This window comes from Burkholderia aenigmatica (assembly GCF_902499175.1).
In the GTDB taxonomy this organism is placed as follows: domain Bacteria; phylum Pseudomonadota; class Gammaproteobacteria; order Burkholderiales; family Burkholderiaceae; genus Burkholderia; species Burkholderia aenigmatica.
This window is the reverse complement of the sequence record NZ_CABVQC010000028.1, coordinates 1-52,123: the sequence shown is the minus strand read 5'-3', so window position 1 is coordinate 52,123 and position 52,123 is coordinate 1. Positions and strand designations below refer to the sequence as shown.

Genomic DNA, 52,123 nt, shown 5'->3' with positions numbered 1-52,123 from the left:
GGGAAAATCATACTCAAAAACGCGTCGGCCCGCCTTCGCCGGACGCGATGCGGTGCAGCAACGCCGCACCCGCCAGTATCGCGTCAGCGCACCGCGGTAGCCGCTCCTTGCTTGGGGCCGAGCGCGCGCAGCGTTTCCTTGATCGTCGACACGCGGATCGCGAGATCCGGCGAGCGCGTCTCGATGCGCAGCTTGTCCTGGCCCGCGAGCTTGATGTGCCGGTGCTTCTGCACCATCTCGATGATCCGCATCGGATCGATCGGCGGATTCGGCTCGAACTGCAGCCCGATCGCGACCTCGCTCGCATCTATCTTCACGATGCCGAGCGGCTTCGCGGCGATTCGCAACCGGTGCGTCTCGACGAGCGCGTGCGCCTGCGGCGGCAGCTTGCCGAAGCGGTCGATCAGCTCTTCCTGGATACCGTCGATCGCGTCGCCGTGCTCGCAGTTCGCGAGCCGCTTGTACAGCGACAGCCGCTCCTGCACGTCCGCGCAGTAGTCGGCCGGAAGGATCGCCGGTGCATGCAGGTTGATTTCCGTCGTCGCGGCGAGCGGGGCGGTGAGGTCGGGTTCCTTGCCGTTCTTCAGCGCCTTCACCGCGTCGTTCAGCATGTCCGTATAGAGCTGGAAGCCGATCTCGTGGATCTCGCCCGACTGCTTGTCGCCGAGCACTTCGCCGGTGCCGCGGATCTCGAGGTCGTGCATCGCGAGATAGAAGCCCGAACCGAGTTCCTCCATCTGCTGGATCGCTTCGAGCCGGCGCTGGGCCTGCTTGGTCAGCGCCTGCGGATCGTGGACCAGCAGGTACGCATAGGCCTGGTGATGCGAGCGGCCGACGCGGCCGCGCAACTGGTGGAGCTGCGCGAGGCCGAACTTGTCCGAGCGGTGCATGATGATCGTGTTCGCGCTCGGCACGTCGATGCCGGTCTCGATGATGGTCGTGCACAGCAGCACGTTCGCGCGCTGCGCGACGAAATCGCGCATCACGCGTTCGAGTTCGCGTTCGTGCATCTGGCCGTGCGCGATCGCGATGCGTGCTTCGGGCACGAGCGCCTCGAGCATCGTCTTGCGGTTCTCGATCGTCTCGACCTCGTTGTGCAGGAAATACACCTGACCGCCGCGCTTCAGCTCGCGCAGCATCGCCTCGCGGATCACGCTTTCTTCCTCGCGGCGCACGAAGGTCTTGATCGCGAGGCGCTTCTGCGGCGCGGTTGCAATGACCGAGAAATCGCGCAGCCCTTCGAGCGCCATCCCGAGCGTACGCGGGATCGGCGTCGCGGTGAGCGTCAGCACGTCGACTTCCGCGCGCAGCGCCTTCAGCGCTTCCTTCTGGCGCACGCCGAAGCGGTGTTCCTCGTCGATGATCACGAGGCCGAGGCGCTTGAACTGCACGTCCGACGACAGCAGCTTGTGCGTGCCGATCACGATGTCGACGCTGCCTTCGTTGATCTGCGCGATCGCCGCGTTGACTTCCTTCGCGGTCTTGAAGCGCGACAGCTCGACGATCCGCACCGGCCAGTCCGCGAAGCGGTCGGCGAAGGTCTGCGTGTGCTGCTCGGCGAGCAGCGTGGTCGGCGACAGCAGCGCGACCTGCTTGCCGCCCAGCACCGCGATGAACGCGGCGCGCAGCGCGACCTCGGTCTTGCCGAAGCCGACGTCGCCGCACACGAGGCGGTCCATCGGCTTGCCGCTCGTCATGTCGCCGATCACGGCCGCGATGGCGGCTGCCTGGTCGGGTGTTTCCTCGAAGCCGAAGCTTTCGGCGAACTTCACGTAGTCGCGCGGATCGAGCGAGAACGCGTGGCCTTCGCGGGCCGCGCGGCGCGCGTACAGGTTCAGCAGCTCGGCGGCCGTATCGCGGATCTGCTGCGCGGCCTTGCGCTTCGCGCGCTCCCACTGGCCGGAACCGAGCGCGTGCAACGGCGCGCTGTCGGGATCGGCGCCGCTGTAGCGCGAGATCACGTGCAGTTGCGCGACGGGCACGTAGAGCTTGCTGTCGCCCGAGTATTCGAGATGCAGGAATTCCGTCTCGCCTTCGCCGAGGTCCATCGACACGAGGCCCATGTAGCGGCCGATGCCGTGCTGCGCGTGGACGACCGGGTCGCCGACCTTCAGCTCCGACAGGTCGCGCACCATCGCGTCGACGTTGCTCGCCTGCTCCTGCCGGCGGCGGCCCGCGCGGCGGCCGAGCGCGCCGTACAGTTCGGTCTCGGTGACGACCGCATAGCCTTCGCCCGGCACCGCGAAGCCGTTCGCAAGTGGCGCGACGCCGAGCGCGAAGCGTTCGTCGCTTTCGAGCCAGCCCGCGAAGTGGTCGTTCGACGCGGGGCGCAGATGGTGTTCGGCGAGCAGTTGCAGGATCGTCTCGCGGCGGCCGGCCGATTCGACGGTCAGCAGGACGCGCTTGCCCGACGATTCGACGAACGTGCGCAGCGACGCGAGCGGATCGTCGGCATGGCGATCGACGGTGAGCTCGGGTAGCGCCGTCGCCCAGCCGCCGGCCGGCTGCGCGGGCAGCACGACGCGGGCGAACGGCTTCGCGAACGCGAAGAAATCCTCGTCGGACAGGAACAGCCGCTGCGGCTCGAGGATCGGCCGCTCGCGATCGTGCGCGAGGAACGCATGGCGTTGCTTCGTATCGGCCGTGAAGCGGCGGATCGACGCTTCGAGATCGCCGGTGAACACCAGGTGCGCATCCTGCGGCAGGTAGTGGAACAGCGTGGCGGTTTCGTCGAAGAACAGCGGCAGGTAATACTCGATGCCGGCCGACGGCACGCCGTTGCCGATGTCCTTGTAGATCGGCGCGCGGCTCGGGTCGCCTTCGAAGGTCTCGCGCCAGCGGCTGCGGAAGGCCGTGCGCGCGGCTTCGTCGAACGGAAACTCGCGGCCGGGCAGGAGCCGCACGTCGCGCACCGGGTAGAGGCTGCGCTGCGTGTCCGGGTCGAACGCGCGGATCGAGTCGACCTGGTCGTCGAACAGGTCGATCCGGTACGGCAGCGGCGAGCCCATCGGGTACAGGTCGATCAGCGAGCCGCGCACGCAGTATTCGCCGGGCCGCACGACCTGGCTCACGTGCTCGTAGCCGGCCAGCGTGAGCTGCGCCTTCAGCTTCGCTTCGTCGAGCCGCTCGCCCTGTGCGAATGCAAACGTGTACGCGGCCATGAACGACGCGGGCGGCATCCGGTACAGCGCGGTGGTCGCGGGCACGAGCAGGATGTCGCAGCGGCCCTCGCCGAGATCGTGCAGCGTCGCGAGACGCTCGGATACCAGGTCCTGGTGCGGCGAGAAGGTGTCGTACGGCAGCGTTTCCCAGTCCGGCAGCAGGCGCACGCGCGCGTCCGGCGAGAAGTAGCGGATTTCTTGCGAGAGCCGTTGCGCGTCGACCGCGTTCGCACAGATCACCGCGAGGAGCGGCACCTCCTGGCGGTTGTCGGCGAGATAACGGGCGATGGCGAGCGCGTCGGCGGAACCATGCGCGCCGTCGAAGGCGAAACGCTGGCCGGACTTGACGCGGGCAATGGGCGAGGCGGACGGGGTGGAAGCGTTATCTGGCATAGGGACGACAGGGGTGGCGTGCACGGGCGCATCGCGGTGCGCCGGTCGAGACGAAAGACCTATTATAAAATCCGCTTCTCGATTTCATCTTTCCGGCGTTTCCCTTCGTGACTCCCCGACTTTTCGCCCTGATTCCCTGTGCCGGCACGGGCAGCCGTTCCGGTTCGGCCGTGCCGAAGCAATACCGCACGCTGGCCGGCCGCGCGCTGCTGCACTACACGCTCGCCGCGTTCGACGCGTGCAGCGAATTCGCGCAGACGCTCGTCGTCCTGTCGCCCGACGATTCCCATTTCGACGCGCGCCGCTTCGCGGGGCTGCGCTTCGCGGTGCGCCGCTGCGGCGGCGGCTCGCGCCAGGCGTCGGTGCTGAACGGGCTGCTGGAGCTGGCCGAGTTCGGCGCGACCGACCACGACTGGGTGCTGGTGCACGACGCCGCGCGCCCGGGCATCACGCCGGAGCTGATCCGCACGCTGGTCGCGACGCTGAAGGACGATCCGGTCGGCGGCATCGTCGCGCTGCCGGTGGCCGATACGCTCAAGCGCGTGCCGGCCGGCGGCGACGCAATCGCGCGCACCGAGTCGCGCGACGCGTTGTGGCAGGCGCAGACGCCGCAGATGTTCCGCATCGGCATGCTGCGCGAGGCGATCCTGCGCGCGCAGCGGGAAGGGCACGACCTGACCGACGAGGCGAGCGCGATCGAATGGGCAGGCCATACGCCGCGCGTCGTGCAGGGCAGCCTGCGCAATTTCAAGGTCACGTACCCGGAAGATTTCGCGCTCGCGGAGGCGATCCTCGCCGCGCGCCCTGCGAACGCCTCCTGACATTTACCCCCTCTCAATCGGAACACGCATGGATTTCAGAATCGGACAAGGCTACGACGTGCACCAGCTCGTCGAGGGGCGCCCCCTCATCATCGGCGGCGTGACGATTCCTTACGAACGCGGCCTGCTCGGCCACTCGGACGCGGACGTGCTGCTGCACGCGATCACCGACGCGCTGTTCGGCGCGGCGGCGCTCGGCGACATCGGCCGCCATTTCTCCGACACGGACGCGGCCTTCAAGGGCGCCGACAGCCGCGTGCTGCTGCGCGAGTGCGTGGCACGGATCAAGGCGGCCGGCTTCACGATCCAGAACGTCGACAGTACGGTAATCGCCCAGGCGCCGAAGCTGGCACCGCATATCGACGGGATGCGCGCGAACATCGCGGCCGATCTCGGGCTGCCGCTCGATCGCGTGAACGTGAAGGCGAAGACCAACGAGAAGCTCGGCTATCTCGGCCGCGGCGAGGGGATCGAGGCGCAGGCCGCGGCGCTGCTGGTGAAGCAGGGCGGCTGACGCCCGGCTGCGGCGCGCGGTTCGACCGGCGCGCCGCGCCGCGGAAATGAAAATGCCACGCGGATGCGTGGCATTTTCGTTTGGCGCGGCGACCAGGCCGGCGTGGCTGCCGGCCGGGTGGTGCAACCGCTTACTCGCCTTCAGCGGCGATCACTTGCGCGGCGGCGTTGATCACCGACGCGATACGGCCGACGTCGCGCAGCTGCGTGACAGTCATCCCTTGCTCGTTCTTCAGCAGCGCATAGTGCGACTTCACGCAGAAGTGGCACTTGCCGACGATCGACGCGGCGAGCGCGTACATCTCGAACTTGCGCTTGTCGACGCCGCCGTGGGTCGCATACGCACCCATCCGCAGCTCGGCGCGCTGCGTCTTCAGGTCGGCGTCGTCGGCCATCTCGACATACGGATACCAGGTGTTGTTCATCCCCATCAGCGCGGCCGCCGTCAGCACGGCGTTCGTCTCTTCGGGCGACAGCACGCCGGCCTCGCGGATCGTCTTGATGAGCACCGTGCTCTTCGCTGCGATCGCCGCCGCCAGCGCAACGCCGACCGCGTCGGTGCCTTCGAGCGACGAGCGCGAGATCGTGCCGTCGAGGTTCAGGCGAATGTCCTTCGCGTAGTCGGGAATACGTGCCTTAATCGAGTTGATGAATTCCATTGATATCTCCTATGGGTTGGCCGTTAAAAAAGCCCGCAGGCAGTACGTGCGCCGCGGGCTTCGTGCATCGATGCGCTTACAGCGTTGCGCCGCCGACTGCACGGTTGCACGGGCACAGTTCGTCCGTTTGCAGGCCGTCCAGAATCCGCAGGACTTCTTCCGGGCTGCGGCCGACGTTCAGGTTGTTCACCGAAACGTGCTGGATCGTGTTGTCCGGATCGACGATGAACGTTGCACGCAGGGCCACGCCGGCTTCCTTGTCGCGCACGCCGAGCTGGTCGATCAGCTCGCCCTTGACGTCGCCGAACGAGTAGTGGTTCAGCTTGTTCAGGTCCTTGTGCTCACGGCGCCATGCGAGCTTGACGAATTCGTTGTCCGAGCTGCCGCCCAGCAGGATGGCATCGCGCTCTTCGAACTGCTTCGTGAGCTTCGCGAACTCGACGATTTCCGTCGGGCACACGAACGTGAAATCCTTCGGATAGAAGTAGATGATCTTCCACTTGCCCGGGAACGACGCTTCGGTGACGGTCTCGAATGCCGACTGGCCGTTTTCCTCGTGATTGTTGAAGCCCGGCTTCGCGGCTACGACGGTGAAAGCTTCGAGTTTATCGCCCACGGTTTTCATGCGGATACTCCTGTATGAGTTGGGAAGAGGACTGAGTCAAGCTACCTCGGTGCTGCAACGATGATGTGACAGCATGGGCAAAACTATAACACTATTAATTAGTCGCTTCAATAGATTTTGACTAACGACCTTCATAGCTTTTTTCAACCGGATCGATAGTGTGCAGTGCAAGAAGCGTGCGCGAGCGCGTCACGCAGTCGCACGCGCCTTGCCGGCGCCGGGGAATTCGAGCGTGACTTCGAGGCCCGCTTCGGGGTTGCGATTGCGCAGGCGCAGCGCGCCGCGATAGCGGCCCACGAGGCGCAGCACGATCGCCATCCCGAGGCCCGTGCCGTCCGCCTTGGTGCGCGCGGTGTCGACGCGGTAGAACGGCCGCATCACGAGCGGCAGTTGATCCTCGGGGATGCCGGGGCCTTCGTCGCTCACCGACAGCTCGACGCGCGCGTGCGACACGCGCGTCTCGAGCGTGATGCGCGACACGCCGTCCTGCTTGCTTTGGCCATACTTGCGTGCGTTCTCGACGAGGTTGCCGATCACGCGGCGCATGTCGGTCTCGTCGGCTTCGATCACCGCGCTCGGCGCCAGCCGCGTGCGGATCTCGACGCCATCCTCGCCCGACACGCGCGCAGCGACTTCCTGCGCGATCGACGACAGGTCGACGGGCTCCGGTTTGCGTTGCGACGGGCGCGCGTAATCGATGAAGGCCGCGATGATGCGATCCATCTGTTCGATGTCGTCGACCATCGCGTCCTTGGTCGCCTGGTCGGACGGGCTCATCTCGGTTTCGAGCCGCAGCCGCGCGAGCGGCGTGCGCAGGTCGTGCGAGATGCCCGCGAGCATCAGCGCGCGGTCTGCCTCGAGCTGCTCGAGGTCGCGCACCATCTGGTTGAAGCTGCGGTTGGTATCGGCCGCGACGCCCATTCCGCGCTCGGGCAGCAGCTCGGGTGTCTGACCCGAGCCGATCTGCCGCGCGGCGAGCGCAAGCCGCGAGAACGGCCGGTTCACCAGGCTTGTGATGAACGCGGAGCCGAATAGCGACAACGCGAGCGCGAATAGCCCCCAGCCGGCCCACTGCAGGCCGGTGACGTTGTCGAGCTGGTCGCGATCGAGCGCGACCCAGTAATCGTCGTCGTCGATCTTGAAGCTGATCCACACGCCGGGAATGTCGTTGACCGACTGCGCGATCACGGTATCGTCGCCGAGACGGCTGCGGATGTCGTGTTCGATCAGGCGGTTCAGCGACTCGTCGGGCTGCAGCTTGAACTTGTCGGTCTTTTCGCGCGGGTACACGCGCACGCCCTCGTTGCTCTCGAGATCCTGCAGCAGCGCGCGCCGCAGATCGGGATCGGAATAGAGCAGGGCAGTGCGCGTGAGCTTCACGACCGCGACGAGCTGCAGCGCGACGCGCTGCGCACGCGGCTCGCGCTCGATCACGCGAAAGCTCTGGAACCACGCGGCGAGACTGACCGAGATCAGCAGCGCGATCAGCAGGAAGGTGCGCCAGAACAGCCCGCCGAACGCGAGCTGCAGGAGGCGCCGGTCGATACGCATGGGACGGGCCGTGGGCGGGCGAAACCGGAAAGGAAAAGATCAGGCGGCGCCGTCCGGGATGAACACGTAGCCGAGGCCCCAGACGGTCTGGATGAAACGCGGGCTGCCCGGATCCGGTTCGATCAGCTTGCGCAGGCGCGAGATCTGGACGTCGAGGCTGCGGTCGAACACTTCGTATTCACGACCGCGTGCGAGTTCCATCAGCTTCTCGCGCGACAGCGGCTGGCGCGGATGACGCGCGAACACCTTCAGCACCGAGAATTCGCCGGTGGTGAGCGGAATTTCCTGGCCGGATTTCGTCAGCGTGCGCGTCGCGAGGTTCAGCGAGAACTCGCCGAACTCGAACACCTCGGTGGTTTCCGACGGCGCGCCCGGCAGTTCGGCCGGCGCCTGGCGGCGCAGCACCGCATGAATGCGCGCGACGAGTTCGCGCGGGTTGAACGGCTTCGGCAGGTAATCGTCGGCGCCCATCTCGAGGCCGACGATGCGATCCACATCTTCGCCCTTCGCGGTGAGCATGATGATCGGCGTGCGGTCGTTGCTGCCGCGCAGGCGGCGGCAGATCGACAGGCCGTCTTCGCCCGGGAGCATCAGGTCGAGCACGAGCAGGTCGAAACGCTCGCGTACCCAGAGCTTGTTCATTGCGGTCGCGTTTTCCGCGACGTAGACATTGAAACCCTGCTCGCCGAGATAGCGGCGCAGCAGATCGCGCAGGCGCGGGTCGTCGTCGACGACGAGAATCTTGGAGGGGTTTTTCGTTTCCATGATCGGCATCTTATCGCGAATGGGAATTGACGCACGGCCGCGTATTTTCGTGCGTTACAGTCGGTTACAAAATTTACCCGTAGTGTCGCGCGGAGTAAAGGCAGGCTATAGAGATTCCTTTACTCGAAGCCGAAATTCGGTAGATACTCCCCTGCACTCCATCTTTCATCTTTGCACACCCGAATTCCGCAGGGTTTTTCAAGTACCAGAGGTAGCCGGTTGCCGCGTGACGAAGGGAACAAATCGACCAAAGAAGCGAGGACGGTCATGCGATCTGCCCGGATTGCAGTGATGCTGACGATCGCACTTGCCGGTCCGTATGCGTCGAACTTCGCGTATGCGCAGCGCCCCGAGCAGGGCGCATCGTCGCGCAAGCTGCCGCGCGGCAAAGCGCCGCAGTCCGACCGTGCCGCCGAGATGACGGTCCGTTCCGCCGTGCCTCCCGATCTCGAACAGCGCCGCCGCGACGGGCACATGACGCCCGAGGAGCGCCACCTTTTGCGCCAGCACATCGAGGACGCCGTTCGCGAGCTGTACAAGCGCTGACGCGCCGTCTTTCGCGCTGCGCGAAATACCTCGCTCGGAAAAGATTCGTAGCAATTTTTCCGTCAACTTTCGCCTGCCGATTGCCGTTGTACCGGCATCCGCACCGCCGGTGCGTTCCGGGAGTCCATGACGATGAAAGCGAACGCTGCCGCACCGGCGCCGTCGCCAGCTATGCAGTCGCCGCTCGACGCCGACGATGCGTTGTTTTTCCTGAGCCGGACCGGTTTTTCTCCCGCACCCGCCGATGTCGCGCGCATCGTCGGCATGACGCGCGCGCAGGTCGTGGCCGACACGCTCGGCAACGTGCGCCGCGACCCCGTCACGACGTGGCCCGACTGGATCGCCGAGCTGCCGCCGACGCGCGCGCAGCGCCAGGCACTGACCCCCGACATGCGGCGCGACGAGCAGCGCGAGCGCAACGTTCGGTACGATGCGCTGCGCGCGGCGTGGGTCAACGAGATGATCGTCACGCCGTCGCCGTTGACCGAGCGCATGACGCTGTTCTGGCACGGGCACTTCACGTCGGGGCAGGACAAGGTACCTTACCCGCAGACGATGGCCGCGCAGAACGCGCTGTTTCGCCGCGAGGCGCTCGGCAACTTCGGCACGCTGCTGCACGCGGTCGCGAAGGATCCGGCGATGCTGCAGTATCTCGACGGCGCGAGCAATCGCAAGGGGCGCCCGAACGAGAACTTCGCGCGCGAGGTGATGGAGCTGTTCACGCTCGGCGAAGGGCATTACACGCAGTACGACGTGACCGAAGCCGCGCGTGCGATGACGGGCTGGACGGTCGATCCCGATACTTATCGCTTCGAGGTGCGGCCGGATTTGCACGATGCGGGCGACAAGACGATCCTCGGCGAAACGGGGCCGTTCGACGGCGACGGCTTTCTCGACATCCTGCTGAAGCGGCCCGGCACCGCGCGGTTCATCGCCGGCAAGCTGTGGCGCGAGTTCGTGTCGGATACGCCCGACCCGGCGGCGCTCGATGCGGTGGCCGAGCGGTTTCGCACGAGCGGCCACGACATTCGCGCGGCGCTCGCCGCGCTGTGGTCGACCGACGCATTCTGGGATCCACGCAACCGCGGCGTGCTCGTCAAATCGCCGGCGGATTTCGTCGTCGGGTCGGTGCGGCTGTTCGACGTTTCATACGGCGATCCGCAGATGCTTGCGAACACCGTGCGCACGCTCGGGCAGAACCTGTTCTACCCGCCAAACGTGAAGGGCTGGCCGGGCGGCGCGCTGTGGATCAACAGCACCACGCTGCTCGCACGCAAGCAGTTCGTCGAGCAACTGTTCCGCGCGACGGAAACGGCCGGCATGCACCCGCCGGCGCATGCGATGGCGCCGCCGACGAATGCCCGCGCGCACGCAATGCCGGTGGTCGATACGGCGTCCGCCGCGGGTATGCGCGGTGCGCCTGCCAAGCCCGCGCGCGCCGGCCTGCGTTTCGACCTCGAGCGCTGGCTGGCGCAATATCGCGCGCGGCCGCAGGCGATCGCGGGCTTGTCGACCGAGCTTCAGTTGCAGCATGCGGTGCTGCAGCTGTCGCCGGTCGCGGCGATCGACACGGATTCGACCGGCAGCGCATATCTCGAGGCGCTGCTGATGGATCCGGCCTATCAGCTGAAATGATTCGAACGACGATGAAGCGGGGAGCCGGTGCGGCAAAGGTGCCGGGCGGCGAACCAAAGGATGCGCGATGAACCGACGTGATTTTCTGACGCTGACGGGCGCTGCGGCCGCGGCCGGCGTGTCGCTGTGGCAGGCGCCCGCGATGGCCGCGACGGGGCGGCCGCCAGTGGCCGGGTATGCGAACGTGTTGATCCTCGTCGAGCTGAAGGGCGGCAACGACGGCCTCAACACAGTGGTGCCGTACGCGGATCCGCTGTACTACCAGTTCCGGCGCAGCATCGGCATCAAGCGTGAGCAGGTGCTGCAACTCGATGCGCACACGGGGCTGCATCCGTCGCTGGCACCGCTGATGCCGCTGTGGCGCGACGGGCAGGTCGCGGTCGTGCAGGGTGTCGGCTATCCGCAGCCGAACCTGTCGCATTTCCGCTCGATCGAGATCTGGGATACCGCGTCGCGCTCGGATCAATACCTGCACGAAGGCTGGCTCACGCGCACGTTCGCGCAGGCGCCCGTGCCGCCCGGTTTCGCGGCGGACGGCGTCGTGCTCGGCAGCGCCGAGATGGGGCCGCTCTCGAACGGCGCGCGTGCGATCGCGCTCGTCAATCCCGCGCAGTTCATCCGTGCGGCCCGGCTCGCCGAGCCGTCGTCGCTGCGCGAACAGAACCCCGCGCTCGCACACATCATCGACGTCGAGAACGACATCGTGAAGGCGGCCGACCGGCTGCGCCCGCGCGGCGGGATGCGTGAGTTCAGGACGGCCTTTCCGGCTGGCGCGTTCGGCACGTCGGTCAAGACTGCGATGCAGGTGCTGGCCGCGTGCGAAGCGTCCGGGCCTGGCGCGCAGGACGGTGTCGCGGTGCTGCGCCTGACGCTCAACGGCTTCGATACGCACCAGAACCAGCCGGGGCAGCAGGCCGCGCTGCTCAAGCAGTTTGCGGAAGGGATGAGCGCGATGCGCGGTGCGTTGATCGAGCTCGGGCGCTGGAACCAGACGCTCGTGATGACGTATGCGGAATTCGGACGGCGCGTGCGCGAGAACCAGAGCAACGGCACCGATCACGGCACGGCCGCGCCGCATTTCGTGATGGGCGGCCGCGTGGCTGGCGGGCTATACGGTGCGCCACCCGCGCTCGGGCGGCTCGACGGCAACGGCAACCTGCCGGTCGCGGTCGATTTCCGCCAGCTCTACACGACCGTGCTCGGGCCGTGGTGGGGGCTCGACGCGACGCGCGTGCTGCAGCAGCGCTTCAATACGCTGCCGCTGCTGAAGGCGTAGGGAGTCAGGTCAGCGCCGGCGCGCGGCACGCCACGCGATCCACAGCTTGCGGATCGGCGTCAGCGCGATGCGCTGGTGCAGTACCTGGTAGCCGTCGCGCTCGATTTCGTCGAGCAGCGAGCCGGTCAGTGCGATCTGCGCGCGCAGCGTGCGCTGCGCGCGGCGTTCGGATGCGGGGATCGCCGCTTCGGCGGCCGCGAGCGCTTCGCGCGCGCGGGCCGTCTGGAATTGCAGCAATTCGGTGAAGGCCGGGCTGTAGCGGCGGTTCAGCAGATCGGCCGCGGTCACGTTGTAGCGCTGCAGTTCGTCGATCGGCAGGTAGATGCGGCCGTGGCGCGCGTCGTTGCCGAGTTCCTGCACGAATTGCGCGAGCATCAGTGCGCGGCCGGCATCCGCGGCCCACGGTTGCGGGTCGGCCGGGTTCGCAGCGCTGGCGCGCGCGACCAGCGACGCGAAGACGCCGCCGACCTGCGCGATATAGCGCTGCAGGTTCGCGAAATCGAGGTAGCGCGCCTGTTCGAGATCCATCCCGTAACCGTTGACGAGCGTGCGCAATGCGTCGGCCTCGGCGGCGATCGCCGGATGATGCTGCGCGAGCGCTTTCGTGACCGGGTGCGACGGCTGCCCGTCGGCCAGTGCCGCAAGTTCCTTGTGCCACCACGCGAGCTTCGTGTGTCCGATGGTCGGGTCGCTGGTTTCCTTGACGGTTTCCTCGAGTTCGCGGCGCAGCGCGAACAGGGCGGTCAGGCGCGGTTGCGTGGCGAGCGGCGCCTGGCGCAGCGCGTAATAGACGCTGGAGCCCGCGGGGGCGGCCTTTTGCTGACAGTAGTCGTCGAAGTTCACGGGCGGAATCGTGTGGGGGGCGGGTTCGGGGGACGCGCGGCGGCGCGGTGCCGAAACGTCGAGCGCGGCATTCTAGCACCGCTGCACGACGGGTGCCGGCAGGGGCGAGACAATGCCGCGCGGATCGGGTAGAATCTCGCGCTCGCCTGATCGGGCGTGCCGGTTCCAGGCCGGCGCGATGTCCCGGGCGCGTGGAAACGCATCTTGCGTGCCGCGTGATCAGGCGACAGAAATGCGCGTGAGTGGCGAAATTGGTAGACGCACCAGGTTTAGGTCCTGACGCCCGCAAGGGTGTGCCGGTTCGAGTCCGGCCTCACGCACCAACGAACATCTGCACAAGAATGCCCACCATGCAGAAGTATGCATAATCAACGGGTTAGCGGCTCGGCACTGTTCATCTATACAGGCATATCTAGGCCTGTTCTGCCGTAATTTGTACAATGGAGTCCCCATCCTTTCCCCACGGGACTCCCCACGGTGGCCTCTATCACCCCCCACAAAGACGGCTGGCGAGTACAGCTGTCGGTTCTCGGCCAACGCGATTCCAAGGTGTTGCGCACCAAGCGCGAGGCGAATGCCTGGGCCGCGATGCGCGAGCACGAGATGCGCCAGCGCAAGGATCTCGCGCCGGCCGACCTGCACACGCTGCGCGAGATGCTGGTGCGGTACGACACCGAGGTGATCCCTAGCAAGCGTGGCGCGCGCCCGGAATCGCTTCGCCTGCACGCGTTCCTCCGAAACTTCCCCGATCTCGCCGACAGGAAACTGGCGGACGTGAAAACCCCCGACCTTGCGGCATGGCGCGACGCGCGGCTGAAAGGGTTCGTGGGGAGCGATGGGGAGAAGGTGGCAGCCGTATCGACGGCTTCGGTGCAGCGCGATATCAGCTGGCTGCGCAATGCGTTCAGTATCGCGCGCAAGGAATGGCACTGGATGGAGTCGAACCCGTTCGAAGGCTTCCGGCTGCCGGCCGATCCGCCGCCGCGTGATCGCCGCGTGCGGCCACACGAGGTGCGCTTGCTCTGTCGGCAGCTCGGCTATCGGTCAGGCGTCGCGCCGGAATCGAAGAGTCAGGAAGCCGCGCTCGCGTTTCTCGTCGCACTGCGCACGGCGATGCGTGCTGGCGAGATCTTGAGCCTGGGGGAAGCGACGCTCAACCTGCGTCGCCGCGTCGCGACGGTCGACCACAAAACACAGCATCTGACAGGGAAGCCGCGTGAGGTGCCACTCTCTCGGCATGCGATCCGCCTGCTGAAACCTGTTGCCGATCGAGAAAAGTGCTTCACGATCTCGTCAGGTTCGCTCGACACGCTGTTCCGGAAAGCACGCGATCGTTTGGCCGTCGCGTATCCGGAGATCGCCGAACTGCATTTTCACGACTCCCGAGCCGAAGCACTGACGCGGTTGTCGCGGAAGGTCGACGTGATGACGCTGGCGAAAATCAGCGGCCACGCCGACCTGAAGATCCTGCACCGGACGTACTACCGCGAGTCCGCCGAGGACATCGCGGCCCGCCTCTAGGCGCACGCGCGCGCCTCGTCGATCTGCTCGATGGGGATCATGCCGCACCGGTTCAACTTGAGCTGGCCGGCCTTCACCATCTTGCTCACGGTCGCGCGGCTCAGTCCCAGCATCTCGGCGGCCTGCAGCTGTGTGACCTGCGTCGGGCGCGGATGCGTCTCCGCGTACAGCTGGACCGCGCGGCGAGCGACGCTGATCACTTCGTTCGTTTCCATCATCGTGTCCTCGTCATCATGCAGAGTTCGACCCAGCTGCGGATCTCGCGTTCGTAGCCGGTCAGGGTTGAATTCAGGTTCGGCGGCGTCGGCGCCGCAGCGATGCTGGTATCGTGGACGGCCGCCGGCGCTTCCATCTCGGGTAGCTGGCCCGGCCGCCGGAAGCCGAGTGTCTTCGCGAGCGCGTGGCTGTGCTCGATGCGCCCCGACTCGATCAGCGCGTCGAGGTGCGGCCGCACATCCTTCGTCGGCACCTTGAAGCTCGCGGCGATGACGTATGCGGGGTACGTCTTGCCCGGGATCATCCGCGCGAACACGTTGTCGGCATTCAGCACGCGCGGTTCGTACATCCGGCGACGGCCCATGTTCAATCTCTCCTCGATTCGGTGAGCGCGTGCAGCGCGGCGGCCGCGTGCCGCTCCCAGTCCGCGCCGTGCTCGAGCGCGAAGCTGGTCAGCCAGTGGAGCACCGCCGCCTGTTCGGCCGCCGGCGTGCGCTCGATCACATGGCCGGCGGCGCGCAGCGCGTGCGCGATGGGGCCGGTCTCCCAGACCATCATGCCGAGCACGCGGCCAAGGGCCGGCGTCAGGGTGGTGGGGTAGGAGCAGCTCGCCATGGTCAACCTCCAAACGTGTTGATCTCGGCCAAGAAGGCCGCGACAAACTTCTGCTCGTCGCTCGTCCATGCTTCCGGCTTTTTCTCGCCGATCCGGAGAAGGCGATCACGTAACTCGCCGGTTTTGTGCTCAGGGCAGAAATGCACGGTGGCGGGCAGATAGCCGTGAAACCAATCCCAGCCTGTCGCAGCCGGCATCGTCTTCTCGGGGCACCGCTTTCGGCAGACGAGGCATTTTTCTGGGAAGCGCTTCCCACTCGCGCGTGCTTTTCTCACGATGCGTCTCCCGCAACGACGCACGCCGTGCACACGCCGCGGCATTCACCGGTCGCGTCGTGCACGTCGCGCACGTCGCCCGTGCCGTCGCAGTACGAGCAGCGCGGCTTCAGCTCCGGATACAGCTTCTCGCGCAGGTGCTCGGGCAGCCCGGCCGCGCGGATCGCGAACACTTCGACGTCGGTCAGCATGCTTTCGCCTCCGCGCGGTCGATCCGCTCGATCTCGGCGAGGATCAGCGCGCCAGCCTTCACGAGATTGCGGCGCTCAGTCGACGGTTTCCACCAGTCGAGATCCCACGGCCAGAGATCGGGCGCTTCGGCGAGCGGATAATTCTCGTTGTCCGCCACCGCATAGCAGGCTGCGGCGAGCGCGATGCTGCCGTCTGCGTGATGGTCGTCGTGCTCTGGCGTCCAGCCTTCCGCCTCGACTTGCCGGCGGCGCTCGACGAGGACGTCGCGTGCGGCCGCCGTTACCTCGGCACCCAACGGTGCAGCGCCACCACGCAGCACGTAATCCCGGATCACACTCATCGAGTGCGCGTCAGCGGCCGCCGTCGCGCCGCACAGCACCGATTCGTCGAGCGGCGTGCACATGCGGTTGAGTGCGGCGAGAACGCCGGTGGGAATCGACGCATCGACCTCACGCTGCAGCCGGCACGAACCGTCGGTGCGCTGCTCGCACGGGCCCAGGCCGCTGCACTGGCACGGCGCTGTTGCGCCCGCGAGCCGTGCGCGCAACCACGTCGCGACGTCGGCGCCCTGCGGGCAACCGAACTCGCCGCAGATTCCGTGCAGCAGGTCGAGATTCACGCGCACCGCGTTGTACACCCAGCGCGCGACCGGACGGAGGAGGTCGCCATCCTGCTGCGGCTCGATTGTGTCGAGCAGGTCGCGCACGATGTTTGCGCTCGCCGCGGTGTCGCCGGCCAGCTCGTCGATCGTATCGCCGCCGTGCTCGGTGTCGAAGGTGTGCGCGATGAAGCTGCGCAGCTGAGCGACCGTGTATCCGCCATAGGTGTTGGTGGTCATGCTGCGTCTTCCTCACTGAAGAGGCGCGGCTGCACCGCGCCGTTGGCGTACACGACGTCGAGCACGACGTCACCCGTCGGTTCGTCGCCCTCCCATCCTTGGGGCCACGTCTGCGCGGCGATAAGCTCGCGGATCCGGGCCTCCTCCTCGGTGTCGATCAGATCGATCAGTGGGCGACCGGTGGTGCGCGCGATGTCGTTGCACTTGGCCTGAATCGATAGAATCCGGTCGAGCGCCATCAGACGCGCTTCGAAGGTGAGCGGGCCGAGGCGCTGCGGGTTCTTCGCGACGGCGCCGTTCTTCAATTTCTCGAGGCCCGGCTTCCGCAGACGATGGTGCGGCTCGCGCAGCTCGCGCCAGAGCGGCTTGATGCCGCGCAGTGGGGCGAGATAGGCCCACTGTGAATTGCGGAGCACTGTTTCCAGCGCCTTCTCTTCCTGCGCCAGCGGGCAGCCTACGCATCCCGTGCGCGCGTTCAGCTCTTCGGCCTCGTCGCCGCCGTATGCATCCGCGATCGCGCGCGTCGACCAGTCGCCGAAATCGGCCTCCGGAGCCCAGTGCTTAAGCCATTCCCAGACGTGGCAGACGCGCCAGTGCAACAGCGGAGCAAGAGTCGCGATGCGGCCGCGCAGGCCGCGCGTGTTCGGCAGAACCTGCTGATACCAGCCTTGGCCGCACTCGGCGCCATCCTTGCCACAGCTCATCTCGATGCGCCGGTCGCGGATCGCACTTTCGCCCTGTCGCACGCCGGTGATCATCAGGATTCCGCCGTCGACGCCTTCGAGGCGCTGGCGCAGCGCTTCCTCCATCGGATCGATCTTGATCTGGCGCGTGCACCAGCGGAGCGTGTTGTTGTTCGGCGGCGGGACACCGCGGCCGAGGATGTAAACCATGAATCGTTTGTCGAGCGGGGCGCGCACAACCTCGACCTGGACGCGACGGTCGCGCAGCTCGTCCATGATCTTGAGTGCCGAGATCGCGAGCGGCGGCAGTTCCTGCCGCGTGTCTGCGTAGAACACGGTCAGCGTCTTCGGCCGTGGGATCCTTCCGGTGTCGATCAGCCAGCAGAGGATCGTCAGCGTAGCGGTGCTGTCCTTGCCACCCGACCAGGCGATGCCCCAATGGTCGTGCGCCGGCCCGTAAGCCTGCATCGACTGGATCGTCAGCTCGATGGAGTCGTTCATCTGCAGGCGCTGCGCGCCTGCGGCGAAGATGTCGATCTGGTGATTCATCTGCATCCTCAATTCAAAAAAGCTCGCCCTGCGCCTGCTTCTTGCCGCTCGACTCGGCCAGGTGCGTCGGGCAGAAGTGGATGTCGTCGCCGACCTGGTGCGCGTGCACCGCGCACAGGTGGCGGTCGCACGTCTTCGTCGTGGTCGTGTGGAAGTCGCACTGGAACGCGCTCGACGCTTGGCATCCCGGAACCGAGCACCGCGGCGCGCGCTTGCGGCCGCGCGTGCACACGATTCCGGTGATGCCGCCCGGCAGGCGGAAGGGCGTGCAAGGCATGGCGTTAGGCTTCGGTGGCCGCTTTTTCGCCGTCCGTCGGCGCGTCGCCGGCGTCGTGCGTCTGGCCATCGCGCGGGAAGGGCCACTTGCCATCCGCGTGCTTGTCGGCCGGCGCCACGCTGCGCGAGCGCTTCGTCGTGACCGTCGCATCGCTCTTCACGACGCCGCGCGCGAGATCAGTACCGGCGAACGGGTCTTCGGGCGGAGCATCGCCAGCGGCGGCGGCCGGCGTGTCGTCTTCGGTACCATGCTGCGCGTCGCCGTCTCCAGCGTCGGCACCATCGTCGCCGTCTTCCTCGTCCTGCTCGGGCTCCGTACCAGGCAGCAAGCTCGCTTGTTCGCCGCTGTCCGGCGGCATGATCGACACCGGCACGTCCGTCTGCAGCAGCTCGTCGATCTTCCCTTTCTCGTGCGCCGTCGGGTGCACGATCGCCTTGCACTTGACGAGGGTGATGCCGAGATCTTTCGGGAGGACTTGGAACGCGCTGATCTTCGCCTCGTCGAGCACGATGTGCGACCGCTCGGTGTTGCCCGTGTGCAGCGTCAGCAACCAGCCGAGGAGATCGCCCGGGATGTCGATCCATTGCTGCCACCACGGGAACCGCAGCTGCGAGATGCCGTCGCTCACGTTCGAGGTGTCGATCTTCGACTGCTGCGTTTTCGGGTCGACGCTCGGGCCGGCCGGCTTGCGGTAGAACGCGTCGCGCAGGCCGTTGTTGTCGAGCGTGTCGAGGACCGTGTTGGTCATCGTGAACTCGAAGATGATCGAGTGCGCGGGCCGCTTTTTCTTCTTCCCGTGCTTCTCCATGATGGGCGTCACCGAGGTGATCCTCGCCATCGCGCGTTCGATTTCGATGTACATGTGGGTGCTCCTGGTCAGGGGGAAGGGCAGTTAGGCTTTATGCGTGGCCCGCATGTGCTGCGGCAGGCCGACGGTTTTCACTGACTTGTTGCAGATCGGGCAGCGCGTTTTCGCGTCGTGCTGAACGCCAGGGTGCTTTGCATCCATGTGGTCTTTCAGTCCGGTGCGCGTGACGAGGCGAGGACAGTGGCAGCAGCGGACTTTCTTCGACATCGGCGCGCCGTACGCATCGTCAACGTCCAACGGTCCGCATGCTTCGCAGCGACGCACGGAACCGTCGCCGTCGTCGCCGAGGTAGTCGCCGCATCCTTCGCACAGCGTGCCGTCCAGCATCATTTCGGCGATCTCGCCCATTACGCAGCCCTCGCCTGAAGTCGTTTGATCATCGCGCTCACCTCGGCCTCGAACTGCAGGAGACCGGGCAGCAGCACGCCGTCGATGTACGCGTCGTCGCGCGGCACGATCTGGGTGTAGAGGCTGTACGGTTCGGGCACGCGCGGGTCGTACGATGCGAACAGCCACCAGCGCCGGCCGGTGACGAGCATGCCGCCCTGCACCTGGTCGACGTGGTCGTCCGGCATGCCGTTCAGCAGCGTGTTGATATGCACGGCCTCGTCCATCGGGCATTTCGATTCGTAGCCGCCGTCGGTACTGATCAGGCCGTCGGGCGACGCGCCGAGGAATTCGTAGCGCGGGTGCGTGAAGAAGCCGCCGGGCGCGATGATGTAGCCGGTCACGAGCTCGGCCTGCTCGCGGCCGAACGGCTCGATTTCCTCGCCCCATTTCGTCGCGCGGCCGCCGACTTCGTGCGTCGACGTCGCGGCGAGCCGTTCGAACACGATCTCGCGCATGTACTTGTCGCGCGCGCCGGTGGACTGGCGCGGCTTCAGCTGGCCCTTCTTCGGGCCGGTCTTGTATACGTCGCCCGGCTCGCCGCCCGTGAACGCGATCGCGTCGCGGAAGCGGCTGGCCGTGATGCGCCCGGCACGCGCTGCGTACCAGGCGTCGGTGCGCTGGTCGATCGCGTTATTCATCGTCGCCGCCCGGTTCGCGCTGGCCCGTGCCCTCGTCCTGCGGTGCGCCGTCGGCCTGCTGCTGCGCCTGCGGTGCGCCAGCGATCGCCGCAATGCGATCGCGCTCGCGCAGGCCGATCGCAGACCGGTCGTCCTTAGAAAGCTTCGTCCACTCTTCCTTGAAAGGCTCGAAGCCGAGATTGCGCGCGACGTCCTCCAACTTCTTCACGATCGCGTCGTGCGCGGGCGTGCGCGCCGGCCGGCTGCTGTCGGCCGCATTGCCTGCGATCCGCGCCGGCGTCGCGCGTTGCATGTTGATCGGCTGGCCAGTCGCGTAGTCGACGCCGTCCTGCAACTCGTCGGGCGTGTACACGCCGAGGATCACGTCCGGCGCGTGCAGGCGCCCCCAGCGCTTCGCCGTGAGATACGCGAGCTGCTGCTTCGGGTCGGCGACCCAGTTCGGCGAATTGCGGACGTCGCCAACTTCGGCCATCGTCACCTGACGCAGGCGTGCCTCGGTCTCGCCGCGCAGCGTGGCCCACACCTGCGCCCACCGGTCGGGGCTTTTGTCGGTTTTCCCGTTCGTGCCGGCCCAGTTGTCCGACCATGCGAAGTTGAGGCGCGTCGCGAGCGCGGGCGACGAGTTCAGCACGGCGATGACGAGCTGGGCTTCGTAGCCGAGCGTACCGTTGACCAGGTGCGTTTTCTGCGCGACAGAGAACGGGTTCATGCCCCACTGCATGGCCTGCATGCAGACAGCGAAACAGTCGCCCTGATTGCCCTGCAGATGCTTCGGGATGGTAGTTTTGCCGGTCGACATGAGATCGGCGATACGGATCATGCGATCCATCGACTCGTCGCTGAGAATCAGCGCGACCGAGCTGATCGACGCGGGTGCCGGCGCGATCTCGGTGATCGGCGTGAGGATTTCGGGTTGCTGCTGGACGATGACGTCGGACATTGCGTTTTCTCCATGTGCGCGAGACTCGGCCGCGCGTGGTGGGTAGGTCAGGCTGCTGCGGTTTCTTCGGCGGGGACGTACGTGGCCTTCTCGATCGCGGCGAATGCCTGCGCGAGCTGCTCGGGATACGCATCGTTCCAGTTCTGCTTCGTGGCCTTGTGCACCATTGCCTGCAGAGCTGCGAGCAGGGCCGGCGCGGCCGCGATCAGGTGTGCATCGGCGGGGCGGTAGACGCTTTCGCAGATCAGATTTCCGCCGTAGTACTCGGCATCGTTGTGCCCGCTGCCCGGGCAGCCGGCGATCTCTGCCGTCGTGACGACGCACCCGCCGGTCTTGCCGATCGACCACGTGCCGCCGGTATGGCCCGGCGCCAGCATCGCCGCGCGGTTGTCCGCGCGCTCACGCGCGACGCGGTCGCGTTCGGCCTGCGCCGCGAGTTCGGCCGCCTCACGCAGAGCCGCTTCCTCGCGTTCGCGCTGCTCGCGCTCGGCGCGGTCGAGCTCAGCCTGCCGGCGCGCCATTTCCGCGCGCTCGTTCGCGAGGCGCGCATCCTCGGCGGCGATCGCAGCGCGGCGCTCCGCGTCCTCGCGTTCCTGTTGCGCGCGGCGCGCCGCTTCCTCGGCGTCGCGACGCTCGCGCTCGACGCGTTCCTGCTCGGCGCGTTCGGCGGCCTCGGCACGCTCATGTTCAGCGCGCGCCGCGGCTTCGACGCGTTCGCGTTCCGTGCGCTCGGCCTCGTCGCGCTGGCGCTGCGCTTCCAGCTCGGCACGCTGGCGGTCCAGCTCCTCGCGCTCGGCGGCGAGCCGCGCAGCTTCGGCTTCCTGTGCGACGGCCGCCGCGTGCAGCTCGCGCAGCTTGTCGAGTGTCGTGCCGCGCGCCATTTCGGCTTCGCCGGTCAGTTCGGCGAAGCGCGGCACGTCGATCTCGATCGCGACGAGGTCGGTGATCTCGATCTGGATTTGGGCGGCCGTGCGGCCGGCGACGCGCACTGCGATCGCGCGGATGTCGTCGATGTGCTCGCGGATCGCGGCGACGCGCCGCTGCTCGGCTTCCAACTTCGCGCGCTTCTCGGCTTCGCGTGCCTCGTCCCACACGTCGCGCAGACGGATCAGGCGCTTCTCTTCGGGCTCGGTGATCGCGATCAGGCGGTTCTCTTCGGCGATGACCGCCGTCGAGAACGCGTTTGCGTCGTCGCGCGCGGCCTTCGCCGCCTTCTTGATGTCGGTGCGCGCGGTGCGCAGCACCATCGCAGCGCTGTGCACCTGGTCGCGCGCTGCAGCGTTCTTGATCTCGACCATGTCGGTCGATTTCGCGACGAGCTCGCGCAGCGACGTTTCGCGCTCGGTCGACGTCAGCGCAACGGCGGCGCGCTCGACGACGGTCAGTTCGGTGGTAGTGGTCATGCGGTCCTCACGGGGATAGATAAGACGGATGTGCCGTCTTGGTTGAGCACCGCGATCGCGACCATGCACGCGAAGGCGATGACGATCATCAGCGCGATGGCGCGGACGGGGTGGCGCTCGTAAAGACGGTCGAGCGCCGAGCACAGGTTGTTGATCAGGCTCATCCGAGGCTCCGCAGATACGGGCCGGCGACGAGCGAGCCGTACCAGAGGCCCGCGATCGCGAAGCCGTAGGCGGCCATCCACACGCCGGCCTCGGCGGCACGACGCATGCGGGAAACCCGCCCGGCGGCGCGCAGCAGCGCGTTGTCGTTTGCCGGCCGCGATACAACCGATCGGCTGTAATTGCGCAATACAGGCGTTAGGCTGTTGAGAGGGGTGCGCATCACAGACCCTCCCCGCAGGCGCGGAAGTGCCGCACCGGCTCCGGCGCAGCCTTGCGGCCGGCCTTGATCAGCACTTCGTTGATGACCGCCCGAACGCCGGAAGTGAGACGGCCGTTCCCAGCGTCGTCCTCGGCGGCGACCATTTCGAGGGCGAGCAGCGCATCGTCAGCCGCAGCCGCGTCGAACAGCGGGTACACCATGCAGCCCGACTTCATGCGCGACAGCTTGCACTGGACGCTTTCTCCAGAAAGCATCTGCTTCAGCGCCTCTTCGTTGACGAAGCCGACCGGCCCCGGCAAGCGATTGATGTTGTCCATGTGGTCTCTCGGTGTGGCGCGAGGCTCAGCCGCGGTGGTGGTCGTCTCGGCCGATGCGCTTGATCGCGTCGGCGATCAGGATCACCAGCGTCAGCACGCTCACAGCGAGCACGCCGACGACGAAAAACTGGATCGAGTGCATGCTCAGTACCCCTTGCGCTTCGCGACGCCTTCGGCGGCCGCGGCGAACGCGTCCTCAAACATGATCCCGAGCAGGTAGGTGAAGTGCGCGCGGTCCGACTTGTCGAGGAACGCGTTCATCACCTTCGCGCGGAAGCCGGCGGGCAGCTCCGCCATCGCGTCGATCACGTCGTCGATCTCGACTTCGGCCGATGCGCGCTCGAAGGCGGCTTCTTCGGCTTGGACGCGCGCGTCAGCGTCCGCCTGCACGCGGTCCGCATAGGTATCGATGCGGGCGGGCGTCGTGCGGACGTTGGGGGTTGCGGTGGGGATCGGGAACATTTGGCTTCTCCAAAAGCATTGCTTCTGGATGTGAATAGTAGCAGGGCTGCTTTTAATGTCAAGAGCAATGCTTCTATTTCAATTCGCCGAGATCAGCACTGGCTGCGATTGATCCCGGAAACGAAAAAGCCCCGCGCGGGGCGGGGCTTTGATGGGCGTGCGGGGCGGCTACTTCTTCGGTGGCATCGAGAACGCACCGCGGTACTGTTCGGGCGCTGGCCTGGTGGCGGCTTCGCATTCGCGATAGACCTGCACGCTCAGGCGGGCCGGATCGCTCAATGCAAGATTGGCGTCGGTATAGATGCGATGTCGAACGCGCAGCTTCCAATCGGCGTTGAGCTTAGAGCCGAAGAGATCGGGATTGGAGGATTCGGGAAGCCCATTCTGACGATTCGAGACGACAGCCTCGACGTATCGCGACTTCATTTGGCATTCTGTCGGCGCGGGCATTGCGTCACGGCGCCGTTGTTCCTCCGCGGACGCCTGCTCGTAACGGGCTTCCCGCTCAGCATGTGTCGCCGCATCCGAGGCTGCTCGATCAGCTTTCGCTTGTGCAAGTCGCGAGCGCACTTGGTCGAGCTGGAACTGATTGGATTGGGCCCACGATGGGGCGGCAATCGCGCAGCTGGCTGCAAATAGGCACATCACGATTCGGACGTGTTTCACTCAAGACCTCCGCTGCCACTGCGATCACGCACGCGGCCCAAAATGGTGATGAACTGCGCTGCCTGCTCGGCGCTGATTGTCTCTTCTGCGTATTTCTTGTTGTCGCTCACCAATACGAGCGAGCCGTCGTATTTTTTCAGGATCCGCTTCACGCGGAACCCGTCGCCGTAACGCAGCGCGTAAACCTTGCCGTCACGAACTGCTGTATCCCCACAATCGATCAGCGCTGAATCACCGTCGTAGAGTGTAGGTTCCATGCTATCGCCCGTGATCTTCACGCGGCGCGCGTTCTGCGGCTTAATGCCCTGGTCGCGGAGATAACGCAACGAGTACGTGCTCGGCTCGACCTCGCGCTCGATTTCCCATTGAATATGACCGCTGCCGGCCTCGCACTGCAGGTTGTATTGGGGAATTGCCACGTATCCGTCTGGCGTCTCGGCGCCGTGCTCGATTGGAATTATGGGGGTGCCGACAGGGCCATCGTTCGACGGCACCAGGCCCGACAGCGTCGGGCTGATGTCTGCCGGCCGCATGCCGAGAACCCGCGCGAACGAAAGCAGGGCCGGCAAGTTGAGCGGGATCACGCCGCGCAGATATTGCCCGACGGCGCCCTGTGAGCCGATCCCGGTTTCCCGGCCGAGCCATTCCTGCGTCGCACCCTCGTTGCGATCCTTATAGGCCAGCCACGCGGCCTTCAGCCGCGCCACGTCCTGCTTTTCTTCCGCCGTCAGCTCTCGGCGCTTTGTGGTCTTGTCCATGATCCGATTCTATTAGAGGGGCTACTTTTCTAACGTGCCACTTGAAAAGCAATACTTCTTGGTTACAATAGGAGCATTGCTACTAAGGAGGCGCTATGCGACTCGATGCATACATGCGCGAGCACAAGCTCACTCAGGCAGCGCTCGGCGCGATGCTTACCCCGCCGGTCAGCCAATCGCAGGTCAGTCAGTGGTTCCGTGGCCGCACGAGCATCACGCTCGAACAGGCACTCCAGATCCAGAGCGTCACGAACGGCGAGGTGACGCCAGCCGATTGCGCGGGCGTGCATCTGCCCGATGACACCGCCAGTTCCGGCGACGTCCCGCACAAACCTCATCCCGAAGCCGCACAGATCCCGGCGTAACCGCGCCAGCCGGGCGAGCCCCGGCTTTTATTTCGCCCGCGGTCCAACTGGGTAATCAAGTGGGTAATCAACTGGGTAACGATTGATTTTTCGTATGAACCAGACCGAATTCAGGATGTTTGCGCCGTGGATACAGGCCGCGACGCTGCCCGAGACGGACATCGAATCGATGACGTTCGAGGCATGCCTCGAGCGTGCGCTCGAGCTTGGCCTGCGCCGCTTCGATCGCAAGACGCTCGCGCGCAACTGCGACATCCACTATCCGCACTTCGCCGACCTGGTCGCCGGTCGCCGGCCGTTCCCCGCGACGAAGCTTCACCTGTTCTGCATGTTCACAGGCTGCGACTACCCGCGCCAGTGGCTTGCGCTGCAGGAGCGCCGCGCGATTGACGAGTACCGCCGCATGAGCCAACAGGCCCTCGGCGAGTTCGTCCAGCAGGCGTTCGCGCAGCGAGGTGCTGCATGAAGCTCACGGCGCGTGACGTCGGCAAGCTGTTCACCCGTAAGCTCGGCCGCCCCATGGAATACCTGGGCGAGGAAGACGGCCGATTCCTCTTCGTGTTCCGCGATCCGCCGCGCGATCACCTCGCGTACGGCGCTGACGACCTCTGGATGATCGAGCGCCACCGGCCCGATGCAGCGCCCGTGCGAAAGGAGGGGCCCCGTGGTTGATCTCTACATCGACGCCTGGATGGCGTGCGTCATCTGGTTCGCGTTCGGCGGCGCGTGGAGGCTCTGCTGATGCGCCTCCAAACGTTTCTGCATTTTCAATCCCTGCGCGAAGCTCTCCTCATCGTGAACCAATGGAGGACAGCTTGAGCCGCTGGACCACAACCGAAGTACAGGCACTCGTTCGCGAAGTGCCGCGCGCCCGCACGCCTGCCGCGCTGCAGCCGCTGTTTCCTCGTCACCCTATCGGCGGTGTGAGGCAGAAGGCATTGCGCCTGACGTTGCCGTGGCCGCCGGCGCGCGGGAGGAAAGCGTGATCGACATCCCGAATCTCCTCACCACGGCGGGGTGCTGACGTGGCACGCATCCGCTCAATCAAACCCGAGTATTGGACGTCCGAGCAGGTGATGAACTGCTCGCGCGACGCGCGCTGCCTGTTCGTTGGCCTCTGGAATTTTTGCGACGACGGCGGCAACCACCCGGCCAGCGTGAAGACGCTGAAGGCCGAGGTATTCCCCGGCGACGACGACGCGACCATGGACGCGATGATGCGCTGGATCGACGAGCTGATCGAACAGGGGCTGCTCGCCGAATACGAAGCCGAGGGCCGCGAGTTCTGGCACGTCACCGGATGGCACCACCAGCGCATCGACCAGCCGACGATGCGTCACCCGGTCGGTGACGCAGGTGACGCGGTGACGCAAGGTGACGCGCGTCACCCTAAAAGGCTGGGTGGAAAGCAGCGACAGCTGTTGATCCGCAAATTGCGTGACCGCGACGGTGACACGTGTCACTCCTGCGGTGACGCACCCGGTGTCACGTTGCTGCGCGTCACTGACGCATCGCCCGAAAACCCGCATGACGCAAGGACTTACCGCCTTGTCTGCACGTCGTGCCGAGGCAAAAAGCCGGACGGTGACGCGAAGGTGACGCAAGGTGACGCAAGGTACGTCGCTGGTGACTCGACTACGGAGTCGAATGGAGTCGAGTCGAATGGAGAGGAAGGGAGTAAACCAGACGGTACTGTCATCGTCAGTGGTACACCCGCATGTGTCACCGGTGACGTGTCACCTGAAGACGACCTGGTCCCTCGCGACAACGCCGAGTGGATCCGCTACTTCGCCGAGCGTCACGGCGTCGAGATCGACCCGACGAGCGTGCACGACCGGAGGAAGGCATTCCCGCTGTTCGCGGCATGGACGATCGCCGGCATCACGTGCGGCCACATGGATCGTGCCGTCAAGAAGGCGCAGGCCGAGGCGAAGACCTCGATCGCGTTCCTTCCGGCGTACGTCGACCGCGTCCTCGCGACGATGGACGCCCCTCCCCAGCAACCGCGCATGAGCGCCGCGCAGAAGCGCGACGCGATCAGCGAAGCGAACGCCGCCGCATTCCTCGCTGGCGTCCCCACCGACGACCCGAACGTCATCGACATGGAGCACTGACCGTGAACGACCACGACAAGCGCGAATTCATGGACGAGCTGAACCTCGCGTTCCAAGCCGCCCGCCAGCCGCTTCCCTCGCCGCAGGTGCTGCGCCTCTTCTGGGATCGGCTCGCGCCGTATCCGCTGCGCATGGTGCTGAACGCAATCGGGCGGCACATCGACGCGAGCGAGTTCGCACCGACACCTGCGTCGATCCTGAAGCACCTGCCGAAGATGAGCGACGGGCGGCCGGAGGCCGACGAGGCATGGGCCATCGCGATCCGCTCGGCCGACGAGCGCGAGACGGTCGTCTGGACGCAGGAGATTGCCGAGGCATGGGCGATCGCTTCGCCCGTGTTCGCGACCGACGAGATCGGTGCGCGGATGGCGTTCAAAGCGGCGTATTCGCGGATTCTCGACCGGAATCGCGGGCTGAACGCGACGCCGCAATGGGTCGTATCGCAGGGCTTCGACGCGCAGCGCCGGCTCGAAGCGGTCGAGCACGCCGTGCGCGCTGGACGTCTGCAGCTGACCCATGCACAGGCCGTCGTGCCTTTGCTGGCGAGCGAAGCCGATCCGGCCCCGGGCGTGGATGTCGAAGCGAACCTCGCGCGGTTGAAGGCGATCGTCGCAGGCGTGGGGAGCGCGCGAGCGCGTTCCTCCCTCGAAAAATCCGCCCGCGCACGTGAGGCGGCGGACGACCTAGCCGAGGCGAAGCGCGCGGCGGTCGATCGGGTTGCCGGGCTGCTCGACGTCGGCGCCGTGCATGTGGGCGGCGCGTCGCTCGCGCAGTGGCGCTTCTGCTGCATGTGCGAGAAGCAGGGCTTCCGCGAGCAGGCGACGTGCTCGATCAACGGCGCGGACTTCTGCGATGACCACCGGCCGGCGCCACGTGCGCCGCGTCGTGCCAGCGGGACCCGTGGCGAGGTGCGGGCATGAACCAGAACACTCGAAGCGCGGCGCCGTCGATGGCCGCGCATGCTCGCCAGGGCAATGCATCGCCCGAACACGCCAACGGGGATAAGGCTGCGGCTGGCAACCGCGAAACCCCGCCGGGCGGCTACCGCTTCACCTTTGGCCGTGGCGACGCGCCGATCGCCGAGATGATCGACGACGTCACGCGCATGGATTTTCTCGAACAGCTGAACGTCGGGCAGATCGCCGAGCTGTGCTGGCACGCGCTCGACCAGCACGACGGCGTGCTGCGTCGCGCGATCGACGCAACGATCGTGTCCCTCGCAGGCGGGACTGCGCGATGAGCGCCGACGGCGTCGCCGCAGGCAGCTGCGCCGCATACGGCTGCCCGATGCTCGGCTCGTTCGGCGTGTCGGGGAAGTGGTACTGCGCGTGCCACTTCCGCGGCTCGTCCGCGAGCAACGACGCCATCACCTCGGTGCTGAACCAGAACGCCGCGATCGTCGATCGCGTGAAGCTCCTGCGCAGCCAGGGCGCGGGATACGCGGCAATCCTCGCCGCAGAGAACGAGCTGATCGAGCTGACGCGCGAGATCGGCAGGCAGTACGACATCCCGACGGGCCCAGTCACCGGCCCGTCGCACGCTGAACCCCACTTCTCGGAGACCGATGCATGAGCCAGGCCCCGGCACTTCCTTCCCCCGACCAGGTCCGCGCGATCCGGATCGGCGCGCTCGAGCTGCTGCTGCAGATCGAACAGACCGGCGTGTACGCCGAGCCCGAGTTCCTCGCGACGCTGCACGAGATCGCGCAGAACCCGGTGCGCAAAGAGCTGCGTCGCTTTGATCTGATTCCGCCGATGGAGGCCGCACGATGAGCATGCGCACCAAGGCCGAATGGGATCGGCACGCCCTCGAGATCGCGCGCGGCGTCGCGGCGATCGACCGGTCGAAGATGAAGCCCGTGCAGTTCGTCGACGCCGTGCATCACGCGATCGTCGGCGCGATGTACGTCGCGGCCGATGGCGCGCGCCCGGCCATCACCATTCGTCCTTCTGAGCTGCAGCTGAACGCGCCCGGCCTCGCACTGACCGACACCGAGTGCGAGGTGCTGCGCATGATCGCCGAGCGCATGCGCCGCGTCGAGGAAGCGCGCCGCGCGGAGGTCGCGCCATGCTGACCGTCAAGCTCCCGTACCCGATCAGTGCGAACCGCTACTGGCGCACCCGCGTGATCACGCCGAAGGGCGGCCCGGCCATCGTTAGCACCTATGTCAGCGCCGAGGCGAAGGCGTTCAAGGATGAGGTCGGCTGGCTGCTGCGCGCGGCCGGCGTGCGCAAGCCGATCGCGGGCCGCGTTGCGATCGCATACACGCTGTTCCCGCACCGGCCGCTCGACTGGAAGACGCGCCAGCGCAAGCACGGCGCCGCATGGGACGACACCGTGCAATGCCTCGACCTGGACAACGCGCAGAAGGTGCTGCTCGACGCGATGAAGGGCATCGCGTTCGAGGACGATGCGTGGGTGCGCCGCATCACCGCCGAGCGCGCGGAGCCGGACGGCGAGGCCCGCGTGATCGTCACCATCACGCCGATCGTCGTCGAGCAACCGCAGGCCGGGCTCGCGCTCGATATGCCGGTCGCCGATCCGCTGGAGGTGTGACATGGAGCGCATGCAACACCCATCGAACAACGCGGTCCTCGGCGCGCCGAAGGGCTGGGACCAGGGTGAATTGCCCGTCGGTGCGCTGCCGATCACGCGCGTCGTCGACGGCAGCATTACGCATGTCGTGTCGTTCTGGCGGCCGAACGCCGAGGAGCTTGCCGCGCTGGCAGCTGGCGCGCCGGTGATGCTGTTCGTCGTCGGCCATACGATGCCGCCCGTCGCGCTTGCCGTGGAGGGCGTTTGATCATGGCCGAACAAATCACGATCACCATCCGCTGCCGTGTCGCCTGGTGGTTTCGGCCCGCGCTCGCGGCGCTGAAGGCTTGGGCGTGGCTTACCGGCCGCGTACCTTCCGACGCGGCGATCGAGCGGATCGCGCGCCGTGTCGTCCGCACGTCGATCGTCACCGAGCGAGGCGCGCAATGAACCCCGTGCGACTCGCAGGCAAACCGACGCTTAACGCCTTCCAGCTCGCCTGCAACCTGACGCGCGACCCGCAGTTCCGCGAGTGGGTCGGCACCTACGTCAACGGCGATCCGGTCACGGTCGACGAGGCCGCGACGTTCATCCGCACCGTGTGCAAGGTCGAGTCGCGGCGCGAGCTCGCAACCGATCAGCACGCGATCGATCGCTTCCACCACTTCCTGCGCCGGCCGTTCGTCGACTGGCGCGACAACCAGCAGCACTGACCAGGAGCACACCAGATGGACAACCAGCACCAGCGTATCAAGGGCTATCGCGATCTGTCGCAGGCCGAGATCGACCTCATGAACGAGATCAAGGCGAAGGGTGAAGAGCTGCTGCACCTGCAGGCGCGGCTCGCCGGCTTCCTCGACACGCAGCGCGAGACGCTGACGTGCGCCGCGAAGGTGAGCACGACGCACGAACCGTGGCAGCAGGGCGCGAGCGGCGAATGTATCGAGCTCCGCCGGTTCCTCGCTGCCGAGCCGCAACGCTGGGCGGCGATCGGCAAGACGGACATCCAGACCGGGATCATGGCGCTCGTGCGCGCCGTGGCGCAGCCGGCCATCTGAGCACCGCGCTACGCCGATGCGTACTCGGCCGCTGGCACCTGCGACACGGGCGCCCACCTCCCGAAGGAACGGTATGGAAAACGGAAAAGAATTCGGCAACCCCGCGACCCGCTTCAGCGCAGACCGCCAGCCGGCCAAGCGCCGCGGCAAGGAAATGCGCACGAAGATCCTCGAGGCGATCAAGGAACAGACGAAGCTCAACGAGAAGGGCTTCTACAAGAAGGTCGCCGAGCTCGCGATCGATGGCCGAGACACGATGATGATGAAGGAGCTGCTGACGCGCGTCGCGCCGGCGGCGAAGCCCGTCGCGCCGTCGGTGCAGTTTGATTTTCCGGAGAACGGCAGGCCCGTCGAGCAGGTCGACGCCGTGCTGCGCGCGGTGGCTGCCGGCAAGGTTTCGCCCGACGTCGGCCAGCAGCTCGTGAACATGATCCGCGCGAAGCTGGACGTGCTCGAGATCAGCGAGCTGGCTGACCGCCTGGCCGCCATCGAGAAGCAGCTCGCCGAGGGGCAGTGATCATGGGCGTCCCGACTGGCGAGCCGATCATCACCATCAACGGCGCGACGCTGTCGCCTGCTCAGGCGGCCGTCGTGCGTATCGCAATCGAGCACCTCGGTGCCTACCTCACCGCCGAAAGCGGCGGGGCCGACGCCGACCTTGGCGTGCCGTTGGCGACCGCCTATCGCGATCGCGTTCGGCAGCTTCAGCGTGCGATGTACAACGGACGGCTGCGCCCTTGACCCGCCGGCGCATTTCGCGCGGCGCCATCGATCGCGTTGAGCGCTACTTCAAGGGCATCGCCACGAAGGCCGAGCCCGCCGTGTTCGGCATCTGCAACATGCAGCGCGAGGTCATCAAGCGCGTCGACGTCGCGGGCAACGAAACGGATGCCGAGCCCACCGTCCTCATTCCGGAAAAGCTCGAGCGGCTGATCTACCCGAAGCGGATGAAGATCGTGTACGGCGGCCGCGGCTCGGCGAAGACTCGCACCGTCGTGTCGATCCTCACTGCCCAGGCATCGGCGCGGCGCGAGCGCGTGCTCTGCCTTCGCGAGATCCAGAACTCGATCGAAGAGTCGAGCCACGCCGAGCTGTCCGAAGAGATCGAGCGCCGCGATCTAAGCGGCTCCTTCGTTGTCGGCAAGAAGAGCATCCGCGTGCCGGCGACGCGCAGCAGCTTCTCGTTTCGAGGTCTCTACCGGAACGTGAACGGCATCAAGGGCTTCGCCCGCAGCACGAAGGCATGGGTCGATGAGGCCGAAGGCGTCTCGCGCGACTCGTGGGGCGTGCTGCTGCCGACGGTGCGCGAGCCCGGGTCGGAGATCTGGGTGACGTTCAACCCGAATCGCGAGACCGATCCGACGTGGGTCGACCTCATTGGCCCCTACGCCGAGCAGCTCGACGAGGACGGCTGCTACGAGGACGACGACGTCCTGATCATCCGCGCGAACTACACCGACAACCCGTGGTTCACCGAAGAGCTCGAGCTGGAACGCTCGAAGATGGAGCGCACCGATCTCGATCGGTACCGCTGGATCTGGCTCGGCAAGTTCAACCGCCGTTCCGACGAGCTGATCTTCGCCGGGAAGTGGCGCGTCGAGGAATTCGAGACGCCAGCGAACGCGCGGTTCTTCTTCGGCGCCGACTGGGGGTTCGCTGTCGATCCGACGACGCTCAACCGCTGCTGGGTGCGCGGCAATGACCTGATGATCGACTTCGAGGCGCACGGGAAGCAAACCGATCTCGACGAGATCTGGAAGCTGTTCGCCGGGCGCGACGGCATGCGCCCCGAGCAGGTGAAGCAGTGGAAGGGCGCCGACGATCGGAAGTACCCCGGCATTCCCGCCGCGCGGAAATGGAAGATCAAAGCCGATTGCTCGCGCCCTGAAACGATCGCTCATGTCGCAAAGCAGGGATTTAACATCGGGCCGGCTGCTAAATGGGGTGGATCGGTAGAGGACGGAATAGCGTTTTTACGCGGTTTTGACGCGATTATTATCCACAAACGGTGCGTTAAAACGAAAGAGGAATTCGAGAATTACTCGTACAAGGTCGACAAAACAACGGGGGACGTGTTGCCTATAATCGTCGACAAGTGGAATCACCACATCGACGGAATCCGATATTCGATGGACGGCTTTATCCGTGGTCGCGGTAATGGCTTGAATATCTCGGCCGATGCAATTAACGCAATGTCCACCGCATAACGTATTTTCACCCGGCTAAATCGGCCGATTTTCTGGAGATTTTCAATAATGCGCACTCGTATGATTGTGGCCGCCGTTCTCGGCCTCTCGCACGCGTTTTACATGACCGATGAAACGGCCGCAGCGACCGGCGCCGCTGCGCCGTTGCTGCCTGCCACCGACGACGCGGCGGCTACGGCCGCGAGTGCCGCGGGGGAATCGAGCGGCGATGTCTCGAATGTGGCCGACGCCCACGAAAGCGACACCTCCTCGTCTGTTGCGCTTGCCTCGCCATCCGGCGACACCGAAGCACCGGCCCCGGCCGCAGGTGAAGCGGGAAACATCACGGGCGATCCGGCGTCGACGAGCGCTGCCGATGGTGCGGAAGCCCTGGCTGCCGGCGGCACTGCCACTGGTGATGGTGGCGCGGCTACGTCGGGGGAGAGCACGGGCGCGGCTGCCGATGCGTCGACTGCTGGCGCTGCGCCCTCCGATCAGTCGTCGACCGACACCACGACGTCCTCCGCGCTCTCGCCGACCGGTGAGCCGACCGCATTGGCCGATACCGATTTCTCCGCGTCGCGCGCCAACGATCCGCTGCCGCACGTCGCGATCGACGTCGAAGACCACGCCGAGGCGCGCGAGCGTTTCGCTGGCCTGATGGCGAAGCTTCATTTCTTCGAGAACGACACGGTCGAGCAGCTGCGCAACGAGCTGCGCGCGATCGCGACGCTGCTGCACCTGCATTCGGTGGCATCGGGCACCGCTGACGCGACGGGCGACTACAGCTCGTCGGACCTCTCGTAACCCACCAGGCGGCGCGCATGCTCCAGAAAATCCGAACCATCCTCGGCGGCGCGCCGCTCGTTCCGCCGGCGCCGGCCGCGCTCCCCGCTGCGCCCCGCGTCGAGCCGCAATGGCCGGCACTCGAAGGGCCGCGGCGCGGCGTGAAGATCAACCCGACCGTGATCGAGCAGCTCGCCGCGCAGGACAGTGCGGCCGGCGGCGCGATCGATTGGAAAGCGAAGTTCAAGCCGCCGAAGGTCGCGCCTGGCACCGTGCCCGCGGGTGCCGGCGCGCCTGAAGTGGCGATGGACTCGGTTTGCGACAACCTCGCGGGCGTGCTCGGCACATGCACCGGCTTCAACCAGATGCAGGGCGTCGACTTCATCGGCTACGCCGCGCTATCGCTGCTCTCGCAGCACCCGCTCATCCGCGCGATGGTCGAGACCCTGGCCGACGAGATGACGCGGAAGTGGATCGAGTTCAGCGGCCAAGGCAGCGAGGAATCGGACGCGGAGCGCGTGAAGGCATTGCAGGCCGCGACCGAGAAATACCATCTGAAGAAGTACTTCAACCGGTCGATGAAGAAGACCGGCTATTTCGGTGGCTGCATGCTCTTCATCGACATGGGCGACAAGACGCGCACGTCCGCCGGTATGGCCGAGATCGAGACGCCACTCACGCTCGATAGCGCGAAGATCCAGAAAGGATCGTTCAAGGGTTTCCGGCTGATCGAGGCGATCAACTGTTATCCGGCACCGTACAACGCGGACAACCCGCTCGAGGAAAGTTACTACCGTCCCGACGCGTGGCTCGTGCAGGGCCGCAAGGTGCACGCGTCGCGCCTGCTGCACTTCACGCAGAACGAGCCGCCTGTGCTGCTCAAGCCGGCCTACAACTTCTTCGGCATTCCGCTTGCGCAGATGGCGCTCGACTACGTCGACCGATTCGACACCGTGCGCATCGCGGTCGCGAAGCTCGTGAAGCGGTTCAGCACGTCGATCCTGAAGACCGACATGAGCCAACTGCTGAACGGCGGCGGCTACGAGGACGCGGCGTCGCTGAAGGCGCGCGCGCTGATGTGGTCGCTGCTCGGCGCGAACGATGGTCTGATGGCGCTCGACAAAGATAGCGAGGACTTCGTCCAGGTCAACACGCCGCTTTCCGGCCTCGCCGACCTCGTCTCGCAGCAGATGGAACTGCTCGCGGCCATCAGCCGCACGCCGGCGGTGAAGCTGCTCGGGATCTCGCCGAAGGGGTTCAACTCGACCGGCGAGTACGACGAAGCGAACTGGTACGACCATGTGTCGAGCCAGCAGCAGATCGTGTTCGCCGACAACCTTGACCGCGCGATCAAGATCATCCAACTGTCCGAGAACGGCACGATCGACGACGACCTGACGCATCGGTTCGTGCCGCTGCACGAGCAGTCGGAAGCCGAGAAGGCGACCAACCGCAAAGCGAACGCCGATACGTTTGCGATCTACTGCGACCGCGGCGTGCTCAGCCCCGAAGAAGAGCGCACGCGCCTTGCGAGCGATCCGGACAGCGGGTACGACTCGATCGACGTCGACAAGATGCCGGAGCGGCCCGACGTCGACGAGGGGCTGGACGACGGCGAGGAGCGCGATACCGATAGCGCCGGCGCGGTGTCCTGATGCCGGCGCGCGCACCGAAAGCGAAGGGCGAAATGCGGCCGGCGCGCCCGAGCGCCGCGGTGCGCATCACCTACCAGCGCGCGCTCGAACGCCTCGTCGATGAGATGCACCGCTCGACGCTGTACTGGCTGCGCGCCACGTACCGCGACCGAGCAGCCGAGATCGCGATCGATGCGTCGCCGGCCGCCGACCTCGCGGCGCAGCTCACGCGTCGCGCCTCACAGTGGCGCAAGATGTTCGCGACCCGCGCGCCGGATCTCGCGCGGCGCTTCATCGCCCAGGTCGACCGGCACGCGACGAACGCCACGAGGCAGGCCGCCGTCGCCTTGACGGGCATGTCGGTCTCGGTGAAGGACACGCTCGTGTCGAACACCGTCATGCAGGCGTCGATCCAGCAGAACGTCTCGCTGATCCGCTCGATCCAGTCCGAATACGCGACAGAGGTCGAGGGCATCGTGATGCGCAGCGTCACGGCGGGCCGCGACCTGAAATACCTGACCGACCAGCTGCAGGAGCGCTACGGCATCACGCGGCGGCGCGCGACGTTCATTGCCACCGACCAGAACAACAAGGCGACGGCGCAGATGGCGCGCGCCCGCCAGCTCGGCATGGGCATCACGAAGGCGCGCTGGCTGCACCTTGGCGGCGGCAAGAACCCTCGCCATTCGCATGTCGCCGTGCATGGAAAGATTTTCGATTTATCGAAGGGTCTTGAAATCGACGGCGAATATATTTTCCCCGGCGAGGAGCCGAATTGCGGCTGCGTGGCCGCGCCGATTATTCCGGGTGTTGATGATGAAGATGAATAAAGACGAGATTATCCTCGCTTTTGATAAGGCGACGGTGCGGAGTTTCGATAAAGACGGTCGCATGCGAGTTTCGATCAGTCGAATCTCGAAGGCCGACGTGAATCCATACTGGGGGCGCGAGATCGTCGGCGGCGAGGAGCTCGGCCTCGATCCCGATCGGGTCTACAACGTCTTCCGGCCGCCGGAGGAGCTTGAGAAGGCTGCGGCGACGTTCAACAACCTTCCGGTCCTCGCTGTGCACAAGCACGTCAGCGCGGCATCGCCGGAAAAAGACCTGATTATCGGGACAACCGGTTCGAATGCGTCGTTCGACGGTGAATATCTGACCAATGATCTGGCTTTCTGGGATGCCGAATATATCGAGAAAATCGAAAGCGATGAGCAGCGCGAGCTTTCCAGTTCCTACCGATATACCGCCGTTTTAAAAAGTGGAACCTATAATGGCGCGCATTACGACATCGTGATGACGGACATTATCGGAAATCACGTTGCCACTGTTCGAGAAGGGCGCGCCGGTCACAAAGTGCTGGTTGCGGATTCCCAAATTCAACCTCCCAAAAAGGTACGAAACGTGAAGCTGAATCCGAAGCAACTGGCCGCGCTGAAGGCCCGGCTCCCGAAGCTGAAAGTCGCGATGGACGAGGGCATCGACACCGCGGGCGTCGAAGAAGCGCTCGAGGAAGCCCTCGAAGAGGTGCAGGCGCTCGGCGAGCCGGCCGCCGCAGTCGACGACGGCAACGCCGAGATCGCGGACCTGCTGAAGAAGCTGCTCGCGAAGTTCGAGGGCAAGGCCGCCGGCGCAGCCGACGAAGACGACGACGCGAAGAAGGCTGCTCAAGACGAGGCCGAGAAGCGGGCCGAGGAAGCGAAAAAGGCCGAGGAGGCGAAGAACGCCTCGGCCATGGACGCGAAGATCCAGGCAGCCGCCAACGGCGCGCGCACCTCGATCGAGGGCCGCTTCCGCGCCGCGCAGCGCGTCGAGCCGATCACCGGCCGCATCGACGCGATGGCGTTCGACTCGGCCGAGGACATTTTCGCGCACGCGCTGAAGGTCGGCGGCATGGACCCGACGAAGCACGAGAAGGTTGCGTACGCGGGCATCGTCGACGTGATGATCGAGAAGGCCGGCGCGCCGGTCCAAACCGCGAACGACGCGAAGGCCGCGAGCGACCTGCTCACGACCTTCCCGGCGCTCAAGAACATTCACCACGCGTAAGGGCGGCACAACATGTTCCCGAATTCCGTCAACCTCCAGCCCGAAGTCGGCGTGCCGGGCACGCGTGCTTCGATGAACCCGATCTCGGTGATCTCGCGCATCGCGCAAAACTCGGTGAACGTCGCCGCCTTCGTGTGGCCGGGCACCGATACCGACAACCAGGTGCAGAACACCGGCACCGGCAAGCCGCTCGGCTTCGCTGTCACTGATCAGGTCGGGATCATCCCGAACTACCTGCAGGAAACGAGCATGCAGGTGCCGCAGGGCTTCGCTGTCCAGATCGCCGAACGCGGCGAGTGGTTCGCGAAGTCTGCGGCGAACGCCGCGACGCTGGGCCAGAAGGTGTTCGCGACGCTCGCTGACGGCACGCTGCAGTTCGGCGCGGCCGGCGCGACGATCACGGGCGCTATCGAAACGGCGTACGTGGTCACCCGTGGCGGCGCGGCCGGCGCGGTCATCAAGATTTCGACGTGGAGCCAACTCGCATGAATCTCGCTCTCCTTTCCCAGTATGGCGTCCACCTGCCGGCCGGTGCCGAGCTGCTCGACGATCCGACGCGCGCGAAGGTCATCGCCGCGATGGACGCCGCCGGCCCGCTCGTCACGCAGCCGAACAACGGTATCCCCGCGATGCTGACGAACTACTTCGATCCGAAGGTGATCGAGGTGCTGTTCGCGCCGATGAAGTCCGAAACGCTCTACCGCGCCGTGCAGAAGGGCGACTGGGCGACGAACACCACGACGTTCATGGTGACGGAAAGCACCGGTGAAACGGCGACGTACGGCGACTACAGCGGCAACGGGCAGTCGAGCCACAACGCCGCATTCCCGCAGCGTCAGAGCTACGGCTTCCAGACGAGCACGCAGTGGGGCGACAAGCAGATGGCCGTGGCCGCGAAGGCGCGCCTCGACTACGCTGGCCGCCAGCAGATCGCATCGGCGCTGATCCTGCGCAAGAAGGAAAACTCGATCAACCTGTTCGGCGTCGCCGGCCTGCAGAACTACGGCCTGATGAACGACCCGGCACTGACCGCGCCGATCGCGCCGACCACGGGCGTGGCTGGCAACACGTGGGCGCTGAAGACGTCGGACGAGATCTACAACGACTTCGTTGCCCTCTGGGCCGAGCTGATCGCTCTGGGCAACGGCCTGATCGATACCGAGACCGAGGTGCGCGTCGGGATCGCGACGGTCGTCTCGCAGTACCTGACGAAGCAGAACTCGTACGGCCAGGTGCTGAAGGATCGGCTGAAGCTGGCCTACCCGAACATGTCGATCGAGACGCTGCCGGAATTCGCGACCAGCTCGGGCAATCTCGTGCAGATGATCGCCGTCGAGATCGAAGGCCAGGTGACCGGCGAACTCGGCTATGCGGAGCGCCTGCGTGCGCACGGTGTCGTGCGGCACGAATCGTCGTACTCCGAGAAGAAGTCGGGGCATTCGTGGGGCGCGATCCTGTACCGCCCGAACTTCATCGCTCAGATGCTGGGGGTCTGACATGCCGGAAATCCAAGAACAGAAGGTCAGCAAGCCGGTCAAGGTGTTCTGCAAGCTCCCGAACGGCATCCAGTACCTGTTGCCGGGCGACCGGCGCGTGAAGCTCAATGGCTTCTACGGCGACGTGCGTTCCCCGCTGCAGGTGAGCGGCATGCCGGGGCGCGACACGGTTTTCGGCTACGGCGTCACGCTGGTCAATGCCGACGACTGGGAACAGATCGTGAAGGACCACGGCAAGTCGGATGCGCACGTGAACAAGCATGTCTTCGTGGCGAAGGACGACCGATCGGGCGAGGCGCAGTCGCGCGAGCTAGAGCGCGAGAAGACGGGCTTCGAGGCGTACAACCCGGACGCACATCCGGAAGACCGTTCCGGTGACGGTACCGCTAGCGGCAAGCCGGCAGCCGAATGAGCACGCCGACGGGTGTCGTCGCTTTCGACCCGGCCGCCTTCAGGGCGGCTTTTCCCGCTTTTACGGGCGTGAGCGACGGCCTCCTGACCGGCTATTTCGCTATGGCCGGTATCTTCCTGAACAACTCGCCCGCGTCGATCGTGCAGGATCTCACCGTGCGCGCGCAGCTGCTGAACCTCATCACCGCGCACGTCGCCTTTCTGATGGGCCGCGCGGGCGCCGGCGACGGTTCGAGCGCGGCCGTCGTCGGCCAGATGACGTCGGCCGGCGAAGGCACTGTGAACGCCTCGTTCGCGCAGGTGCAATCGAAGAATGCCGAGTTCTGGGCGCAGAGCCAGTACGGGCTCACGTTCTGGCAGATGGTGCTGCCGTTCCGATCCTTCCGTTACTTCCCCGCGCCGCATGTGTGCCGTTAAGGTCGCCGGCGGCGGCAAGCTCGACGCCGCGCTCGCGCGATACCTCGACGGCGCCACAAAGACCATGCGCGCCGGCCTGCTGGAAGGCTCGACCGAGCCTGACGGCACACCGACAGCACTGGTCGGCTTCTGGAACGAATACGGCACCGACGACATTCCGCCGCGCCCTGCATTTCGCACCACCGCCATTGCGAAGGCTGCGCGCTGGGCGAAGATCGTCGGCGTGACCCTCCAGCGCAACGGCGGCAACTTCGACGCGGCGCTGCGCATGGCAGGCGAGGCGGCCGTCGTCGACATTCAGGCGACTATCGGCGCATGGAGCGATCCGCCGAACGCCGAATCCACGATCGCGAAGAAGGGCTTCGACGGCCCGCTGCGCGGCTCGGCCGCAGCGCCGATGCAGCACGCGGTCGCATACGACATCGTCGACGGAGCGCCCACCGAATGAACCTGCACGGCCTCGTGTCCGGCGTGATCGGCACCGTGAACCCCTTCGTGCCCGTGACGCTGCAGCAGAGCGCGGGCACCTACGACACGGCGGCCGATGGCGGCCGCACTCCGCACTACAACGCGTCGCCGCAGACCGTCCAGGTGCAGGCGCTGTCGGCGAAGGAAATCCAGCACCTCGACGGCCTGAACATCACCGGCGTGCTGCGCAAGGTCTATCTGAACGGCGACTGGCGCGGTGTCTATCGGCCAGGCAATCAGGGCGGCGATCGATTCCAGTTCGCGGCCGCCGCGCCGGTGCCCACGACGCTGCAGGGCACGACGTGGCTCGTCGTGCAGGTGCTCGAGACGTGGCCTGACTGGTGCTCGCTCGCAATCCAACTGCAGATGAGCTGACCAATGGCCGCGACGATCTCCATTACTGAATCGCAGGTCTTTGCCGCGCTGCGCACGTTCCTGCTCGGCATCCTGCCGGCAGGCATCGAGGTCGTGAAAGCGCAGGACAACGACGTTGGCGAGCCGGTCGGCCCGGACTTCGTGACGATGAACTCGATCGCGTTGCCCCGCATCGCGACGAACGTCGACGACTACACCGACCCGGGCGCCGGCGGCGCGCCTGGCACGCGCAACTCGATGCAGGCGATCGAGGCGCGCCTCCAGCTGAACGTGCACGGCCCGAACTCGGGCGACAACGCGGCGATCATTTCGACGCTGTTTCGTGACGAATATGCCTGCATTCAATTCGCCACCGTTAATCAAGATATTCAACCGCTTTATTGCGAAATTCCCCGCCAAATGCCGTTTATTAATGGGGAAAATCAGTTTGAGCAGCGTTGGATAATTGAACTTGCATTGCAATACAATCCAATCACGCAAACGCCGCAGGATTTTGCCGACGATGTTACACCCCAGATCGTCAGCGTCGACGCGGTTTATCCTCCCGGAGCATAAGACATGACGATCCCGGCATCCCTGATCGCTTCAGCAACGCCGAGCGTGCTTAGTGCAGGCGGCTCGGCACTCGATCTCGTCGGGATTATCCTGACGACGAATTCGCGAACGCCGATTGGTGCTGTTCCGACCTTTCCGACGAAAGACGCTGTCTCGAATTACTACGGGCCGAATTCGCCTGAATATCAGCTGGCTGCTGTTTATTTCGGCGGATTCGATAATTCCGATGTGAAACCGGGCTCGCTCGGCTTCATGCAATATCCGACCGCACCGGTTAATGCGTATCTGCGCGGTGGCTCGCTGGCGTCGATGACGCTGGCGCAATTGAAGGCACTCCCGGCGGGCACGCTGACGCTCACGGTCGACGGCACGCCGGTCACATCAGCTTCGATCAACCTGTCCGGCGCGACCAGTTTCTCGAACGCCGCACAGCTCATCGCGGCCGCGTTCACGAGTGGCCCGACGGTCACGTACGACAGCCAGTCGAGCGCGTTCGTGTTCGGCTCCAATACGACGGGCGCCACCTCGACGATCGGCTTCGCGAGCGGCACGCTCTCCGCGTCGCTGAACCTGACGCAGGCAACCGGTGCAGTGACGTCGCAGGGCGCAGTCGCATCGACGCCGGCCGCCGCGATGGCAGCGCTCGTGAAGGTGACGACGAACTGGGTGTCGTTCATGACCGCGTTCGATCCGGACGGTGGCGTAGGCAACACGCAGAAGATGGCGTTCGCGCAGTGGACTGCGCAGCAGAATAACCGCTACCTGTATGCGGTCTGGGATACGGACCAGAGCCCGACGGCCACGGTTCCCGCGACTGCTTCGCTCGGCTACCTCGTCGAACAGGCCGAGATGAGCGGCGTCGTACCGATCTATCAGGACGTCAACCAAGCGGCCTTCCTGATGGGCGCGATCGCCTCGATCGACTTCAATGCGGCGGAAGGCCGCATCACGGCGGCGTTCAAGTCGCAATCCGGGCTCGCGGCGACGGTGACGGACGCGGCCGTATATCAGAACCTCGTCGCGAACGGCTACAACTGCTATGGCGCGTTCGCGACGGCGAACGACCAGTTCACGTTCTTCACGCCCGGCAGCATCGCGGGCCAGTACGAGTGGATCGACTCGTACATCAACCAGATCTGGCTCAACAACCAGTTCCAACTTTCGATCATGACCGGGCTGACCCAGGCGAAATCGGTGCCGTACAACGCAGTCGGTGACGCGATGATCGAATCGTGGCTGATGGACGACATCACGCAGGGGGTCAGCTTCGGCGCGATTCAGGAGGGCGTCACGCTCAGCAGCACGCAGGCGCAGGAGGTCAACACGGCGTCCGGCCGCAAGATCGACACGGTGCTGTCGTCGCGTGGCTGGTATCTGCAGGTGCTCGCGTCGCAGGCATCGCCGCAGGTCCGCGCGTCGCGCGGATCGCCCCCGTGCAAGTTCTGGTACATGGACGGCGGCTCGGTCCAGCAGGTCAACCTCGGCTCCGTGATGGTCCAGTAAGGGAGAAATCATGTCAGGAACGATTACCAGCGCGAACAGCGTGATCATGCTCGGCGTGCAGACGGTATTCCCGGTTGCGCAGCAGATTCAGGGCTATGCCGCCGAGGACATCTTCGACACCGACGACGTCGAGATGGCGGAGATCTCGCTCGGCCTCGACGGCAAGCAGTCGTCCGGCTGGGTGCCGTACAACGTGAAGTGGCGCATCACGCTGCAGCCGAACTCCAACTCGATCCTCATCTTCGACGCGGTGATCACGGCCGAGCGCGTGCTGCAGGACAAGCTCGCATGGAGCGGCGTCGTGACGCTGGCGGGCATCAGCAAGAAATTCACGATGAGCAATGGGGTGCTGTCGCGCGGCAAGATCATGCCGGACGCGAAGAAGGTGCTCCAGCCGCAGACCTACGAAATCACCTGGGAGTCGGTGCTTCCGTCGCCGATGTGATATGCCGAGAAAAGTTACGACGTTCACCGCGGCAGACGGCCGCGATCAAGGAAAGCGGTTTCGGATCACCGAGATGTCGGCCGCGCGGTCGGAGGAGTGGGCTGCGCGCGCACTCTTCGCCGCGATGAGCTGCGGCGTCGACGTGTCCGAAGACGTTCTGGCAGCCGGGCTCGCGGGCATCGCGGCGCTCGGTGTGAAATCGCTCAACAAGGTGCCGTTCGAGCTCGCGAAGCCTCTCTTCGACGAGATGATGACCTGCGTCGAGTTCGAATACGACGCGCGCGAAAGCGGCACGCGCGCGCTGATCGACGACGACATCGAAGAGGTCGTGACGCGCATCAAGCTGCGGAAGGTCGTGCTCGACCTGCACATCGAGGGTTTTCTCGGCGCCGTCCAATCCATGCAGGCCATTGGGGCGGCGCCGATTCCGGGCGCCTGATCAGCTATCCGAATGTGCCGCGCTCGATCGGCGCGGTTCTTTCGCGCCGACTCGCCACGCTGCACGAACTGAATACCGTCTACGGGCAGGACGACCTGCACGACCTGCTCGAAGTGATCATCGTTGACAGCCACAACGAGCGGATCGCGTCGGAGGCGGAAAGGAGAAAGTAACGTGGGTATGACGATCGTCGACGCGCTGGTCGTGACGCTGGGTTTGGACGTGTCCGCATACAAACGCGGCAAGGCAGAGGCTTCGACCGCAACGAAGAAGCTCACCACTGAAGAGAAGGCCGCCGCCAAGGAAATCGAAGAGCGCAACAAGAAGGCGGCGGATTCATTCAAGCGCGTGCGCAACGAGGTGCTGGCGCTCGTCGCGATCTTCACCGCGGGCGCGGGCATCAAGCAGTTCACCGAGAACACAATCAACGGTGCCGTCAATCTGGGCTACATGGCCCAGAACCTGAAGATGAGCACGCGTGATCTCGCCGCATGGCAGCGCGCGGCAGAGCGCGCCGGCGGATCTGCAGAGGGCATCACCAATGCGCTTCAGGCGTCCCAAGGTGACGTCGCAAAGCTGAAGTTCGGCCAGGTCACCGAGGGCGTGCAGTGGTTCCTGCGCATGGGGGGCTCGGTCAAGGATCTGCGAGACGGCAATACCTATCTCCTCGCACGCGCCCGCATCATCTCGAACATGTTCAAGGTCGACCCGGGCCGCGCGCGCTTCGTCGCGCAGCAGATGGGAATCGGCGACGGCGAATTCAATTTCCTGAAGCAGGGTGAAGGCGCGGTGCTTGCGCTCGTCGACGCGCAGAAGAAGAACTCGGCCATCACCGAGCGGCAGGCGGCGCAGGCGCTGAAGCTGAAGAATGAATGGCTCGACCTGCGTGACCGTCTGACGTACGTCGGCACAACGATCCTGCTCGAGCTGATGCCGACCTTCGAGCAGTGGATCGGACAGCTGCAACGGATGGCCGACTGGGTAGCGGATCACAAGGGCGACATCAGCGAGTGGATCCGGGGCGCGGCTACCGATATTCGAAGCATCGTGAAGATCGCGAACTTCGCTGCGGACGCGATGGGCGGCTGGAAGAACGTGATCATGGCGCTGATCGGGCTGAAGGTCGTTTCGATCCTGTCGCCGCTTCTGCGTCTCGGCGCAGCCCTTGCGGGTGTCGGTGGTGGCCTCGGCGCGGTCAGTGCGGCGGGCCCGGCGGCGTTGAGCGTCCTCGGGCGCGTGATCGGCGCTGCGGCGTTGCTGTTCCACTCCGAGGGGCTGAATCAGGGCGAGGGCGATACCCGCATCACGCAGCCGGGCGACACGTGGGACGGCGATCCGGTCGGGAAGGCGCGCGCGGCCGCAAACAGCGGATCGCTCGCGGATCGGCAGCGCTACATCGCCGGCCGTATGAAGGAAGCCGGATATTCGGACGCAGCGATCGCGGGAACGATCGGCAGCCTGATGCAGGAAAGCAAGCTCGACCCGACGGCCGTGAACAAGACGTCGGGAAACGCGGGAATCGCGCAATGGGGGAAGGGGCGCGCAGCGCAGTTCGAGAAGCAGTTCGGACATCCGCTCTCGCAGTCGACTTTCGGCGAACAGGTCGACTTCATGCTGTGGGAGCTGAAGAACACCGAGAAGCAGGCCGACCAGCGGCTGCGAATGGCGAAGACGCCCGAGCTCGCCGCCGAGGTGCATTCGCGCGAGTACGAGCGGCCGGGCACGGCCGAGGCAAACATCGCGCGGCGTCAGCAGTACGCGCGCGAGATGTTCGCGGGGCTCGGACAGGCCAATGCGGCACTGATCGCGCAGCAGACCGCAGCAGCGGCCACGCCGGCATCGACGAACAACGTCTCGACGTCGACTTCGTCGAACGAGACGAACTTCAACGGCCCGATCACGATCCAGACTCAGGCGACCGATGCCGCCGGCGTCGCGCGCGACTTTGCGCCGGCGATGCGCCGCTATGGGTTCACGATCGCGCAGGCCAACACGGGGCTCAGCTGATCATGCCGCTGCCGAACCTCATCGTCCCGGATTTCCCGAACGTTCCGCCGCTGCCCGGCGTGCCGCAGCTGCCGCGCGCGCCTGGCGAATCGCTGGCCTCGTTTGCGATCTCGACCGTGCTGGCGGACGCGGTCGGTTTGCTTCAGGAACTGCTCGCGCCGATCTGGGGCATCTACGACGACCAGGGCGCGCCGATCGCCGTGACCGATACGGTGCTCACGCTGGAATACCGCGGCGATTCGCGGATCTCCAGCTACCCGCAGGAGGAAGGCGCGTTCGCATCCTTCAACAAGGTGCAGATGCCGTACGACGCGCGCATTCAGCTCGTTAGCAGCAAGTCGTCGATCGAGCGCGCGGCTTTCCTCGCCGCGATCGAGGCAGCGAAGCAATCCACGATGCTTTTCTCGATCGTGACGCCCGACGCGACGTACGAGAACGCGAACGTCGTCGGCTACAACTACCGCCGCACGGCGCGCAATGGCGTGACGATGCTCGTCGTCGAGTTGTATATCGAAGAGGTCCGCGAGACCGGGACCGCGCAGTTCGCGAACACGCAGAACCCATCGTCGCAGGACGCGGCGAATCTCGGGCAGGTACAGGGGCAACCGCCGACTGCCGGCGAGTCCGCGCTGTTCGGCCCGGTCTCTGTGACCACCGGTGTCGGCGGGGTGCTCTGATGCAGATCATCCGCCTGACGGCCGTGCCGTCGCCGAAGCTGAGCGTAATGCTCGCTGGCCAGAACTGCCAGATCGCGGTCTACCAAAAGACGACCGGCGTGTATCTCGATCTCGCGATGAACAACGTGCCGGTGAAGTCCGGGATTCTGTGCCGCGACCGCGTGCGGCTGATTCGATACCCCTATCTCGGCTTCGTCGGCGACCTGTCGTTCTTCGACACGCAGGGCGTGACCGATCCGGCATACGCCGGCTTCGGGGCGCGGTACCAGTTGGTCTATCTCGAAGCGAGCGACCTGTCATGAGCTTCACGCGCAAACGCATCGACGTGACGATCTCGCTCGGCACCGGACAGTTCGGAGATACGGGCAAAGATACCGTCACGCTGACCGGCCTTCGGGTCTCGGCGGACGTGCAATGCCTCGGAGGCGATTCGATGCCGCAGTCGGCGCTGCGCATCTTCGGGCTGCCACTCTCGATGGTGAATCAGCTCACGACGGTCGGGCCGGTGAACGCCGCCATCATGCTGAAGAACTCGGTTCTGCTTGCTGCGGGCGATGATGAAAACGGCATGGAAACGGTCTATAGCGGCACGATCTTGACCGCGTTCGGCGACTTCAAGGGAATGCCGGAGGTACCGCTTAACGTGATGGCGGTCGGCGGCCTCGATGCCGCGGTAAAGCCGGTGGGCGCACTGAGCTTTATTGGCGCAGCCGACGTCGCGACCATCATGGCAAGCCTGGCGGACACGATGGGGCTCGCGTTCGAGAACAACGGCGTCCAGGTGCAGCTCTCGAATCCCTACTTCCCCGGCACGGCATTGACGCAGGTGAAGGCGTGCGCGCGCGCGGCCGACATCTACTACACGATTGATCGCGGCACGCTCGCGATCTGGCCGAAAGCCGGCGCTCGCGCTGGCGGAGACATCCCGATCATTTCGCCTGATACGGGTAGCGTCGGTTATCCAACGTTCTCGAGCAACGGGATTGAGATCGACTGCGAATTCAACCCGGCGCTGAAGGTGGGCGGCATGTTTCAAGTGAAAAGCGCGCTGCCCGTCGCGCAGGGAAATTGGAGGGCGATGCAGGTCGTGCACGCGCTCGATTCCGAGGTGCCGAACGGTCGATGGTTCACGCACGTGACGGGAGTGCCGCTCTATGGCGACTGAGCAAGTCGGCGTCCTCGGGCACGCGGACGCGAATAGCGGTTCCTCCGAGTACAACACCACATCGTTTCTGATCTGGCAAATCCTTCGCGAGATCAGCGGCGCGCGCCTGGTCGAGGTGATGAGCGTGACGAACGCCGGCGACGTCTCACCGGTCGGATTCGTCGACGTGCAACCGCTCGTGAACCAGCTCGACGGATCGAACAACGCGGTGCCGCACGGCACGATCTACCACCTCCCGTACTTCCGGCTTCAGGGCGGCCTGAACGCGGTCGTCATCGACCCGCAGAAGGGCGACATCGGCGTCGCCATCATCGAAGACCGCGACATTTCGTCGGTGAAGGCGAACCGCGGGCAGGCGAACCCGGGATCGAAGCGCATCTTCGACATGGCCGACGGTCTCTACATCGGCGGCTTCCTGAACGGCGCGCCGCAGCAGTACATGCGCTTTTCGGCGGCCGGCGTCGAGATCGTATCGCCGACGCAGATCCGCATGGCCGCGCCGTCGATCGTGTTGCAGGCAACCGAGACGATCGGCATTACGGCCGGTCAGCAAGTCACGAACTCCGCGCCGGTCGTCGAGATCGACGGCCAGATGGCGCAGGGCGAAGGCCCGCTCGGCGGCAATGCGTCGATGCAGGGGCCGCTCGTCGTCGCGAAGGACGTGACGGCGTCCGGCACCAGCGTCCATGACCACACGCACCCCGGCGTGCAGCCGGGCAGCGGCAACACCGGAGCACCGAACTGACATGCCATCGACCCTTCTCCTCGATCAAACCGTCTGGGATCTGTGCGCGGACACGTCCGGCAACATCGCGATGGCCGCCGAGCCGTATGCGATCGCGCAGGACGTCGCCAGCGCCGAGCGCACGTTCCGCGGCGAATGCTGGTTCGACACGACAGTCGGCGTTCCGTACTGGTCCGACATCCTCGGCAAGCGGCCGCCACTGCCGCTCGTGAAGAAGGACTTCGTGAACGAGGCGAAGCGCGTGCAGAACGTCGTCTCCGCGCAGTGCTTCATCACCGGTATCAAAGATCGCAAGCTCACCGGGCAGGTTCAAGTCGCCACGACGGCTGGCGTGCTGCCCGTCAACTTCTGAGGAACACCATGCCGACTTCCGCAACCTCCAGCGTGCCGAGCATCAACTGGGCGCCGACCGGCCCCGTCGCGCCGGCCGAGTCAGCCATCCTGACCGGCACGCTCGCGGACATCAACGCCGCTTTCGGCGGCAAGCTGAACATCGCGAACGCCGACGGCTCGCCGAACCTCTCCAGCCCGCAAGGGCAGATCGCGTCGAGCATGGCGGCGATCGTCGCCGAGAAGAACGACGACATCCTCGAGATCGTGAACGGTGTCGATCCAGATCTCGCCGACGGGCGGTTTCAGGATGCGATCGGCCGGATCTACTTCATCGAGCGCAACCCGGCGCAGCCGACGACGATTCAGGTCGCATGCGTCGGGCTGGCCGGCACCGTGATCCCAGTCGGCGCGCAGATCGCGGATGCGAACCAGAACGTCTACCTGTGCCAGCAGGCCGGCACGATCCCCGCGAGCGGCACGATCACGCTGTCGTTCGCCGCGAAAGTCACCGGGCCCACTGCGGTGCCGGGCGCGAACCAGATCTCGGTCTACCAGGCGATTCCCGGCTGGGACACCGTGAGCGTCGTGTCGGGCGTGATCGGCAACGTTGTCGAGTCGCGCGCGGATTTCGAGACGCGGCGCCGCGCGTCGGTCGCGCTGAACTCGCGCGGCTCGATCGTCGCGGTGCGCGCGGCGGTGCTGAACGTTGCGAATGTGCTCGATGCGTACGTGACGGACAACCCGACGAGCCAGCCCTTCACGATCGGCGATTTCACCCTCGCGCCGCACTCGCTCTATGTCGGCGTCTATGGCGGCGCGGCGCAGGACATCGCGCAGGCGATCTGGACGAAGAAATCGCCAGGCTGCAACTACAACGGAAACACGACCGTCACGGTGTACGACACGTCGATCGGGTCGCAGCCGTATCCCGCGTACGACGTGACATTCCAAACACTCACGCCGACTCCGATTTTCTTCGTCGTGCAACTCGTTAATAACGTGAATTTGCCGTCGAATTTCAATCAACTCGTTAAAAACGCGATTATTTCTGCATCTAACGGTTCAGATGGTGGCCCGCGCGCCCGCAGTGGCAGCACCATTTATAGTGGCCGATACTTCCCGGGATTGATGGCGATTGACCCGTCCGTAGAGCCGCTTTCGGTTCAAATGGGGTTTTCTTCGGGGAATCAGAATTCGCTGCAAATCGGCATCGATCAAACACCCACTGTCGATCCGATGAATATCAGCGTGATTTTGGTTTGAGATGAATAATGTCGAGAAAACCATTCTTAGTCAGTATGCAAATAGCCCGACGCTTTGCCAACTGATTAAGAATTTCGATCAGTATATCGACCCGCAGGCCGATATCGATGCGTTCCTCGCGAACATTTGGCGCATCGACACGGCAGTGGGGCGGGGTCTCGACATCTGGGGAAAAATCGTCGGGCTCGAGAACGGCCGATACCTGCGTGTCCCCTATACCGAGATCTCGTTCGGCTTCAACGAGGCCGGCACCGACAGCAGCGATTCTTTCGGCTCGGGCACGTTCTTCTCCGGCACCTACCTGACGCGCAACTTCGCGCTGTCGGACGACGCGTTCCGCACGCTGATTCTCGTGAAGGCGATGGCTAACATCGCCGACGGTTCGATCCCCGGCTACAACCAGCTCCTGCGCAATCTGTTCGCGGGCCGAGGCCGCTGCTACATCAACGACCTCGGCAACATGATGCTTCGCTACACCTTCGAGTTCAATCTCGAAGCTTACGAGATCGCGATCCTCACACAGTCGGGCGCGTTGCCGCGTCCCACCGGCGTGCTCGCATCCGTCATGCAGCTCGTGCTGCCCGGAGTCTTCGGCTTTTCCGAGGCTGGTGAATTCGAGCCGTTCGGCCAGGGCACGTTCTTCACCGGCGGCAACAACGTCGTGACACCGGTGGGCGCCTCTTATCTCGACCAGACATTCGTGCTGAACGAATCCACGCTTACTTGAAAGGACTCGCGAAATGCAGAGCACGCAAACCCCGACTCTCGTCCCGCTCGCGTTCGCAGCGAACGGTCAGAAAAATGTGATCCCCGAGCAATCGCAGATCAGCACCAACCCCGGTGCTGCATCGCTGAACGACGGTTTCCCGCCGCTCACGATGATTCCGCGCGCATCGGGGGGCATTCCGCCGAGCGGGTTCGATTTCAACGGCATTTTCAATCTGCTGTCGCAATCGATTCGGTGGTCGCATGCCGGCGGCTCATATTCATGGAGCAGCGCTTTCGCGAGCGATAGCAATGTTGGGGGCTATCCGCAGGGGGCGCAGCTGTTGCGCGCGGATCTCTCCGGATTCTGGTTGAACACGGTCGACAACAACCCAACGAATCCGGACGCGACGGATGGTTCCGCGTCCGGGTGGGTGCCTGGCTACAACTACGGCGTTACGACGATCTCGGGCCTGACAAACGCCAACATGGCGTTGAGCCCGATGCAGGCTGCGAAGAACAAGATCGTTCTTTCGGGCGCACTGACGGGCAGCATCAGCATCGTGTTTCCAGCGTGGACGAAAGAATGGGTGATCGTCAACAACACGACGGGTGCGTTCACGATCACGGCGACCACGGCCAGCGGCACGGGCGTCGCACTGCCGACGGGGCAAACGAAGATCACGGGCGACGGAACGAACATCGTACGGCCGTTCGAGAACGTCCCGAATCCTGGTATCGCCGACAGCAGCCAAAAAGCAGCATCGACGCAGTCCGTATGGAGTGTCCTCGGGAACTACGGGAGCTTCTTCCCGTTTAGTGCGGCGTCCCAACAGCTGACAGCGTCTCAGTCCGGAGACCTGATCTATTTCTTCGGATCGAGCGCTGGCGTTGCGACGCTGCCCCAAGGGGCAACGATTCAGGCGCCGAGTGCGCGCTACGTGATCTACAACGGCAGCCTCGCGAATCTCACCGTCAGCGCATATGCCGGCGACGTCTGGCAGAACTGGGCTCGAGCGAGCGAAGTCATCGGCCCGGGTGATTCGATCGAGGTTGCCTGGTCGAACGGCCAATACTTCAACGTCGTCGGTGGTACGGCGGCCCTCAAACGCTCGTCGCTGTTCGCGGCCAGCGTCGGCCAGAGTGGCTGGGAGAAGCTCCCGAACGGAACGATCCGCCAGTGGGGCGTCGTGACAGTAACGAATGCCTCGGAGACGGGCAACACCTTCAACTTTCCGATCGCCTTCCCGAACGCATGTTTCGTGTTGAACGGCAATGACAACGGTACGCCGGCGACGGGCGGTAATGGCGGGAAGACGATCGGCATCGGCGCAAATAGCAACAGCCAATTTTCCGTGAATGCGCTGCTGAACAACGTGTGGCAATCCGGCGTCATCGTGGGTTGGGAAGCGATCGGTTGGTAACCGGGAGAAATTTGTATGGAACAGAAGCTATCAGGTCAGAAATATGCGGCGTATGAAGCGGATCCCGGTCCGATCATCGGGTTCTACGACAGCATCGTTAGCCCAGTTCCGAATGGGGTGAGCGCGATTGCGATCACCGACGACGAATGGCAGCAGGCAGTGGAAACGCACGGCTATACCGTGTCGAATG

The 52,123-nt window shown here is 65.3% G+C and carries 72 protein-coding genes and 1 tRNA gene; 48 read left to right on the top strand and 25 right to left on the bottom strand.

What is annotated here, in order from left to right; all coding sequences use genetic code 11:
* Positions 1 to 83 precede the first annotated feature (83 nt).
* Positions 84 to 3,554, bottom strand: a complete 3,471-nt coding sequence (gene mfd / locus BDO18943_RS20875) for a transcription-repair coupling factor (protein WP_175023855.1) — start codon at positions 3,552 to 3,554, stop codon at positions 84 to 86.
* 107 nt (positions 3,555 to 3,661) lie between these two features.
* Here mfd and ispD point away from each other — a divergent pair, with 107 nt between their 5' ends.
* Together ispD and ispF are read left to right on the top strand one after the other, a co-directional pair.
* Positions 3,662 to 4,375, top strand: a complete 714-nt coding sequence (gene ispD / locus BDO18943_RS20870; RefSeq protein WP_043188032.1) for a 2-C-methyl-D-erythritol 4-phosphate cytidylyltransferase — start codon at positions 3,662 to 3,664, stop codon at positions 4,373 to 4,375.
* A 28-nt stretch (positions 4,376 to 4,403) separates the two neighbouring features.
* The gene (ispF, locus tag BDO18943_RS20865) at positions 4,404 to 4,889 is read left to right on the top strand and encodes a 2-C-methyl-D-erythritol 2,4-cyclodiphosphate synthase (RefSeq protein ID WP_043188034.1); all 486 of its coding nucleotides are present in this window, start codon (positions 4,404 to 4,406) and stop codon (positions 4,887 to 4,889) included.
* 130 nt (positions 4,890 to 5,019) lie between these two features.
* Here the strand turns inward: ispF and BDO18943_RS20860 are convergent, their stop codons facing one another.
* The 4 genes from BDO18943_RS20860 to ompR all read right to left on the bottom strand — a co-directional run bounded on the left by BDO18943_RS20860 (position 5,020) and on the right by ompR (position 8,497).
* A complete protein-coding gene (locus tag BDO18943_RS20860; RefSeq protein WP_175023854.1) occupies positions 5,020 to 5,547 on the bottom strand; it encodes a carboxymuconolactone decarboxylase family protein in 528 nt (175 codons plus the stop codon).
* 76 nt (positions 5,548 to 5,623) lie between these two features.
* Entirely contained in the window at positions 5,624 to 6,172 is a 549-nt protein-coding gene (locus BDO18943_RS20855) for a peroxiredoxin (protein ID WP_043188036.1), read from the bottom strand.
* Between the two features lie 189 nt (positions 6,173 to 6,361).
* The gene (locus tag BDO18943_RS20850) at positions 6,362 to 7,723 is read right to left on the bottom strand and encodes an ATP-binding protein (protein ID WP_175023853.1); all 1,362 of its coding nucleotides are present in this window, start codon (positions 7,721 to 7,723) and stop codon (positions 6,362 to 6,364) included.
* A gap of 39 nt (positions 7,724 to 7,762) precedes the next feature.
* Positions 7,763 to 8,497: an osmolarity response regulator transcription factor OmpR gene (ompR, locus tag BDO18943_RS20845; protein WP_006478565.1), complete on the bottom strand. Its 735-nt coding sequence runs from the start codon at positions 8,495 to 8,497 to the stop codon at positions 7,763 to 7,765.
* A 258-nt stretch (positions 8,498 to 8,755) separates the two neighbouring features.
* Here ompR and BDO18943_RS20840 point away from each other — a divergent pair, with 258 nt between their 5' ends.
* From BDO18943_RS20840 to BDO18943_RS20830, 3 genes are all read left to right on the top strand, one after another.
* Positions 8,756 to 9,034, top strand: a complete 279-nt coding sequence (locus BDO18943_RS20840; protein ID WP_089450797.1) for a hypothetical protein — start codon at positions 8,756 to 8,758, stop codon at positions 9,032 to 9,034.
* A 132-nt stretch (positions 9,035 to 9,166) separates the two neighbouring features.
* On the top strand, positions 9,167 to 10,669 hold the full coding sequence (locus BDO18943_RS20835; RefSeq protein WP_175023852.1) for a DUF1800 domain-containing protein: 1,503 nt from the start codon (positions 9,167 to 9,169) through the stop codon (positions 10,667 to 10,669).
* A 67-nt stretch (positions 10,670 to 10,736) separates the two neighbouring features.
* The gene (locus BDO18943_RS20830) at positions 10,737 to 11,945 is read left to right on the top strand and encodes a DUF1501 domain-containing protein (protein WP_175023851.1); all 1,209 of its coding nucleotides are present in this window, start codon (positions 10,737 to 10,739) and stop codon (positions 11,943 to 11,945) included.
* Positions 11,946 to 11,954: 9 nt separating this feature from the next.
* Here BDO18943_RS20830 and hpnD read toward each other — a convergent pair whose 3' ends face one another.
* Positions 11,955 to 12,788, bottom strand: coding sequence for a presqualene diphosphate synthase HpnD (gene hpnD / locus BDO18943_RS20825; protein ID WP_043188045.1), 834 nt, complete (start codon positions 12,786 to 12,788; stop codon positions 11,955 to 11,957).
* Positions 12,789 to 13,024: 236 nt separating this feature from the next.
* Here hpnD and BDO18943_RS20820 point away from each other — a divergent pair.
* Together BDO18943_RS20820 and BDO18943_RS20815 are read left to right on the top strand one after the other, a co-directional pair.
* Positions 13,025 to 13,111, top strand: a tRNA-Leu gene (locus tag BDO18943_RS20820).
* A 154-nt stretch (positions 13,112 to 13,265) separates the two neighbouring features.
* Positions 13,266 to 14,309 carry a tyrosine-type recombinase/integrase gene (locus tag BDO18943_RS20815; RefSeq protein WP_175023850.1) on the top strand — a complete coding sequence of 348 codons (1,044 nt, stop codon included), beginning with the start codon at positions 13,266 to 13,268 and terminating at the stop codon, positions 14,307 to 14,309.
* On the opposite strand, the gene BDO18943_RS20810 is transcribed toward BDO18943_RS20815, so the two are convergent.
* The 19 genes from BDO18943_RS20810 to BDO18943_RS20720 all read right to left on the bottom strand — a co-directional run bounded on the left by BDO18943_RS20810 (position 14,306) and on the right by BDO18943_RS20720 (position 24,781).
* The gene (locus tag BDO18943_RS20810; RefSeq protein ID WP_175023849.1) at positions 14,306 to 14,524 is read right to left on the bottom strand and encodes a helix-turn-helix domain-containing protein; all 219 of its coding nucleotides are present in this window, start codon (positions 14,522 to 14,524) and stop codon (positions 14,306 to 14,308) included. The two genes, BDO18943_RS20815 and BDO18943_RS20810, sit on opposite strands and share 4 nt — an antisense overlap.
* Positions 14,524 to 14,889 carry a hypothetical protein gene (locus tag BDO18943_RS20805; RefSeq protein WP_175023848.1) on the bottom strand — a complete coding sequence of 122 codons (366 nt, stop codon included), beginning with the start codon at positions 14,887 to 14,889 and terminating at the stop codon, positions 14,524 to 14,526. The genes BDO18943_RS20810 and BDO18943_RS20805 overlap by 1 nt, the downstream gene beginning before the upstream one ends.
* 2 nt (positions 14,890 to 14,891) lie before the next feature.
* A complete protein-coding gene (locus BDO18943_RS20800; RefSeq protein WP_175023847.1) occupies positions 14,892 to 15,140 on the bottom strand; it encodes a hypothetical protein in 249 nt (82 codons plus the stop codon).
* Between the two features lie 2 nt (positions 15,141 to 15,142).
* Entirely contained in the window at positions 15,143 to 15,337 is a 195-nt protein-coding gene (locus tag BDO18943_RS20795; protein WP_175023846.1) for a hypothetical protein, read from the bottom strand.
* 74 nt (positions 15,338 to 15,411) lie between these two features.
* Complete coding sequence (locus tag BDO18943_RS20790; RefSeq protein WP_175023845.1) at positions 15,412 to 15,606, bottom strand: hypothetical protein; 195 nt, start codon at positions 15,604 to 15,606, stop codon at positions 15,412 to 15,414.
* Complete coding sequence (locus tag BDO18943_RS20785; RefSeq protein ID WP_175023844.1) at positions 15,600 to 16,445, bottom strand: hypothetical protein; 846 nt, start codon at positions 16,443 to 16,445, stop codon at positions 15,600 to 15,602. Before BDO18943_RS20785 ends, BDO18943_RS20790 begins: the two co-directional genes overlap by 7 nt.
* Positions 16,442 to 17,677, bottom strand: coding sequence for a phosphoadenosine phosphosulfate reductase domain-containing protein (locus tag BDO18943_RS20780; RefSeq protein WP_175023843.1), 1,236 nt, complete (start codon positions 17,675 to 17,677; stop codon positions 16,442 to 16,444). Before BDO18943_RS20780 ends, BDO18943_RS20785 begins: the two co-directional genes overlap by 4 nt.
* A 13-nt stretch (positions 17,678 to 17,690) precedes the next feature.
* Positions 17,691 to 17,954: a hypothetical protein gene (locus BDO18943_RS20775; RefSeq protein ID WP_175023842.1), complete on the bottom strand. Its 264-nt coding sequence runs from the start codon at positions 17,952 to 17,954 to the stop codon at positions 17,691 to 17,693.
* Positions 17,955 to 17,958: 4 nt separating this feature from the next.
* Positions 17,959 to 18,816 (bottom strand): hypothetical protein, encoded by an 858-nt coding sequence (locus BDO18943_RS20770; protein WP_175023841.1) that lies wholly within the window; start codon positions 18,814 to 18,816, stop codon positions 17,959 to 17,961.
* 30 nt (positions 18,817 to 18,846) lie between these two features.
* The gene (locus BDO18943_RS20765; protein ID WP_175023795.1) at positions 18,847 to 19,170 is read right to left on the bottom strand and encodes a hypothetical protein; all 324 of its coding nucleotides are present in this window, start codon (positions 19,168 to 19,170) and stop codon (positions 18,847 to 18,849) included.
* The gene (locus BDO18943_RS20760; RefSeq protein ID WP_175023840.1) at positions 19,170 to 19,850 is read right to left on the bottom strand and encodes a lambda exonuclease family protein; all 681 of its coding nucleotides are present in this window, start codon (positions 19,848 to 19,850) and stop codon (positions 19,170 to 19,172) included. The genes BDO18943_RS20765 and BDO18943_RS20760 overlap by 1 nt, the downstream gene beginning before the upstream one ends.
* Positions 19,843 to 20,790, bottom strand: a complete 948-nt coding sequence (locus BDO18943_RS20755; RefSeq protein WP_205187814.1) for a RecT family recombinase — start codon at positions 20,788 to 20,790, stop codon at positions 19,843 to 19,845. Before BDO18943_RS20755 ends, BDO18943_RS20760 begins: the two co-directional genes overlap by 8 nt.
* Positions 20,791 to 20,837: 47 nt before the next feature.
* Positions 20,838 to 22,193 (bottom strand): coiled-coil domain-containing protein, encoded by a 1,356-nt coding sequence (locus BDO18943_RS20750; protein WP_175023839.1) that lies wholly within the window; start codon positions 22,191 to 22,193, stop codon positions 20,838 to 20,840.
* The gene (locus BDO18943_RS20745; RefSeq protein WP_175023838.1) at positions 22,190 to 22,357 is read right to left on the bottom strand and encodes a hypothetical protein; all 168 of its coding nucleotides are present in this window, start codon (positions 22,355 to 22,357) and stop codon (positions 22,190 to 22,192) included. Before BDO18943_RS20745 ends, BDO18943_RS20750 begins: the two co-directional genes overlap by 4 nt.
* Positions 22,354 to 22,578, bottom strand: a complete 225-nt coding sequence (locus BDO18943_RS20740) for a hypothetical protein (protein WP_175023794.1) — start codon at positions 22,576 to 22,578, stop codon at positions 22,354 to 22,356. Before BDO18943_RS20740 ends, BDO18943_RS20745 begins: the two co-directional genes overlap by 4 nt.
* Positions 22,578 to 22,895, bottom strand: coding sequence for a hypothetical protein (locus BDO18943_RS20735; protein ID WP_175023837.1), 318 nt, complete (start codon positions 22,893 to 22,895; stop codon positions 22,578 to 22,580). Before BDO18943_RS20735 ends, BDO18943_RS20740 begins: the two co-directional genes overlap by 1 nt.
* Positions 22,896 to 23,039: 144 nt before the next feature.
* Entirely contained in the window at positions 23,040 to 23,357 is a 318-nt protein-coding gene (locus BDO18943_RS20730; RefSeq protein WP_175023836.1) for a hypothetical protein, read from the bottom strand.
* Between the two features lie 168 nt (positions 23,358 to 23,525).
* Entirely contained in the window at positions 23,526 to 24,023 is a 498-nt protein-coding gene (locus tag BDO18943_RS20725) for a hypothetical protein (protein ID WP_175023835.1), read from the bottom strand.
* On the bottom strand, positions 24,020 to 24,781 hold the full coding sequence (locus BDO18943_RS20720; RefSeq protein WP_175023834.1) for a S24 family peptidase: 762 nt from the start codon (positions 24,779 to 24,781) through the stop codon (positions 24,020 to 24,022). Before BDO18943_RS20720 ends, BDO18943_RS20725 begins: the two co-directional genes overlap by 4 nt.
* Positions 24,782 to 24,876: 95 nt before the next feature.
* On the opposite strand from BDO18943_RS20720, the gene BDO18943_RS20715 reads away from it, so the two are divergent.
* The 41 genes from BDO18943_RS20715 to BDO18943_RS42700 all read left to right on the top strand — a co-directional run bounded on the left by BDO18943_RS20715 (position 24,877) and on the right by BDO18943_RS42700 (position 51,933).
* Positions 24,877 to 25,146, top strand: a complete 270-nt coding sequence (locus tag BDO18943_RS20715; protein ID WP_205169263.1) for a helix-turn-helix domain-containing protein — start codon at positions 24,877 to 24,879, stop codon at positions 25,144 to 25,146.
* Positions 25,147 to 25,240: 94 nt separating this feature from the next.
* A complete protein-coding gene (locus BDO18943_RS20710) occupies positions 25,241 to 25,612 on the top strand; it encodes a hypothetical protein (protein ID WP_175023833.1) in 372 nt (123 codons plus the stop codon).
* Positions 25,609 to 25,818: a hypothetical protein gene (locus tag BDO18943_RS20705; RefSeq protein WP_175023832.1), complete on the top strand. Its 210-nt coding sequence runs from the start codon at positions 25,609 to 25,611 to the stop codon at positions 25,816 to 25,818. The genes BDO18943_RS20710 and BDO18943_RS20705 overlap by 4 nt, the downstream gene beginning before the upstream one ends.
* A gap of 353 nt (positions 25,819 to 26,171) precedes the next feature.
* On the top strand, positions 26,172 to 27,260 hold the full coding sequence (locus BDO18943_RS20700; protein ID WP_175023831.1) for a hypothetical protein: 1,089 nt from the start codon (positions 26,172 to 26,174) through the stop codon (positions 27,258 to 27,260).
* A 2-nt stretch (positions 27,261 to 27,262) separates the two neighbouring features.
* A complete protein-coding gene (locus BDO18943_RS20695; RefSeq protein ID WP_175023830.1) occupies positions 27,263 to 28,180 on the top strand; it encodes a hypothetical protein in 918 nt (305 codons plus the stop codon).
* Positions 28,177 to 28,500 carry a hypothetical protein gene (locus BDO18943_RS20690; protein WP_175023829.1) on the top strand — a complete coding sequence of 108 codons (324 nt, stop codon included), beginning with the start codon at positions 28,177 to 28,179 and terminating at the stop codon, positions 28,498 to 28,500. The genes BDO18943_RS20695 and BDO18943_RS20690 overlap by 4 nt, the downstream gene beginning before the upstream one ends.
* Complete coding sequence (locus tag BDO18943_RS20685; RefSeq protein ID WP_175023828.1) at positions 28,497 to 28,832, top strand: hypothetical protein; 336 nt, start codon at positions 28,497 to 28,499, stop codon at positions 28,830 to 28,832. Before BDO18943_RS20690 ends, BDO18943_RS20685 begins: the two co-directional genes overlap by 4 nt.
* Positions 28,829 to 29,032 carry a hypothetical protein gene (locus tag BDO18943_RS20680; protein WP_175023827.1) on the top strand — a complete coding sequence of 68 codons (204 nt, stop codon included), beginning with the start codon at positions 28,829 to 28,831 and terminating at the stop codon, positions 29,030 to 29,032. The genes BDO18943_RS20685 and BDO18943_RS20680 overlap by 4 nt, the downstream gene beginning before the upstream one ends.
* A complete protein-coding gene (locus tag BDO18943_RS20675; RefSeq protein ID WP_175023826.1) occupies positions 29,029 to 29,334 on the top strand; it encodes a response regulator transcription factor in 306 nt (101 codons plus the stop codon). Before BDO18943_RS20680 ends, BDO18943_RS20675 begins: the two co-directional genes overlap by 4 nt.
* A complete protein-coding gene (locus BDO18943_RS20670) occupies positions 29,328 to 29,816 on the top strand; it encodes a RusA family crossover junction endodeoxyribonuclease (RefSeq protein ID WP_175023825.1) in 489 nt (162 codons plus the stop codon). The genes BDO18943_RS20675 and BDO18943_RS20670 overlap by 7 nt, the downstream gene beginning before the upstream one ends.
* Position 29,817: 1 nt before the next feature.
* Complete coding sequence (locus BDO18943_RS20665) at positions 29,818 to 30,063, top strand: hypothetical protein (RefSeq protein ID WP_175023824.1); 246 nt, start codon at positions 29,818 to 29,820, stop codon at positions 30,061 to 30,063.
* Positions 30,064 to 30,065: 2 nt separating this feature from the next.
* Positions 30,066 to 30,245, top strand: coding sequence for a hypothetical protein (locus BDO18943_RS20660; RefSeq protein ID WP_175023823.1), 180 nt, complete (start codon positions 30,066 to 30,068; stop codon positions 30,243 to 30,245).
* Positions 30,242 to 30,508 carry a hypothetical protein gene (locus BDO18943_RS20655; RefSeq protein WP_175023822.1) on the top strand — a complete coding sequence of 89 codons (267 nt, stop codon included), beginning with the start codon at positions 30,242 to 30,244 and terminating at the stop codon, positions 30,506 to 30,508. Before BDO18943_RS20660 ends, BDO18943_RS20655 begins: the two co-directional genes overlap by 4 nt.
* Before the next feature lie 15 nt (positions 30,509 to 30,523).
* Positions 30,524 to 30,853 carry an Acb2/Tad1 domain-containing protein gene (locus BDO18943_RS20650; RefSeq protein WP_175023821.1) on the top strand — a complete coding sequence of 110 codons (330 nt, stop codon included), beginning with the start codon at positions 30,524 to 30,526 and terminating at the stop codon, positions 30,851 to 30,853.
* 73 nt (positions 30,854 to 30,926) lie between these two features.
* Positions 30,927 to 31,370 carry a hypothetical protein gene (locus BDO18943_RS20645; RefSeq protein WP_175023820.1) on the top strand — a complete coding sequence of 148 codons (444 nt, stop codon included), beginning with the start codon at positions 30,927 to 30,929 and terminating at the stop codon, positions 31,368 to 31,370.
* Positions 31,367 to 31,594, top strand: a complete 228-nt coding sequence (locus BDO18943_RS20640) for a hypothetical protein (RefSeq protein ID WP_175023819.1) — start codon at positions 31,367 to 31,369, stop codon at positions 31,592 to 31,594. Before BDO18943_RS20645 ends, BDO18943_RS20640 begins: the two co-directional genes overlap by 4 nt.
* Positions 31,591 to 33,060 (top strand): PBSX family phage terminase large subunit, encoded by a 1,470-nt coding sequence (locus BDO18943_RS20635; protein ID WP_175023818.1) that lies wholly within the window; start codon positions 31,591 to 31,593, stop codon positions 33,058 to 33,060. The genes BDO18943_RS20640 and BDO18943_RS20635 overlap by 4 nt, the downstream gene beginning before the upstream one ends.
* 60 nt (positions 33,061 to 33,120) lie before the next feature.
* Positions 33,121 to 33,846 carry a hypothetical protein gene (locus tag BDO18943_RS20630; protein ID WP_175023817.1) on the top strand — a complete coding sequence of 242 codons (726 nt, stop codon included), beginning with the start codon at positions 33,121 to 33,123 and terminating at the stop codon, positions 33,844 to 33,846.
* 17 nt (positions 33,847 to 33,863) lie between these two features.
* The gene (locus BDO18943_RS20625; protein WP_175023816.1) at positions 33,864 to 35,480 is read left to right on the top strand and encodes a phage portal protein; all 1,617 of its coding nucleotides are present in this window, start codon (positions 33,864 to 33,866) and stop codon (positions 35,478 to 35,480) included.
* 233 nt (positions 35,481 to 35,713) lie between these two features.
* The gene (locus tag BDO18943_RS20620; RefSeq protein WP_235996141.1) at positions 35,714 to 36,289 is read left to right on the top strand and encodes a phage head morphogenesis protein; all 576 of its coding nucleotides are present in this window, start codon (positions 35,714 to 35,716) and stop codon (positions 36,287 to 36,289) included.
* Positions 36,273 to 37,505, top strand: coding sequence for a DUF2213 domain-containing protein (locus tag BDO18943_RS20615; protein ID WP_235996139.1), 1,233 nt, complete (start codon positions 36,273 to 36,275; stop codon positions 37,503 to 37,505). Before BDO18943_RS20620 ends, BDO18943_RS20615 begins: the two co-directional genes overlap by 17 nt.
* 12 nt (positions 37,506 to 37,517) lie before the next feature.
* Positions 37,518 to 37,994: a structural cement protein Gp24 gene (locus BDO18943_RS20610; protein ID WP_175023813.1), complete on the top strand. Its 477-nt coding sequence runs from the start codon at positions 37,518 to 37,520 to the stop codon at positions 37,992 to 37,994.
* The gene (locus BDO18943_RS20605) at positions 37,991 to 39,001 is read left to right on the top strand and encodes a DUF2184 domain-containing protein (RefSeq protein WP_175023812.1); all 1,011 of its coding nucleotides are present in this window, start codon (positions 37,991 to 37,993) and stop codon (positions 38,999 to 39,001) included. The genes BDO18943_RS20610 and BDO18943_RS20605 overlap by 4 nt, the downstream gene beginning before the upstream one ends.
* A 1-nt stretch (position 39,002) precedes the next feature.
* A complete protein-coding gene (locus tag BDO18943_RS20600) occupies positions 39,003 to 39,413 on the top strand; it encodes a hypothetical protein (protein ID WP_175023811.1) in 411 nt (136 codons plus the stop codon).
* Positions 39,410 to 39,829, top strand: a complete 420-nt coding sequence (locus BDO18943_RS20595; RefSeq protein ID WP_175023810.1) for a DUF4054 domain-containing protein — start codon at positions 39,410 to 39,412, stop codon at positions 39,827 to 39,829. The genes BDO18943_RS20600 and BDO18943_RS20595 overlap by 4 nt, the downstream gene beginning before the upstream one ends.
* Before the next feature lie 64 nt (positions 39,830 to 39,893).
* Positions 39,894 to 40,277, top strand: coding sequence for a hypothetical protein (locus BDO18943_RS20590; RefSeq protein ID WP_235996137.1), 384 nt, complete (start codon positions 39,894 to 39,896; stop codon positions 40,275 to 40,277).
* On the top strand, positions 40,274 to 40,672 hold the full coding sequence (locus tag BDO18943_RS20585; RefSeq protein WP_175023808.1) for a hypothetical protein: 399 nt from the start codon (positions 40,274 to 40,276) through the stop codon (positions 40,670 to 40,672). Before BDO18943_RS20590 ends, BDO18943_RS20585 begins: the two co-directional genes overlap by 4 nt.
* A 3-nt stretch (positions 40,673 to 40,675) precedes the next feature.
* The gene (locus tag BDO18943_RS20580) at positions 40,676 to 41,227 is read left to right on the top strand and encodes a phage neck terminator protein (protein ID WP_175023807.1); all 552 of its coding nucleotides are present in this window, start codon (positions 40,676 to 40,678) and stop codon (positions 41,225 to 41,227) included.
* A 3-nt stretch (positions 41,228 to 41,230) separates the two neighbouring features.
* Positions 41,231 to 42,730 (top strand): DUF3383 domain-containing protein, encoded by a 1,500-nt coding sequence (locus BDO18943_RS20575; RefSeq protein WP_175023806.1) that lies wholly within the window; start codon positions 41,231 to 41,233, stop codon positions 42,728 to 42,730.
* A gap of 10 nt (positions 42,731 to 42,740) precedes the next feature.
* Positions 42,741 to 43,175, top strand: a complete 435-nt coding sequence (locus BDO18943_RS20570) for a phage tail fiber protein (RefSeq protein ID WP_175023805.1) — start codon at positions 42,741 to 42,743, stop codon at positions 43,173 to 43,175.
* A gap of 142 nt (positions 43,176 to 43,317) precedes the next feature.
* Positions 43,318 to 43,614, top strand: coding sequence for a hypothetical protein (locus BDO18943_RS20565; RefSeq protein ID WP_235996135.1), 297 nt, complete (start codon positions 43,318 to 43,320; stop codon positions 43,612 to 43,614).
* 14 nt (positions 43,615 to 43,628) lie between these two features.
* Positions 43,629 to 43,787 carry a transcription elongation factor GreA gene (locus BDO18943_RS20560; protein ID WP_235996133.1) on the top strand — a complete coding sequence of 53 codons (159 nt, stop codon included), beginning with the start codon at positions 43,629 to 43,631 and terminating at the stop codon, positions 43,785 to 43,787.
* Between the two features lie 7 nt (positions 43,788 to 43,794).
* Positions 43,795 to 45,621: a phage tail tip lysozyme gene (locus tag BDO18943_RS20555; RefSeq protein ID WP_235996146.1), complete on the top strand. Its 1,827-nt coding sequence runs from the start codon at positions 43,795 to 43,797 to the stop codon at positions 45,619 to 45,621.
* Positions 45,622 to 45,623: 2 nt separating this feature from the next.
* On the top strand, positions 45,624 to 46,298 hold the full coding sequence (locus tag BDO18943_RS20550) for a phage baseplate protein (protein WP_175023802.1): 675 nt from the start codon (positions 45,624 to 45,626) through the stop codon (positions 46,296 to 46,298).
* Positions 46,298 to 46,600 (top strand): phage baseplate plug family protein, encoded by a 303-nt coding sequence (locus tag BDO18943_RS20545; protein WP_175023801.1) that lies wholly within the window; start codon positions 46,298 to 46,300, stop codon positions 46,598 to 46,600. Before BDO18943_RS20550 ends, BDO18943_RS20545 begins: the two co-directional genes overlap by 1 nt.
* Positions 46,597 to 47,463 (top strand): baseplate hub protein, encoded by an 867-nt coding sequence (locus BDO18943_RS20540; RefSeq protein WP_175023800.1) that lies wholly within the window; start codon positions 46,597 to 46,599, stop codon positions 47,461 to 47,463. Before BDO18943_RS20545 ends, BDO18943_RS20540 begins: the two co-directional genes overlap by 4 nt.
* Positions 47,453 to 48,208 (top strand): oxidoreductase, encoded by a 756-nt coding sequence (locus BDO18943_RS20535; protein WP_175023799.1) that lies wholly within the window; start codon positions 47,453 to 47,455, stop codon positions 48,206 to 48,208. The genes BDO18943_RS20540 and BDO18943_RS20535 overlap by 11 nt, the downstream gene beginning before the upstream one ends.
* A 1-nt stretch (position 48,209) precedes the next feature.
* Positions 48,210 to 48,560 (top strand): hypothetical protein, encoded by a 351-nt coding sequence (locus tag BDO18943_RS20530; protein WP_175023798.1) that lies wholly within the window; start codon positions 48,210 to 48,212, stop codon positions 48,558 to 48,560.
* An 8-nt stretch (positions 48,561 to 48,568) separates the two neighbouring features.
* A complete protein-coding gene (locus BDO18943_RS20525) occupies positions 48,569 to 49,804 on the top strand; it encodes a baseplate J/gp47 family protein (protein WP_175023797.1) in 1,236 nt (411 codons plus the stop codon).
* Between the two features lies 1 nt (position 49,805).
* On the top strand, positions 49,806 to 50,531 hold the full coding sequence (locus BDO18943_RS20520) for a DUF2612 domain-containing protein (RefSeq protein ID WP_175023796.1): 726 nt from the start codon (positions 49,806 to 49,808) through the stop codon (positions 50,529 to 50,531).
* A 13-nt stretch (positions 50,532 to 50,544) separates the two neighbouring features.
* A complete protein-coding gene (locus BDO18943_RS42700; RefSeq protein ID WP_235996131.1) occupies positions 50,545 to 51,933 on the top strand; it encodes a gp53-like domain-containing protein in 1,389 nt (462 codons plus the stop codon).
* Positions 51,934 to 52,123 lie beyond the last annotated feature (190 nt).

Coding starts and splice junctions, on each gene's coding strand:
- mfd (WP_175023855.1), bottom strand. CDS start 3,554: ATGCCAGATAACGCTTCCACCCCGTCCGCCTCGCCCATTGCCCGCGTC.
- ispF (WP_043188034.1), top strand. CDS start 4,404: ATGGATTTCAGAATCGGACAAGGCTACGACGTGCACCAGCTCGTCGAG.
- BDO18943_RS20860 (WP_175023854.1), bottom strand. CDS start 5,547: ATGGAATTCATCAACTCGATTAAGGCACGTATTCCCGACTACGCGAAG.
- BDO18943_RS20855 (WP_043188036.1), bottom strand. CDS start 6,172: ATGAAAACCGTGGGCGATAAACTCGAAGCTTTCACCGTCGTAGCCGCG.
- BDO18943_RS20850 (WP_175023853.1), bottom strand. CDS start 7,723: ATGCGTATCGACCGGCGCCTCCTGCAGCTCGCGTTCGGCGGGCTGTTC.
- ompR (WP_006478565.1), bottom strand. CDS start 8,497: ATGCCGATCATGGAAACGAAAAACCCCTCCAAGATTCTCGTCGTCGAC.
- BDO18943_RS20840 (WP_089450797.1), top strand. CDS start 8,756: ATGCGATCTGCCCGGATTGCAGTGATGCTGACGATCGCACTTGCCGGT.
- BDO18943_RS20835 (WP_175023852.1), top strand. CDS start 9,167: ATGAAAGCGAACGCTGCCGCACCGGCGCCGTCGCCAGCTATGCAGTCG.
- BDO18943_RS20830 (WP_175023851.1), top strand. CDS start 10,737: ATGAACCGACGTGATTTTCTGACGCTGACGGGCGCTGCGGCCGCGGCC.
- BDO18943_RS20810 (WP_175023849.1), bottom strand. CDS start 14,524: ATGGAAACGAACGAAGTGATCAGCGTCGCTCGCCGCGCGGTCCAGCTG.
- BDO18943_RS20805 (WP_175023848.1), bottom strand. CDS start 14,889: ATGGGCCGTCGCCGGATGTACGAACCGCGCGTGCTGAATGCCGACAAC.
- BDO18943_RS20800 (WP_175023847.1), bottom strand. CDS start 15,140: ATGGCGAGCTGCTCCTACCCCACCACCCTGACGCCGGCCCTTGGCCGC.
- BDO18943_RS20795 (WP_175023846.1), bottom strand. CDS start 15,337: ATGCCGGCTGCGACAGGCTGGGATTGGTTTCACGGCTATCTGCCCGCC.
- BDO18943_RS20790 (WP_175023845.1), bottom strand. CDS start 15,606: ATGCTGACCGACGTCGAAGTGTTCGCGATCCGCGCGGCCGGGCTGCCC.
- BDO18943_RS20785 (WP_175023844.1), bottom strand. CDS start 16,445: ATGACCACCAACACCTATGGCGGATACACGGTCGCTCAGCTGCGCAGC.
- BDO18943_RS20780 (WP_175023843.1), bottom strand. CDS start 17,677: ATGAATCACCAGATCGACATCTTCGCCGCAGGCGCGCAGCGCCTGCAG.
- BDO18943_RS20775 (WP_175023842.1), bottom strand. CDS start 17,954: ATGCCTTGCACGCCCTTCCGCCTGCCGGGCGGCATCACCGGAATCGTG.
- BDO18943_RS20770 (WP_175023841.1), bottom strand. CDS start 18,816: ATGTACATCGAAATCGAACGCGCGATGGCGAGGATCACCTCGGTGACG.
- BDO18943_RS20765 (WP_175023795.1), bottom strand. CDS start 19,170: ATGGGCGAGATCGCCGAAATGATGCTGGACGGCACGCTGTGCGAAGGA.
- BDO18943_RS20760 (WP_175023840.1), bottom strand. CDS start 19,850: ATGAATAACGCGATCGACCAGCGCACCGACGCCTGGTACGCAGCGCGT.
- BDO18943_RS20755 (WP_205187814.1), bottom strand. CDS start 20,790: ATGTCCGACGTCATCGTCCAGCAGCAACCCGAAATCCTCACGCCGATC.
- BDO18943_RS20750 (WP_175023839.1), bottom strand. CDS start 22,193: ATGACCACTACCACCGAACTGACCGTCGTCGAGCGCGCCGCCGTTGCG.
- BDO18943_RS20745 (WP_175023838.1), bottom strand. CDS start 22,357: ATGAGCCTGATCAACAACCTGTGCTCGGCGCTCGACCGTCTTTACGAG.
- BDO18943_RS20740 (WP_175023794.1), bottom strand. CDS start 22,578: ATGCGCACCCCTCTCAACAGCCTAACGCCTGTATTGCGCAATTACAGC.
- BDO18943_RS20735 (WP_175023837.1), bottom strand. CDS start 22,895: ATGGACAACATCAATCGCTTGCCGGGGCCGGTCGGCTTCGTCAACGAA.
- BDO18943_RS20730 (WP_175023836.1), bottom strand. CDS start 23,357: ATGTTCCCGATCCCCACCGCAACCCCCAACGTCCGCACGACGCCCGCC.
- BDO18943_RS20720 (WP_175023834.1), bottom strand. CDS start 24,781: ATGGACAAGACCACAAAGCGCCGAGAGCTGACGGCGGAAGAAAAGCAG.
- BDO18943_RS20715 (WP_205169263.1), top strand. CDS start 24,877: ATGCGACTCGATGCATACATGCGCGAGCACAAGCTCACTCAGGCAGCG.
- BDO18943_RS20710 (WP_175023833.1), top strand. CDS start 25,241: ATGAACCAGACCGAATTCAGGATGTTTGCGCCGTGGATACAGGCCGCG.
- BDO18943_RS20705 (WP_175023832.1), top strand. CDS start 25,609: ATGAAGCTCACGGCGCGTGACGTCGGCAAGCTGTTCACCCGTAAGCTC.
- BDO18943_RS20690 (WP_175023829.1), top strand. CDS start 28,177: ATGAACCAGAACACTCGAAGCGCGGCGCCGTCGATGGCCGCGCATGCT.
- BDO18943_RS20685 (WP_175023828.1), top strand. CDS start 28,497: ATGAGCGCCGACGGCGTCGCCGCAGGCAGCTGCGCCGCATACGGCTGC.
- BDO18943_RS20680 (WP_175023827.1), top strand. CDS start 28,829: ATGAGCCAGGCCCCGGCACTTCCTTCCCCCGACCAGGTCCGCGCGATC.
- BDO18943_RS20675 (WP_175023826.1), top strand. CDS start 29,029: ATGAGCATGCGCACCAAGGCCGAATGGGATCGGCACGCCCTCGAGATC.
- BDO18943_RS20670 (WP_175023825.1), top strand. CDS start 29,328: ATGCTGACCGTCAAGCTCCCGTACCCGATCAGTGCGAACCGCTACTGG.
- BDO18943_RS20665 (WP_175023824.1), top strand. CDS start 29,818: ATGGAGCGCATGCAACACCCATCGAACAACGCGGTCCTCGGCGCGCCG.
- BDO18943_RS20660 (WP_175023823.1), top strand. CDS start 30,066: ATGGCCGAACAAATCACGATCACCATCCGCTGCCGTGTCGCCTGGTGG.
- BDO18943_RS20655 (WP_175023822.1), top strand. CDS start 30,242: ATGAACCCCGTGCGACTCGCAGGCAAACCGACGCTTAACGCCTTCCAG.
- BDO18943_RS20650 (WP_175023821.1), top strand. CDS start 30,524: ATGGACAACCAGCACCAGCGTATCAAGGGCTATCGCGATCTGTCGCAG.
- BDO18943_RS20645 (WP_175023820.1), top strand. CDS start 30,927: ATGGAAAACGGAAAAGAATTCGGCAACCCCGCGACCCGCTTCAGCGCA.
- BDO18943_RS20630 (WP_175023817.1), top strand. CDS start 33,121: ATGATTGTGGCCGCCGTTCTCGGCCTCTCGCACGCGTTTTACATGACC.
- BDO18943_RS20625 (WP_175023816.1), top strand. CDS start 33,864: ATGCTCCAGAAAATCCGAACCATCCTCGGCGGCGCGCCGCTCGTTCCG.
- BDO18943_RS20620 (WP_235996141.1), top strand. CDS start 35,714: ATGTTCGCGACCCGCGCGCCGGATCTCGCGCGGCGCTTCATCGCCCAG.
- BDO18943_RS20615 (WP_235996139.1), top strand. CDS start 36,273: ATGATGAAGATGAATAAAGACGAGATTATCCTCGCTTTTGATAAGGCG.
- BDO18943_RS20610 (WP_175023813.1), top strand. CDS start 37,518: ATGTTCCCGAATTCCGTCAACCTCCAGCCCGAAGTCGGCGTGCCGGGC.
- BDO18943_RS20605 (WP_175023812.1), top strand. CDS start 37,991: ATGAATCTCGCTCTCCTTTCCCAGTATGGCGTCCACCTGCCGGCCGGT.
- BDO18943_RS20600 (WP_175023811.1), top strand. CDS start 39,003: ATGCCGGAAATCCAAGAACAGAAGGTCAGCAAGCCGGTCAAGGTGTTC.
- BDO18943_RS20595 (WP_175023810.1), top strand. CDS start 39,410: ATGAGCACGCCGACGGGTGTCGTCGCTTTCGACCCGGCCGCCTTCAGG.
- BDO18943_RS20590 (WP_235996137.1), top strand. CDS start 39,894: ATGCGCGCCGGCCTGCTGGAAGGCTCGACCGAGCCTGACGGCACACCG.
- BDO18943_RS20585 (WP_175023808.1), top strand. CDS start 40,274: ATGAACCTGCACGGCCTCGTGTCCGGCGTGATCGGCACCGTGAACCCC.
- BDO18943_RS20580 (WP_175023807.1), top strand. CDS start 40,676: ATGGCCGCGACGATCTCCATTACTGAATCGCAGGTCTTTGCCGCGCTG.
- BDO18943_RS20575 (WP_175023806.1), top strand. CDS start 41,231: ATGACGATCCCGGCATCCCTGATCGCTTCAGCAACGCCGAGCGTGCTT.
- BDO18943_RS20570 (WP_175023805.1), top strand. CDS start 42,741: ATGTCAGGAACGATTACCAGCGCGAACAGCGTGATCATGCTCGGCGTG.
- BDO18943_RS20555 (WP_235996146.1), top strand. CDS start 43,795: ATGACGATCGTCGACGCGCTGGTCGTGACGCTGGGTTTGGACGTGTCC.
- BDO18943_RS20550 (WP_175023802.1), top strand. CDS start 45,624: ATGCCGCTGCCGAACCTCATCGTCCCGGATTTCCCGAACGTTCCGCCG.
- BDO18943_RS20545 (WP_175023801.1), top strand. CDS start 46,298: ATGCAGATCATCCGCCTGACGGCCGTGCCGTCGCCGAAGCTGAGCGTA.
- BDO18943_RS20540 (WP_175023800.1), top strand. CDS start 46,597: ATGAGCTTCACGCGCAAACGCATCGACGTGACGATCTCGCTCGGCACC.
- BDO18943_RS20535 (WP_175023799.1), top strand. CDS start 47,453: ATGGCGACTGAGCAAGTCGGCGTCCTCGGGCACGCGGACGCGAATAGC.
- BDO18943_RS20530 (WP_175023798.1), top strand. CDS start 48,210: ATGCCATCGACCCTTCTCCTCGATCAAACCGTCTGGGATCTGTGCGCG.
- BDO18943_RS20525 (WP_175023797.1), top strand. CDS start 48,569: ATGCCGACTTCCGCAACCTCCAGCGTGCCGAGCATCAACTGGGCGCCG.
- BDO18943_RS20520 (WP_175023796.1), top strand. CDS start 49,806: ATGAATAATGTCGAGAAAACCATTCTTAGTCAGTATGCAAATAGCCCG.
- BDO18943_RS42700 (WP_235996131.1), top strand. CDS start 50,545: ATGCAGAGCACGCAAACCCCGACTCTCGTCCCGCTCGCGTTCGCAGCG.